The following is a 56,367-nucleotide window of genomic DNA, read 5'->3' on the forward strand; positions in this document are numbered from 1 at the left end:
GCTCCAGGCGGGCACGCGGATGACCCGCCAGATCAACCGGCTGGCCGCGCGGATCAAGGCGCTCGGGCATCCCGGGAAGATCGACACGATCCGCGGGGACGTCTTCACCACCCGCTGGGACCCCGCCCTCTCCGGAGCCACCGACGACGAGATCGTCGCGGCCGTCCTCGCCATGGCCGACGAGGACGACCCGGCCGATCACGAGACCCACGACCCCGCCGACGCGCTGCCGGAACGGCCGGGTGACGACGCGGCACGGATGCCGGCCGGGCCGGAGAGCAGCGGACGCGACAACGAGGGCGATGCGGCCGGCGGTCCGGCGGGTGCGGAGCCGACCGTTGGCGATCCTGCGACCGGTGCTTCGCCGAGCGACGCCCCGGCCGGCGGGGACGCCCCGGCCGACCTGACCGACCACGCGGACGACCAGCTCGACCTGCTGCCTGTACCTGGTGATGGCGACGAGCCGCCGCCCGACGAGCCCGGCGAGCCTGACGAGGCGCCGGTCGTGCGGCGACGCGGGCCTCGGCAGTCGCGGTTCGAGGTCCGGGTGCGGCTGTCGACCCTGCTCGGGCGCGACGAGAAGCCGGCGCGGCTGCCGGGATGGGGCACCATCCACGCCGGTCAGGCCCGCGAGTTGGTCGCCGCCCACGCCGACGCCGAGTGGCGGGTGGCCGTCACCGACGACACCGGAGCCCTGGTCGCCGTACTGATCACCCGCCGTCGGCCCTCGACCTGCACCACCACGCCGCAGGAGGTCCGCTCCTCCGGCCTACCGCGCGCCGTCGTCGAGATGCACGTCAGTGAGGCGGAGCTCGACCGTTTCCAGCCCGGTGACGATCCGGGGTGGGCCGCGGTGATCACCGATCTACGGCACCAGCACGCCCTTTGGCGTGCGGCGCGTGCTCCCGTCCCGGATCCGCGGGAGAACCCCGACGCGGCGGAGGCGGCCGCCCGGCGGCGACGCGAGGCGATGGCGCGGTTCCCGCATGCCGCGCTCCGCCGCTGGATCGAGACGCGGGACGAGACGTGCGTCTTCCCGTCGTGCCGGTGCTCGGCCGTCAACGCCGAGATCGACCACACCCGGCGCCACTCCGCCCACGGGCTCACGATCGAGATCAACCTGGGGCCGGTCTGCCTCCACGATCACCTGCTCAAGGAGCAGCCGGGCTGGCTCCTCGAGCAGCCCCGACCCGGGCACTTCGAGTGGACCAGTCCCACCGGCCACACGTACCACCGGGGTCCGCAGCCGCTGGGCGACGGGCTCCCCGATCCCGATCCACCCGACCCTCCCTCCTGCGACGAGCCACGGTGGTACGCGACGAACGACCCGATCTGGGACGGCGATCCGGACCCGCGGAGGCCGCCGCCGCGCGCCCGACCGGATCCGGCAGCGAGGCCACCCGCCGCCGACCGCGACGTCACCGACGACGACCCGCCGCCGTTCTGAGACGCGACCGGGTGCACTCACCCGCGCGCTCGGCTCTTCCCGAGCAGACACCGGGCGCAAGCGTCGAGCGCGTCAGCACAGCCGCGCCAAGCCACGTGCCCGGCGCCGGGGCCGGGGCCCGAGGCCGGGCCGGGCATCAGCCCGCCGGACGAGGGGCCACTCGCCAGATGCATCACGCCAGATCTCGTGGTTCTGACATGCCACACTCAGCCCCGTGACCGGCAGCGTGCCTGCTGAACTGCAGCAGGAGATCACGGCCGGCTTGAGGGCGGCCGGAGCCCGGTTCGCACTCCTCCACGGCAGCCGCGCCGCAGGGACTAACCGTCCCGGCTCCGACGTCGACGTCGCTGCCTACTGGGGTGGATCGGCGCCGGCGTCGTTCGAGGTGCTCCTGCCACCCGACGTCGATCTCCTCGTCCTCGACACCGCGCCCCTGGAGATCGCCGGCCGGATCGCCGTCCACGGCGTGCTGCTGTTCGACGACGACCCCCCGGCCCGGGTGCGGTGGACCGCCACCACTCGCAAGATCTACTTTGACGAACTCCCGCGCCTCGAGCGCAGCCGCCGCGAGTTCCTGGAGTCGGTGCGTCGTGGTCGATGAGGTCCGCGTTGAGCGGTTGCTCCGAGCTGTCGCGGACGACATCGCTTTTCTGCGGATTGAGTCCGGCGCCGACCAAGACCGTCGCGACGACCCAGCCTGGTTGCGGGCGATCAAGTACGCCTTCGTGACCGCGATCGAGGCGTGCGTCGATGTCGCCCAGCACTTCTGTGCCTCCGAGGGGTGGGGTCCGCCGGCGACCAACGCGGACGCGATGGTCGTGCTCGGCCGCCACGGCGTTCTCGATGCCGACCTCGCCCGACAGCTCGGGCGAGCGGTGGGTTTCCGCAACGTGCTGGTGCACGAGTACGTGACCGTCGATGACGCCCTCGTCGTGCGGCGTCTCGCGGATCTCAGCGATCTGGACGGATTCACGTCTGCCGTCGCGCGCTGGATGACCGAGGCGTGACGGGTGGTGAAGCGCCTGGTCGTCTGCTGTGACGGCACGTGGAACACGCCCGACGAGGTGGACGAGAAGGGCGCCCCCTGCCCCTCGAACATCGCCCGCATCGCGCAGGCGGTCGCGGAGAAGGACGCAGACGGGACGTCGCAGCGCCTCTTCTACGACAAGGGTGTCGGGACCAACGGGCGTCTCGACCGCGTGATCGGCGGCGTGTTCGGCCGCGGCGTCGCCAAGAACGTCCGGGACGCCTACCACTTCCTGGTCGACGTCTACGAGCCCGGCGACGAGATCTTCATCTTCGGCTTCAGCCGCGGCGCGTTCACGGCACGCAGCACCGCGGGATTCGTCCGCAACTGCGGCATCCTGCGCCGCGAGCATGCGTACCGGCTCGACGACGCGTTCGCGCTCTACCGGGCGCGCGACCCGGCGCACCACCCCACCGAGCTCGAGGCCGCGCTGTTCCGGCGGTCGTTCTCCCACGAGACGCGCATCCGCTTCATCGGGGTGTTCGACACCGTCGGCTCCCTCGGCGTCCCCCTCACCGGCCTGCCGCTCACCGATCTCGCCAACCGCCGCTACCGCTTCCACGACACGGCGCTGAGCGCCCAGGTCGACGGTGCGTTCCAGGCGCTCGCGATGCACGAGCGGCGGGGCTCGTTCGTGCCGGCGCTGTGGACCGGCGGCGCGGAGGGTCAGGAGGTCGAGCAGGTCTGGTTCACCGGCGTGCACTCCGACGTCGGCGGCGGCTACAGCGACCACCGGCTCGCCGACATCACGCTGGCGTGGATGGCGGCGCGGGCCCGGCGCTACGGCCTGGCCCTCGACCTCCCGGGCGACCTCGACCCCGATGCCCTCGGCCGCCGCCACGTCGCGATGGACGGCGTCTACCGGTGGTTACCCCGCCGGCCGCGGTCCCCGGCCGACGGCACGACCGTCGCGTCGAGCGTCGTCGACCGGCAGCGGCGCTTCCGCGATGCACCACGACCGTTCCGGACTGCCGTCGAGGACCCGACGAGGACCACGGCCGTGGAGGACGTCGTCGGCGATGGGCCTTGACGGTCGGCGCCACCCGCCGGGATGGGGCCGGCGCGTTCAGCGTTCCCCGAGCATGTTCCGAAGCACGGCGACGAGCGCGTCGACACCGGATGGGTCCGCGGGCAGGTCGTACGCCTCCCGCTCGCACAGCGGGCGGAGCACCGGCGGGAGCTGACGTTCGCGCGGCATCGACGCGCCGTCCACGAGGACGGGGACGACGTCGAGCTCGGCGTCGAGAGCCGACACCAGCTCGCGGCGCACCCAGTCGTCCTCGTCCTCCAGCCGTCGGCGGCCGTCGGCGGTCTCGACCTCGAGCCACGACGGGCCGATCACCGCGAGGACGACGACGGACTCCGCGAGCTCGCGCTCGAGGCGACGGGACCACAGGTCACCGGGGCGCAGGCTCGTGTGATCGTGGAAGACGCGGTCCGGGAAAGCGACATGGAGGGCCGGGGCCAGGCGGTCGACCGCGGGCCCCGTGTCGTCCCGCCGGTAGCTGACGAACACCGAACCCTGACGCGGGGGGCGTGGCGACGGCGCCTGGGCGGGCGGCGGCACGTCGGCCGTCACGACCAGCGTGCCGGACGTGCGCGTCACCCTGCCACCCGCCGCGACGTAGACGAGGCGGTGGACGGCCAGCGTGTGCGGTCCCGGCGTGTCGGCGCACACCGTCACGGAGTGGTCGTGCGTCCGGCCGGGGTCGAGCCGCCGCACCTCGATCGTGCGCGAACCGCGCACGATCGACACCCCGCGCGGTGGACGGAGATCCAGGCGAATGTCCGAGCAGGGAGCCGGGCCGGCGTTGACGAGCCGCACGGTGAGCGACGACGGGAGGCCGGCGACGACGCGATCCGGCACCGCCGAGAACTCGATCACCGAGCGAACCGGCTCAGCCCGGGCAGCGCGAAGCGGTGGTGCTCGCGGCGACACGACGAGCAGTGCACTGCCCAGCGGCCGCGCGTGGCGCGGCCGAGCACGTCGGTGTCCCACAGAACGTACTGATCGTCCCGGCACATCACCGCCCCGCAGTGGTGGCAGACCGCATCCACGATCACTTTCCCGTCGGGACGTTCCTCACGGCCGCAGAAGGTGCACTCCCAGCTCATGATCCCTTCCTCCGGAAGGCCATGTCGACGTGCTGGACCAGCTCGTGTTCCGACGCCGTCGAGATCTTGCCCTGGCGCGTCGCCCGCTCCAGCAGCGCGCGGAGCTCGGACACGATCGTTCCCGCGTTCTCGGGATCACCATCGCCGGGCGACGGGGACGCGGGCTTCTCGAGCACCCCGCGAACGCGGCCCCAGAGGTTGCGGTGCTCGTCGAGCACCCGGTCACGCATCTCAGGGGTGGCATAGGCCCCACGGACGTGCAGCTTCACGCGCGTCACGCCGCCGCCCGCGCCGGGTACCGCCGGCTCCTCGCCCGTGAGCTGGATGTCGAAGTCGACCGGATAGACCCCGAAGTAGTACCGGCCGCCGATGTCCCAGGACCGGGTCAGGCTGGAGGCCGTGCCTCCCACCTGCGGCCGGTTCTCGACCGTGCGCTTGACGTAGTAGCCGCCATCGCTCAGGGAGTCCACGAGGAGCGCCACGGTGTCGTGGTCGGGGATCGTGCCGGAGAACTCGGTCGTGTCCTGGTCGCTCTCGCCCTCCGCGCGATCCGGGACGCTACGCATCGTCTGGTAGCGCGCCCCCTCCAGGTTCAGCTCGAGGTCGAGCAGGACGCGGGTCATCGGCGCGGCGTTCCGGTGCCCGTGTGCGTTCCAGGGCCCGACCGCGTCGCGGGAACCCTGGGCCAGCGGCGGCTCGGCTGGGCCGATCGTCGCCGGCTTGCGCCCCTCGGGGCGCTGCCCGCCGCCGGCGTAGTGCACCACGGCTCCGGTGAGACCGGACACCGCGCCGGTGAACCGGGCCTCCACCCGTGCGGTGAGCTCGGCGTCGGGTGGGATCGGGCCGGCCATGCGCAGGGCGAGCGGGATCGTCCCGTACGACCTGCCCGCGGTGAACTCGTCGACCAGCTTCTTGTCCTGCTCCGGCCCGCGGCGGCGGAACCGGACGTCGACTCCGCGAAGGGTCTCCGGCTCGACCCGGACGTTCTTCCACTCGACCACGCGCGTGCCCGCGTCGTCGCGCCCGATCGTCGCGATCTCGGGATGGGACGGCTGCTCGATCCGCCCCCAGCTCTCGGGGATCTCGACACGGACCAGGTCGAGCTTCTTCAGAGCGAGACCTGTCTCGTAGCGCTCCTCGCCCCGCGTGCACCAGCTGACGTCCAGCTCGAGCGTGCGGCGGACCGAGTCCGGGCCGATCGTCGGCGTCACCCAGACCTCTACCGCTCGCTTCGCCCGGTCCGGGTCGGGGAGGTACGCCACGGTCACGGGCCAGGGCCCGGTCGGCAGAGCCGCGGAGGGCAGACCTTGGCCCGGGTCCGTGCGACGGGGCACCAGGCTCACCAGTCGATCTCCCGTGAGGATCTGCCCCGGCGTGAGGTCGAGGCTCAAGGCACCGGGTCCCTGGAGGAGGACGTGACCTGCTGCGACGACATCGGCGTTAGCAGCGGCCGCCTTCGTGAGAGCGGCGCCCCCGCTCGACCGCGTCCACGACGCGTCGAGCCACACCTCGCCGCGCACGCTCGTTCCCGACGTCTCGTACCGCTGGTCGGGGTGCAGTCGGGCGCGCGTCTCGACCGTCTCTGTCATCCGCACCTTCCGTATGTGCGGGTCGGCAGGGAAGAACGCCGGGAGGCGGCGCCGGCGGCGGCCGGTCGTCCGCGCTCGGGCCAGCCGTGCCCCGATGCGGCCCACGGCGACGACGCCGAGCACCGCCGCGGGGACGAGGAACGACGAGGCGAACGCGCCGGCCGCCAGCACCCCGGTCGTCCCGGCTGCGAGCAGCTCCGCGTCCCACGAGCGATCGAGGGGAAGGCACGTCGGGCAGAGATGCCGGTCCTCAGCGCGGGCCTGACGGTCGGCAGCCTCCCAACCCGGCGCGATGGTCGGCGGCGGCGTTGCGCGGGGCGCGGCGAACGAGAACGGGTTCGCCCCCGGCACGCGCCCGCGAGCTCGAGGCTTCGCGCGATCCCCGCGAGCAGCACCCGGTCGGTCCTCACTGTCCGGTGCGCCCGACGAATCGGGCGCCGCCGAAGGTTCGTCTTCCTGCTCGTCGTCCTCGTCATCCTCGTCGTCATCGGCCGCCGACCGTGTGGCCGACGGTCTCCCGCCGGGCCAGGCCGGGCGGACCGACTCCGGGCCGGCCGACGCCGCCCAGGCCGTCCGCCGGATCCGGGCGGCACGCCCGAACGGGAGCCCACCGACCGGGTCGAGGATCGCGTCGTGGGCCCGGCAGAGGCGCGCGCGGCACGCGCTGCAGACGGCCAGGACCGGCCCGGCGAGACAGACGTCGCACCGCGCCTCCCCAGCACGGAGACGGAGCTCGGGTTCCGGTGCGACCGTCATCGCCGCGACCTCAACGGGCGGAAGCGATCCCGGAGCGCGCGGTGGAGCTCGTTCATGCGCCGCATGAGCTGAGCGATGTCGCCCGTGGCCCAGCCCCAGACGAACAGCGTCAGATCACCGCTGTCGAGCCGGCTCGAGTACTGGTGCTCGGCGCCCTGTTGCGAACGTCGGCGAGTCGCCGCACGGACACCCCGGACAAGGATCACGACGCCGCTGCTCGTCGGCCCCTCGCCACGGAAGCCGCGCAGCGCGGCGAGGAGCTCACCCGAACCCGCCTGGTCGTAGGTCACTTCGCGCTCGACCTCGAACCCGAGCATCTCGAGCACGGACTTGACGTCTCCGACCCGCCGCTTCTCCGGAACCAGCTCATCGAAGAAAATGCTCTGGAACGGCGAGAACCGGCGATGCGCGAAGGCGTCGTCGAGGATCACCCGGCATGTCGTGTGGACGATGGTCCGGCACGTCGGCCTCCGCACCGCGGGCACGGCGACACCGGCCGCGTCCACGAGCCTCACCTGCGTTCCGGACAAGAGGTGACCGGGGAGCTCGACCTCAGCGCGCACGACGAGCTCCCGACGATCGAAGAGCTCGCCCGGCTGCCCGAGCGCGAGACGCATGGACGTCGAGCAGAAGCGGTCGCGACGGTTCTCGTTGCCGCGCTCGTCTGCGTGCTCGTCCTCGAGCGTCATCGGGACGTCACGCCACTCGACGGAGCGGCCACGGGCGTGTTGCTGGAGGTGCCCCGGCGTTCGCTGGCGATCGAATCTCAGGAGCAGCGAGTCCGGATGGGTCGAGGTGAGGTGGGGGAGGTCGACGGAGACACGACGGACGATCGGGGGCTCGAGCGCGCGACGGCGCGGCACGTCGACGGTGACGTCGACCCTGACCGTGAGCTCGAGCTCGCCTCGGAAGGTCGCGTGCTCCATCAGCTTGTGCGCCGCGTCCATGTCGGCCTGCCGGAGCTCGTCGAGGTCGAGCACTGTTCGGGCCTCGTCGGCCGTGTCCGGGTCGTCGATCCCGATCTCGCACGAGACGGGGTACACGTCCAGGTCCGGCTCGTCAGCCGCTCCCCACGGGCGGTAGTCGATCCGTGCCCGCGCCTCGTGTCGTCCGGTCGCCAGGTCCTCGCCGCGAGGGAACTCCGCCGGGCACGTCGGCAGCGTGAGCGCGACGGTGTCGTGCTCCTTGCCGAGCGGCGCGGCGGTGGCGAGATCGGTGTCCTCGTGGTCGGTGACGGCCAGCCGCCCGACGACGACCGGCGCCTCCCGGCTCAGCAGTCGGCGGACGGCCGCGGGCGACCGCGAGATCCGACGCAGCATCGGCCCGTCGTAGGGGACCTGCCACTCGATGCTCCCCCGCGGCTCCCTCTCGCCCCACGTGGTCGAACGGTGCTCGGAGATCTCCTGGTCGAGGTGGTACTCCTCCTCGACGACCACACGACGGGGCTCGGCGTCGACGAAGATCTCGCGTGCGACCGCGGGCTCGGGGCCCGTACGACCCTTCGCGGCCGGCCGTTTCCGCAGCATGCTGCGCCCCCCGACCTGTGGACCGGACCCCGAATCCGGAACTCTCTGTCATCGTCGGGAGCTTTCCCGGAGCCGTCAACGCCGCCATCGGGATGAACGGTCGCCTGGGAACGACAAGCGGTACTACGGAATGACGTTCCGTGGCGCCCCGGCCCTCATCAGTTCTTCCTCGTCCTCCTGCGCGTCGACCTGGTCGTTCTCGGCCCAGCAGAACGACGCCAGCGACACGAGCACCAGCCACGCCAGGGCCACGAGCCCGATCGGCACGGGCGCGCGGGCGACCATCCCCGTGCCCGCGCCGACCAGTACCGACGAGATCAGGACGATCTCCCACCGCGCCCAGCCCCCGGCGACCGTCGCGGTGCCACCGGCCGCGAGCAGCCCGACCGCCAGACCGACGCCGAGACCCGGCGGGAGCAACGGCGTGGTGTCGACCAGCGCGACCAGCGCGAGGGCCACCGCCAGCGCGATCCCGAGGTAGCGGCATCGGCGATCACGTTCGCTCCACCCGACGGTGCGCTCGGCCGGACCCGTCGTCGCCGCGCGGTAGGCCGTGACGCACCAGACCAGGGCGAGCAGGGCGACGACCCCGCCCGCGGCCGGGCGGGTCGCGCCGGGGAAGGCGGGCACGGCGACCAGCGGGACGAGCACGGTCGCGACGCCGCCGAGCGTCATCCAGGTCGCCCGGGACAGCGCCCGTTCGCGGAACGACCCGTAGGCGTCCTGCCATGCCTCGGCCTCACCGGCGTCGGTGCCGCCGAGATCGAACAGGCCCCACCGCGCGTCCTGCCGCACCCGCACACGACGCACGAGACCGGCGACGACGGCCAGCGCCGCGACCGCGATCGCCGCGCTCGTCCAGAGGAACGGCCGGTCCTCCCCCGGCCCGCCGAGCCCACCCAGCAGGCCGGCGGTCGCGAACACGGCCGCGGCGAGGACCATCGCGCGGACCGCGTTGACGGCCAGTGGCGCGAGGACGACGAGCGGGCGCCCGACCGTGAGCGCCGTCCGGGCCGCGCCGCGGCCCCAGCGGCTCGGCACGGCACGCACGCCGTTCATCAGCGCCTGCCAGGTCAGGTCGGCGGCGCGGGTGGCGAGACCGGTCAGGTAGACGGGCCGCAGGTTGCGGAACCGCTCGGCGCCCTCGGTGACGGGCTGCCCGCCGCCGGGCCCGGCCGCCAGTTCGCGCTCGACGGAGTCGGCGACGGCCCGCCGCAGGCGGTCCAGCGCGCGGTCGGGGTCGCCGTGATCGAGCCGGTCGGGCTCCGGGGCCGAGACCAGCTCAGCGGTCACGGCGTCCAGCTGCGCCGACGTCGGCGGCGTGGCGGCCGCGGCGACTAGCACGTCCACCAGCGTGATCGCGGCGTCGCGGCGTCCCCACCACCAGTCGTTGCGGCGCCACCGGGCCGCGAGGAAGCCGCTGAAGTTGGCCGCGCTGTTGCCGGCGAGCTTCGTCGACGCGGTGAGCAGCTCGGCCGCCGACGGTGCGACACGGTCGTCGGCGCGCGGCTCGTCACCGCGCAGCGTCTCCTCGATCCAGTCGCGGCGCGCGGCGGCCACGAGGAGGGGGAAACGGGACGGGTCGGGGACCGCGGCGTTGCCGCCGACGACGTGGACGTCGACGAGCGCGCTGGTGGCGGGGACGGCGTCGGCGGCGGTGAACGCGGAGACGATCGTCGGGAGGTCGGTGCCCTCCCCGTCCACCGCGAGGACCGCGTAGCCGTGCAGGCGCCCGGCGACGAGGTCCGGGTCGTCGCGCAGGTCCGGGGTGAGGTCGGCGAGCTCCTGGCGGCGTCGCTCCAACGACTCCCAGAGCAGGGCCGTCGCGCGCGGGTCGACGGCGTCGCCCGACGCGACGTAGCGCCCGACCTCGACGAGCACGTCCTCCTCGTTCATCACCCCGTTCTGGACGATCGTGGCGGCCGCGGTCGCCCGGTCGCTCGGAGCGCCGCCGAGCGTCGCGACCGCGGCGCGCAGGCGCGTCGCGGCGAGGTCGGCGGCCGGGGTGCCGTCGGGGAACGACCAGTAGCACGCGAGGAACCCGCGCTCCTGGCGCTGCCGGAACACGCGGCACAGCAGCCGCACGCGGTAGAGGTGGCGCTTGATCGCGGCGAGGCGGTCGCCGTCCTTCGGGCGCGCGCGGTCCTGCAGCCGTCGGGTCCAGTCGATCAGCAGGGCGGTCGCGTCGGCGAGGGCGACGACGTCGTGGCTGCGGCTCGCCCGCGCCGTCCCGTCCGCGAACGCCGCGGCCACCCGCGTCTCGTCGACCTCGATGCCGAGCGCCGGCACGGCCAGCGCGTCGTAGGGCGACCGCAGCTGCGCCTGGGCGGGGGCCCGCAGGAGCTCGAGCGCCCAGCGCGCGTCGGCGCGGTCCCGGATGCGGGCGTACTCCTCGGGACCCGGCACCTCGAGCTGCGCACCCGAGGCCAGCACCGCGAAGCGGCCGTCGATCGCGCCCTCGCGCTCGTTGTGGGTGCGTATCGCGTCGAGCTCGTCGGACAGCTTCTCCCCGCGTCCCCGGATCGTCGTCACGCGGCGCACGACGGCGACCGCGCCGCCGAAGGCGTTCGGCGGGGTCGTCGGCGAGGCCGGGTCGGGGTCGAGGAAGAGCAGCGTGCGGTGGGTGGGCCCGCCCGCGGGCATCGCCTGGATCGCCCGCAACGCCCGGTCGACGGGGATGTTGTCGAGCACGCCGCCGTCCACGACGTGGTACGGCGGCACCTCACTCTCCCCCGCCCCGGCCGGGCGGTGCGCTCCGAACCACCGCGACATCTCCACCGGCGCGGAGTCGCCGCGGGAGCCGGTCGCAGCGAACGGCGGGCTCGTGCTCCGGACCTGCGCGGGCTCGAAGGCGTAGGGGAACGAGGAGGTCGTGCGGCCCGCGTAGGCGAAGGTCTCGAGCGTCCGGTCGGCGGGCTGCGGGTCGCGCAGCGCGGCGAGGTCGGGCAGGTCGGTCATGGGGTTCTCGGTCGCCGGCCCGAGCGCGGGGGCCGGGCGCCGGTCGAGGTGGATGTGCCCGCGGCCATCGCGGGCGTTCGCCTCCTCGGCGGCTCCGGCGTCGAGCACCGTCGCCGAGAGGTCGACACTGACGTTCGTCGCGACGAGCTCCGGGGCGTGCTCGCGGTGCGCGAGCGAGCGCAGGGCGCGGTGCAGCTCGGGCGCGAAGTACCCGTCGCCGGCCAGCAGGGACGACACCTCGCGGTCGAGGAACCGGTGCCCACGCAGGATCCGCCACAGCCCGCCGATGCCGACCCAGACGCGGTCGAGGTGGTCGATCGTCGTCCCGCGGGTGAGCGCCGTGGCGTAGAGGACGGAGTTGAGCCCGCCCGCGCTGGCACCGGCGAGGACGTCGACCTCGACGGCGCCGTAGCCGCAGAGCTCCAGCAGCTGCTGGTACGCGTGGCCGCGCTGGCGGGAGATCACGTCCTGGTCCTCGGGCCGGGCGCCCTCGGCGGGGCGCGGCGGCTCCGCACCCCGGCGGCGCAGCACGTCGATCTCCGCGACGGCGCCCCCGATCCACACCGCGAGGCTGACGCCGCCCCGCATCGCCAGGGCGAGACGCAGCGTCCGCCGCTGCTTCTCGGCGCCCGTACCCTCCATGAGAGGAAGGTAGGGCACGCAGCGCTGAAGTGAATCACTTCACATCGGTATTAGTTCCCGCATTCGGGTGACATACGAGACCGTCGAGGTGGCATGGGCGACGTCGCTGTGTAGCCACCGGGTCACGGGCCGGGCTTCCGCACCGACACGGCGGCGGCCCGCCCCCCACCGTCCCCGTTCATCGCCCGCCGAGCCACGCACGGTATCGCGCTCACTGAACAGTTCTGTCGTGCATCGAACGATTCTTGGCACCTTTCGGTCCATCAGGCACGAACACCATTCGGAGCACCCGATGACCTGCAGAGACCAGGTCTGGACAATTCCTTCGCGCCGTGGGTGACCAGTCCTCGAAAACTGCGCCGTTCGGCCTCGTCACACGTTGCTGCCCCTCACTAATATGGACGCAGACGAATCGCACACGAGGTAGCCGCTTCCTTCGCCGCGGCCGCCGCGGGGGCAGGGGGGGTTCGGGATGGCCTTCACCAGCGCAGGGCCGACCGAAGACGTCGGGCACGGGGTCGTCACACCGCACGGTCGGGGGTGACCCCGTGCCCGACATCGTTCTCGGGGAGGACCACACCGCCGTCGCCGACGCCCTCACGACCGTCCTCGCCGACGACGAGCGCCGGGTGGTCGCCGTGCGGAGCACCGTCGCGGGCGTCCGCCGCGTCGTCGTCGACGAGCAGCCTGGCCTGCTGCTGCTCGACCGGTGGTTCACCGACGGCGACGGGTTCGCGCTCCTGCCAGTGCTCGCCACCGCGGCGCCGGGCACGCGGATCCTCGTCATGACCGCGGATCCGGACCCCGACACCGCCATCCAGGCCCTCGCGCTCGGCGCCCACGGGTTCGTCCACCTGACCCGCGGCGCGTCCGCCCTGCTCGGCGCGGTCGACCGGGTCCTCGCCGGGGAGACGGTCGTCGAGCTGCCGCCGCGCTGGACCAGCGTGCCGCAGCCGCGCGGACGCCCCGCTCCCGCGATCCACCTGACCGCCCGGGAGCAGCAGTGCCTCGGGCTGCTCGCCCGCGGTGTCGGGACGGCGGCGATGGCCGAGGCGCTCGCGGTGAGCGTCACGACGGTCCGTACCCACGTGCAGGCGGTGATGACGAAGCTCGGGGTGCACACGCGGCGGGAGGCCGTGGCCTACGCGGTGCGCCACCACCTGGTGCCGGACACCGACGACCGCCTGGAGCGTGGGGCGGCGGGGCTGACGGAGCCGGCGTGAGCGCCCCGGGGCGGCCTTCGGTGGTCGCCTCACTGCCGCCCGACGCGCTCGCCGGCGCGACGCGCGTGGTCGCCGAGCACACCGACGTCATCGACTCCGTGACACCGTGCCTCTACCGGATCGGGCCACACGACGACGCCGTCGAGCTCCTGAGCGGGGCGCCGGCCGCGGCGGCGGCCCTCGCGACACTGCGTGCCGCGTCCCGGCCGGTGCTGCCGGGGGTCACCGACCGCTTCGGTGACGACCGCTCCGACGTGGTGCCGCGGATGCTGCACGACCGGGCGCGGACCGTCCGCCACGTCGGTGCGCTGGCCGACCTCGTGCGGCGCCAGGGCTACGACGGCCTCGAGATCGAGTTTGTGACGCTGCGGCGGGACGACCGCGCGGCCTTCACGGCGTACGCCGCGGAGCTCGCCGGCGCCCTGCACGACGCCGGGGCCCGGCTGGCGGTGACGATCGGGGCCCTCACCCACGACCGCGACGGCGACGAGCACGACGCCGCCCACGACCACGCCGCGCTCGGCGCGATCGTCGACGAGCTGCGGCTGCGCACCGTCGACTACCACTGGGCCACCTCGGCGCCCGGCCCGGTCGCGCCGGTGGACTGGGTCCGCGCCGTCCTCGCCTACGAGACGGCGCGCGTGCCGGCCCACAAGCTCGTCATGGGTGTCGCCACCACGGGGTACCGGTGGAGCGGAGCCGGCGGCGCCGCGATCGGCCACCGGGACGCCCTCGCGCTCGCCGACCGTCTCGCGGGCGGCGAGGTGCGCTGGGACCCGCTGAGCGCCGCGCCGTGGTTCGGCCGCCGCGAAGCCGGCGGCACGGCGCACGAGGTGTGGTTCGAGGACGCCCACAGCCTGGCCGCCAAGCGGCGCGTGGCGGCCGAGGCCGGGGTGCAGGGGTTGCTGCTGTGGCTCACCGCGCCACCCGATCCGCGGGTCTGGGGTGAGCTGGCCGGGCCCTGACCCGGGCTCAGACGGGCCCAGACGGACTCGGCGCGTCGACCTGGTTCACCGCCGCACGAGACGGCGGGCTTTCAGTGCCGCGCGCTGCGCCAGCGACGGCCGTCCGACCGCGACCCGGTGCTCGCCGCGCGCGTGCGCGTCGAGGGCGGCCCGCGCGACCTCGTCGGGCGTGCGCCACCAGCTGTCCGGGATGCCGGAGACGTCCTCGCCCAGGTGGTCGTGGAAGGCGGTGCGGGTGTAGCCCGGCGCCACGGTGGTGACCACGACCCCGGTGCCGTCGACCTCGGCCGCCAGCGAGCGGCCGAGCGCGTCGAGGAACGCCTTGCTCGCGGCGTAGGGCGCCAGGCCGGCCGTGCCGGCGGCCACCGGGCTGGAGATCGTGATGATGCCGCCGCCCCCGGCCATGCGCGGCAACGCGGCGCGGGACAGGCGCAGCGGGGCGAGGGCGTTGACGTGGACGGTCGCGTCCAGCGTCGCGGGGTCCTGCTCGACGAGCGGGGCGAAGACGCCGGTCGCGGCGTTGTTGACCAGGAGACGGACCGGGTCGGGCGTGGAGACGAGGAGGTCCTCGACGCTGGCCAGACCGTCGGGCGTCGCGAGGTCGGCGACGACGACCTCGGCGGGCGTCGGGAGCGAGGCCGCGAGTGCCTCCAGGGCGTCGCGGCGCCGGGCCACCAGGACGAGGGGGTGGCCCCGGGCGGCGAGCTCGCGCGCCAGCGCAGCCCCGATCCCCGACGACGCCCCGGTGACGAGGGCGCGGGGCGGGGAAGCGTCAGCGGCCACGGGCGAAGAGGACCTCGCTGATCGTGCGGAGCAGGACCTTGAAGTCGAGCCAGAGCGACCAGTTCTCGATGTAGTAGTTGTCGAACCGGGCGCGGTCGGAGATCGGGGTGTCGGCGCCGCGCAGGCCGCTGACCTGGGCGAGGCCGGTGAGCCCCGACGGGACGCGGTGGCGGTGGTCGTAGCGGGGGAGCTCCGACGAGAACTTCTCCACGAAGTGCGGGCGCTCCGGGCGGGGGCCGACGAGCGTCATGTCGCCGCGCAGGATGTTCCACAGCTGCGGGAGCTCGTCGAGGGACGTCCGGCGCAGCACGCGGCCGACCGGTCCCACGCGCTGGTCGCCGACTACTGACCACCGCGTGGCGGACTCCGATTCGTCGGCGGGGCGCATCGAGCGGAACTTGAGGCACTCGAACTCCCGGCCGTCCCGGCCGACGCGCGCCTGCCGGAAGATCACGCCAGGCCCGCCCTCGATCCGTACCGCCAGGGCGCACAGCGCCAGGACCGGCGCAAGGATCAGCAGGACGATCGCGCTCACCGTCACGTCGAAGACGCGCTTGAGGGCCCAGCTGACGCCGTCGAGCGGAGGCGTGCGGATCCGCATGATCGGCACCGAGCCGATGTGGTCGCCGGACCCGGTCTGGGTCACGAACGCGGGCAGCCGCGGCACGATCAGCAGGTCGCAGCCGGCGCACTCGGGGCTGCGCACGCGGTCGAGCAGCTCCACCTCGTCGAACTCGCCGCCCGCGACCAGCACCACGTCGATGCCGTTCTCGGCGACGAGCCGCTCGAGGTCGGCCAGCGCCCCGACGTGGGGGGCGAACGCCGACGCCGGGCAGTCCTGCCCGTCGTCCAGGAACCCGGCCACGGCGAGGCCGTAGCGGGGGTGGCGCTGGAGCAGCTCGATGAGATCCGCGCCGAGCGAGCCGCCACCGACCACGAGCGTGCGGTGGGCGACGACGCGGCGCTTCCGCGCCTCGAGGATGAACCTCGTGGTCGCAGCACGCCCCAGGACCACCAGCCCGAGGCCGGGCAGCACCACGAGGAGGAACTCCTCGACGCCCTCGCCGTCGTGGCGCAGCGCGAACACCGTGGCCACCAACGCGGCAGCGACGAGCAGCCGGCCGATGACCATGGGCAGCTCGTCGAGCACCGAGAGGTGAAGGCGCGCCCGGTAGCGCGCTCCGTTGGAGAGCAGGACCAGCGCGATCACGGTCATCGCCACCATCGCCCTCGTGTACTGCGGCACCCACAGCACTGGCGCGATCATGAGGACGGCGTCCACGGGAAGGACCAGCATCCATGCCTGCCAGCTGACCGCCGAGCGGAAGCCGAGCAGTGGTCGAGCCGGGGCGGGAAGAGCTGGTGTCGTGTAGCGCGCCGGAGCAGGGCGAAGGCGGGCGGCCGGCCGACGATCGATGCCCCGCACCGCACCCGCGGCCGGGTCGACGGCCTCCGAACGCGAGCCGGGAACATCCGCCACCGAACGCAACGCGTTGCCCCTCTCACTGAGATGTCGGGGCCGTACGGCGCAGGGGGGACGGACGCCGGACTTCACCCGATCGAGCGAACGGCAAGCTACATGCTGATCGAGTCGAGGGTGAAGCCCGTAGTCAGATCGGTGACACCACCGGGCGTCGGGCACTGTGATCACTCGATCGCAGTACGTGAGATCGCCTGCTCGTCACCCTGTGACGTGGCGCGAGGTGTGGCGATCGTCTCGGCGCGCGCGACGGGGATCGAGCAGGAACGTCGACACCCGATGGACACGCGAGTCGGGATTCGACGACGCCGACATGATCATGCGGTGCCGTAGCCAGGTCAGCGGCCAGCGGGCGAGGCCCTGCGCGACGTCCTTGCTCGCGATCACGTCAGCGTGCTGGCGGCGCAGGCGCCGGATGAACTCCCGCTGGAGGTACAGGTTGTGGCGCCGGGCGGAGCTGGTCACCGACCCGATGGCCAGGCGGAAGCTGGCGAGCGTCTCGGGTAGGCCGTAGAAGTCGCCGACGGTGGTGAGCCGGACCGCGAGGCCGACGTCGAGGGTGAACCCGTCCTCGGTCGGGAAGCCGCCGACCGCGTCGAATGCCCAACGCCGCATCAACATGTTGCCGGTACAACCGAGCGGGTTGCCGCCGTGCCGGACAACGCGACGCACGACGTCGCCCCGGTCGTGTCGTCCGACGAGGTCAGGCGTGCGCAGGACGCGGTCGCGCGCCACCACGCTGTCGTGATCGTCGATGAGGTGGTGCCGGCTCGAGACCACGACGACCTCGGGCTCGGCGTCCAGCACGGCGACCTGGCGGGCGAGGGCGTCGGGAGCGATGAGGTCGTCCGCCATGAGCACCTTCACGAGCGGCGCGCGGGTCGCGGCGACCGCGGCGTGAAAGTTGTCGATCATCGGGACTGTCTCGGCGTGGTGGACGACGCGCAGCCGCGGATCGTCGTAGGCGTCGACCACGGCACCCGAGCCGTCGGTGCTGGCGTTGTCGATCACCACGAGCTCGAAGTCGGTGAAGTTCTGCGCCAGGACGCTGTCGATGGTGCGACCGACGTACTCCGCCTTCTGGAAGAGCGGGACGCAGACGGACACGCGAGGACAGGCGTGGTCGCGCGGAACTTCTGTCGGGCGTTGGTCATCACTCTTGACACCGGCCGCTTGATCCACGCATCTATCGTGCCGAGAGTAGCGATTGGGGGTCAACGACTGCGCCGTAAGAGGTAACACCGTTCGCTCAGGGGGGTGATCGGAGAAACACGCCGTGCTGATCGACCGACCGGTCAGGACCGCTCTGGACGCTGGCGTCCTCGATGTGCTCGTTCTGGGCATGCACTACCCGCCGGAACACACCGGCAATGCTCCGTACACGGCAGGGATGGTCGCCGCGCTCGCTGATGCCGGACACCGGGTCCGCGTCGTCACCGGCTATCCGCATTACCCGCAATGGGCGGTCCACGACGGCTACACCGGCCTCCGCCGCCGGGAGATCGACTCCGGTGTGCCGGTCACCCGCGTCCGCCATCCTGTTCCACACGTCCCGAGCGCACTGCGTCGCATCGTCATGGACGCGGCGTTCACGGCGCACGCGACGGCAATCGGCCGCCAAGGTGCGCGACGACCCGATGTGGTGATCGCGGTCAGCCCCGTGCTCCTGACCGTCCTGGCCGGTCTGCGGTGGAAGCGTCCGGGGCGCACAGCGCTCGGCGTGGTCACCCAGGACCTCTACAGCCGCGCGATCACGGAGACCGGTATCGCTCCTGCGGGGGCCGGGCAGGCAGCTGCCAAGCTCGAGGGCTGGCTGCTCGCGCAAGCCGACGGGGTCGCCGTCGTGCACGAGAAGTTCGTCGATCGCGTCGCAGCGCTGGGCGTCGATCGCACCAGTGTCTCGGTGATCCCGAACTGGTCGCACGTCGGAGTGGGAGCGGGCGATCGCGCGACCACGCGACGGTCACTGGGATGGCGGGACGACGAGACCGTCGTGCTCCACGCCGGCAACATGGGCCTCAAGCAGGGACTCGACAACGTCGTCGACACCGCGCGGTTGGCCGATCACGAGGGGTCCGCCGCCCGCTTCGTCCTGTTGGGCGACGGCAATCAGAGGGCTGCCCTCCGCGAGCGCGCCGCCGGCGTCGAGCGCGTCCAGTTCCTCGATCCGTTGCCGGAGGACCGCTTTCCCGACGCCCTGGCCGCAGCCGACATCCTCCTCGTCAACGAGGCCACGACCGTCGCCGAGATGTCGGCGCCCAGTAAGCTCACCTCGTACTTCACGGCAGGACGTCCGGTCGTGGCGGCGACGTGGGAGCGGAGCGCCGCGGCTGCCGAGATCTGCCGTTCGGGTGGGGGACTGCGCGTGGACCCGGGTCGACCGCAGGATCTGCTCGACGCCGTGCGCGGGGTCGCCGGCGATCCCGCGCGCGCAGAGGCCTTGGCCGCCGCCGGTCGCGCCTACGCGCAGGAGCACCTCGGCGCCGCGGCCGCACATCGCGAGTACCAGCGCTGGGTGGAGGACCTCGCCGCCTCGCGCGCATCTCTTGGGGGGAGAAGCCATGTCTGACCCGCTCGCCGGCTGGGAGCCGGGCCGGGCCCTGCCGCGCGACGCCCGCGTGTTCGTCGCGGGCTCGTCGGGGCTCGTCGGCTCGGCGGTGGTGCGCCACCTGCGGGGCGTCGGGTTCACCGACGTCGTCGGGGCCCGCTCGGCGCAGGTCGACCTGCGCGACCTCGCTGCCACCGTCGGGTTCCTGGAGGACACGCGCCCGGCCGTGGTCGTCGACGCCGCGGCACGGGTCGGCGGGATCGCGGCCAACGCGGCCGAGCCCGTCGAGTTCCTGCACGACAACCTGCGCATCCAGGCCAACCTGCTCGACGCGTCCCACCGCGTCGGGGTGCCGCGGCTGCTGCTGCTCGGCTCGTCGTGCATCTACCCGAAGTTCGCCGAGCAGCCGATCCGCGAGGACTCCCTGCTCACCGGCGCGCTCGAGCCCACCAACGACGCGTACGCGATCGCGAAGATCGCCGGGATCATGGGCGTGCAGTCCTACCGCCGCGAGTACGGGCGGTCGTGGATCTCGGCGATGCCGACCAACCTCTACGGGCCGGGCGACAACTTCGACCTCGAGAAGTCGCACGTGCTGCCGGCGCTGATGCGCAAGTTCCACGAGGCCCGCGTCTCCGGTGCCGCGGCCGTGACGGTGTGGGGCACCGGGACTCCGCGCCGCGAGTTCCTGCACGTCGACGACCTCGCCTCGGCGTGCCTGCACCTGCTCGAGACCTACGACGACCCCGCGCCGATCAACGTCGGCGTCGGCGAGGACGTCCCGATCGCCGACCTCGCCGTTCTCGTCGCCCACACGGTTGGCTTCCAGGGCGACATCGTCTACGACACCTCCCGCCCCGACGGCACGCCGCGCAAGCTGCTCGACGTCTCGCGCCTGCAGGCGCTGGGCTGGAAGCCGACGATCGGGCTCGCCGAGGGGCTGGCCTCGACCTACCGGTGGTTCCTCGAGCAGCAGGGAGCGCATGAGTGAAGCGGGCGTTGATCACGGGGATCACGGGGCAGGACGGGTCGTATCTGACCGAGCTGCTGCTGTCCAAGGGCTATGAGGTGCACGGGATCATCCGGCGCAGCTCGACGTTCAACACTCACCGGATCGATCACCTCTACCAGGACCCGCACGAGCGTGATCAGCGTCTGGTGCTGCACTACGGCGACCTGACCGACTCCAGCCGGCTGGTGACGTTGATCGAGAAGGTGCGCCCGGACGAGGTGTACCACCTGGCCGCCCAGTCGCACGTGCGCGTGAGCTTCGACGAGCCGGAGTACACCGGCAACACCACCGGCGTCGGCACCGCGCGGCTGCTCGAGGCGATCCGGATGGTCGGGGTCAACACGAGGTATTACCAGGCGTCGAGCTCGGAGATGTTCGGGGCGACCCCGCCCCCGCAGAACGAGGACACCCCGTTCTATCCCCGCTCCCCCTACGGGGCGGCGAAGGTCTACGGGTACTGGATGGCCCGCAACTACCGCGAGGCCCACCAGTTGTTCGCGGTCAACGGGATCCTGTTCAACCACGAGTCCCCCCGCCGCGGCGAGACGTTCGTGACCCGCAAGATCGCCCGCGCCGCCGCCCGCATCTCCGCGGGCCTCGAGCAGCACGTGTATCTCGGCAACCTGGACGCGGTGCGGGACTGGGGGTACGCCCAGGAGTACGTCGAGGGCATGTGGCGGATGCTGCAGGCCCCCGAGCCGGCCGACTACGTCCTCGCGACCGGGACCGCGACCACCGTCCGGGAGTTCACCCAGTACTGCTTCGACCGCGTGGGCCTCGACTGGGAGAAGCATGTCCGGTTCGACGAGACCTACCTGCGACCCACCGAGGTCGACGCCCTGATCGGCGACCCCTCGAAGGCCCAACGGGACCTGGGGTGGAAGGCCGAGACCATGCCCGAACAACTCGCCCACCTCATGGTCGACGCCGACCTGGCCGCTCTCCAGCCGTGACGCTCGTGCTCGCCGTCGGGTCCCGCCTCGCGCGGGTACCGGTCGTGGCGAGCCTCGCCCTGCTCGTCGTCCTGCGGCTCGTCGCCGGGCTCGTGCTCGACCACGGGGACGTCGACCTCTACGAGTTCGGCGTCATCGCCCGGAACTGGGTGGACGGCGACGGGTACAGCTACCTCTCGGCGACCCCGACCGGGGTGGTCGAGGGGTACGTCCCGGGCGCGAGCTACCTGCCCGGCGCGTTCATGCCGCCCGGCTACGTCGTGGTCGTGGCCGGGGCGACGCTGCTCGCCCGGGCCCTCGCCCTCGGGCCCGAGGGCGTCGTGTGGATCGTCCGGCTCGCCAACATCGCCCTGGCCGCCGTGGGCCTGGCCGGCCTGGTCGTCCTGGTCCGAACCCTCGCGACCGCCGCCGCCGCGCGCGTCGCCGCCCTGGCGTTCGCCGTTCTGCCGACGCTCGTCTACGTGACCACCCAGGTCTCGGCGGCCAACCTCTACCTCCCGCTCGAGATCTGGCTGCTCGCCGGGCTGGCCGTGCTCGCGGGCGCGGCGACCCGGCGGCGTCTGCTCGCGGTGGCCGTCGGGCTCGGCCTGCTGTGCCTGATGCGCTCCGAAGCGGTGGTGCTCATCCCCCTCGTCGCGGTCTGGGCCGCGGTGTTCGCGCGGCCGCTGGTCGCCGACCGGCGCTCGCGCCTCGCCGTGGCGGCCGTCGTCGTCATCGTCGCGGCGGTCCTGCCGGTCGCCTGGGCGGTGCGGAACTCGGCCGTCCTGGGCACGCCGGTCGTCACCAGCGCGACCACCGGCGGGTTCAACCTCTGGATCGGCAACCACGACGGCGCCTCCGGATCGCAGAAGGACGCCGACCCGCCGCCGGAGCTCGAGGAGCGCCTGGCCGCCGTGCCGGTGACGCGCGACTACGAGGTCGAGCGCGACGCCGTCTTCCGCGAGGCGGCGCTCCAGCACATCACCGCCGACCCGGTCGGCACGGTGCTGCTCGACGCCCGCAAGCTCCTCGCCCAGGTCACCGTCGACCTCGCCGACCCGCGCAGCACCAACCCGGTCTACCTCGGGAGCTACCTGGTCGTCCTCGTGCTCGGGGTGTGGGGCTGGGTGCGGTGGTGGCGCTCGCCGGGGCCGGACCGCCGGGCGCACACCTGGCTGATCGCGGGCTACGTCGTCACGAGCCTCGCCGTGCCGACCGTGTTCTTCGCGCTCGCCCGCTACCGCCTGCCGCTGGAGATCGTCCTCGTCGTCGGCACGGCGCTGCTCCTCGCGGGCCGCGCCGCCACCGACACCGACACCGAGACGCCCCGCCCCGTCGAGAGCGCGGCCCCGTGACCGGCGGCCTCTCACGACGCACCCTCCTCGCCGGCGCCGGGGCGCTGGCCACCACCGGCGCCCTCGCCGCGGTCGGCGCGACCGCGGCCTGCGCGACCGCGGCCCCGCGCCCCCCGGTCGTCGCGCCGCCGATGCCGAGCGGCAGCGCGCTGCGCCGCGGGCCCGTCGTGGACGTCCGCGACCACGGCGCCCGGGGCGACGGCACCACCGACGACACCGTCGCCGTGCGCGACGCGCTCAACGACGCGAACGGCCAGCGGGGCACGCTGTACTTCCCCGCCGGCGTCTACCGCTACCGCGTCGCGGAGGCGCTGGCCCCGGCCGCCGGGGTCGTGGTCGCCGGGGAACCCGGACGGTCGACGCTGCGGCTGGAGGCCCCGAGCGCCGACGCGTTCGTCGTGTTCTGCGCGCCGGTCGCGGCCGGCGTCACCCTCGACGGGCTCGTGCTCGAGCGCGCCGCCGACTTCCCGTGCGTGTTCGTCGCCCTCGGGCTCACCGACGACCTGACCCTGTCGCGGATGGCGTTCATCGGGCACCAGGACCGGTGGCCCGCCCACGCCTGCCACGGTGTGCAGCTCGGCGCGCGGGACGGGGCGACGTCACGGGGACTGCGGTGGACCGACTCCGTGGTCATGTCGATGAACTACGGCCTCCTCCAGACCAACGCCTCCACCGGGCGGACCGACGACGTCGCCGTCACCCGGTGCCGGTTCGTCGGCAACGCCGAGACCGACCTGGAGTTCAACAGCCCGAAGGGCGCCACGTCGGGTGTGCTGGTGGAGGGCTGCGAGTTCCGCGACCCGCTCGCGCGGGGCTTCGCGCTCGGCGTCGCGACGGGCCGCGACGTGACGATCCGGGGCAACACGATGTCCGGCTACGCCCTCGAGGCCGTGCACGTCGAGGACTACAGCGACGGCGTGACCATCGTCGGGAACCGCGTCGCGTCCGCGGGCCTCGAGGGCAACTCGCACATCCAGCTGATCGGCGGCGCCCGCCGGATCACCGTCGAGCGCAACACGTTCCTCGCCGGGTCCAACACCAGCGAGATCGTCGTCGTCAACGCCCTGGCCGGCGGCACCGCGCCCACGCCCGGCGGCCGGCCGACGGGACCGCCGGCCGACGTCGTCGTCGCCGACAACGACTTCGAGCTCGCCGAGACCGTCCGCGCCGCCTCGTTCGAGGGTGTGACCGGCGGCGCGTTCCGCGGCAACCGCCTGCGCGGTCCGGCGCTCGACGACGACCCCGGCGCCGCGGTCGGCGTCACCGGCAGCACCGGGATCGACGTCAGCGCCAACACCGCCAACGGCCGGCCGTTCTAGAGGGGAAGGGTCATGCGCATCGCGAGCGTGCTGCTCACGCCCCAGGTCGGGGGCGCGGAGACGCTCGAGGCCGCCCTCGTCGCCCGGTGGCGCGCCGAGGGCCACGACGTCACCACGCTCTACCTGGACCCGCCCGGGGCGTCGACCGGACAGCCGCAGCGGGTCGCGCGACTGCGCCGGGGTGTCACGGAGCTCGCCCCGGACGTCGTCCACGCCCACACCGCACTCCCCGCGCTCTACGCCCGCCTGGCCTCGCGCGGGACCTGGCCCGTCGTCACCGTCCTGCACAGCGCGGGCGAGAACTTCGCGATCCGCTCGCTGCGGTGGGCCGAGCGCGCGGTGCAGCGCTGGACCGACCACGTCGTCGCCATCAATCCCGGGCAGGTCGAGGAGTACCGGCGCCTGTTCGGCAGCCGGACCCCGGTGACGCTCGTGCCCAACGGCGTGCGCGACGACCTCGTGCCCCGCACGAGCCCGGCCGAGAAGGTCCGCGTCGCCGGCGCGCTCAACCGCCTCGTGCCCCAGAAGCGCGTCGACGTCCTGCTCGCCGGGTGGACGCGGGCGGCGCTGCCCGACGCCGAGCTGCGGGTCGCCGGGGTGGCCCCGGACGACGCGACGCGGGCGCAGGTGCAGCGGTGGGCCGACGACGCCCCGGCCGCGCGGCTGGTGGGCGGCGTGTCCGACGTGCCCGGGTTCCTGGCCGATACCGACCTGCTCGTGCACGCCGCGGACTTCGAAGGCCACCCGCTGGCCCCGCTCGAGGCCGCGGTGGCCGGCATCCCGGTGGTCGTCAGCGACCGCGTCGCGGCCACCGTCCCGGAGCTCGCGGTGACGGCCTTCCGGGCGGGGGACGCCGACGACCTCGCCGCGACCCTGCGCGCCGTCGCCGAGGACTACCCGCGCCTCGCCCGCCGCGCGGTCGAGGCCGCGCCGGCCCTGCAGCGCCGGCTGTCGCTGGCGGCGTGCGCGGACGGGCACATGAGGGTGTTGCAGAGCGCTCGGGACCGGACCCGCCGGCCCGCGGGCCGCTAGGGTGTGATCACCGTGCCCGAGCCGCGGACCAGGGACGACGGCGTGCCGTCAGGGGGGAGCGCGCCGCGATGACGCTCCCCGTCGCGGGCTCCCGCACGACCGGGGTCCACATCCCGGCGGGCCTCCCGCCCGGCCTCGTCCTGCTCGCCGTCCCGTTCCTGCGGCCCAACCTCCTCGGCGAGCAGTGGGCCGTCGTCGGCGCCGGGCTCGTCGGGCTCGCGGCCGTGCTCGCGCTCGTTCGCCGCGGCGAGCCCGAGGCCCAGGCGGACCTGACGTCCACCCGCCGGGCGTGGACGCTCGTCACCTTCCTGGGTCTCGCCTACGTGTGGCTGCTCCTGCGCGCGGCCGGTGAGGGGTCCGGCCCGAACCTGCAGTCGGTGATGCAGGACGTGATCCTCACCGTCGGGTCGGTCGCGGGCGTCGCGACGGTGTGCCGCGAACGCCGCGCCGCCCGCTGGGTGGCGATCGGGTTCGTCGTGATCGTCGGGGTGATGTGCGCGTCGTGGGTCGTCACCGCGCTCCTGTGGGCCGTGCTCGGGGTCGGCGGCGGGCAGATCGGCCAGGTCCCGGTCGGCGACCTCGCCCAGCCGCTGTACTTCCCGTTCACCGTCACCTACTCCGAGCAGACCGTCTTCGGGGTGGCCTTCCCCCGCTTCACCGGGGTCGGCCGCGAGTCCGGCTGGATGGCGATGTACTGCGCCGTCGCGTACTTCGTCGCGCGCCAGGTCGGCCTGCGCCGCGCCGGCGTCGGGCTGGTCCTGCTCCTCGGGCTCATCGGGTGCATCTCGACGTCCGGGTTCGGCGTCTTCGTCGTCGTGTGGGCCTACGACCAGTTCATCCGCCCGCGCGCGGCCGGGATCGGGCTGACGGGCTACCTCCGCCAGCTGTTCGGGGTGGTCGCCCTGGGGCTGGCGGCCTGGGTGGCCGTGACCGCCCCGGTGCTCGGCCTCGCGGCGAAGAGGACCCAGAACGTGATGTCGCTCGACGAGCGCAACCGCGCCACGCAGGCGGGGTGGGACGCGCTGTTCACCGACCCGTGGGGCGGCGCGTCCTCGGTCGCGCAGGGCGGGGTCAACCTCGTCTCCGACATCGCGGTGAACGGGCTGCCGTTCGTCGTCCTGATCCTCGCCGCGCTCGTCGTACCCGTGGCGCTCGGCGGCGGGCGCGGGCGCAGCACCGCCGCGGCCCTCGTGGTCGTCCTGACGCTCCTGCTCGCCCAGCCGGCGGGCGCCTCGGCCTGGGCGTTCGCCCTGATCGTCGTCGCGCTGACCCTCGACGACGCCGCGCCCGACCCCGACGCGCCCGAGGACGACCGCGTGGCGCCACCGACCCGGGCGGTGAGCGCATGACCATCCGCGACCACGTCGCGCTCCTGCGCGCCGTCGCGTGGCTCGTGCTGGCCGGCGCCGCGGTGGGCGTCGCGATCGCCGTCGTCGTCACGGTGCTGACGCCCCCGGTCTACGACTCGTCCGCGTCGTTCTACGTGTCGGCCCGCCCGGGCGCCGAGGCGTCCGACTCCTGGAGCGGGACCCGGCTGGCCGAGGAGAAGGTCGCCTCCTACAGCCAGCTGCTCACCGGGCCGCGCGTGGCCGCCGACGCCTCCCGGGAGCTCGGGGGCACGCCGTCGCCCGACGCGATCCAGGACGTGATCACGGTCGAGCCGGTCAAGGACACGGTGGTGCTGTCGATGCGGGTGACCGCCGGGTCGGCGGACGACGCGGTCCGTCTCGCGACCGCCGTCGCCGGCTCCTTCCTGCGCCTCGTCGGCACCCTCGACACTCCGCCGGGGCTCAGTTCCCCGGTGGTGACGGAGATGGTCCTGCCGCCGACGGTCCCCACCGAGCCGGTGAGCCCGAAGCTGAAGCTCAACGTCCCGGTCGGAGCCCTGCTCGGCGCGGTGCTCGGCTACGGCGTGGGCATCCTGCGGCGCTCGCGCGACACCTCGGTCGCCGCGCCCGCCGAGCTGGAGCCCCTCGTCGACGGTCCGGTGCTGGGCGTCGTCCCGACCGACGCGACGACGGCGACGCGCCCGGTCGTCCTGCCTTCCCACGGCACCGCCACCACCCGAGTCGAGGCGTACCGGCACCTCCGGAGCGCCGTGGACGACCGCCGCCGGGTGCTGGTGCTGACCGGCGCGAGCGCGGGCGCCGGGACGACGACGCTGACGCTGAACCTCGCGATCTCCCTCGCGGCCGCGGGCCGGCGGGTGCTCTACGTCGACGGCGACCTCCGGTCCGCGGGCGGGTCCGCGCTGCTCATCGGCACGCTCGGCCTCGAGCCCGGCCCCGGCCTGGCCACCGTCGTCGCCGGCGACGCCGAGCTCCGCGACGCGATCCGGCACTGGGAGCCCGGCGGGATCGACGTCCTCACGGCGGGGCACCTGCCGGCTCGCCCCAGCGAGCTCCTCGCCTCGCGGGCCGCCCCGCCGGTGCTCGGACGACTGCGCCGCCGCTACGACCACGTCCTCGTCGACACCCCGCCGATCCCGGCCGCCGTCGACGCCGCGAGCCTGGCCGCGCACGCCGACGGCGTGGTGCTCCTCGCCCGCGCCGGTGTGACGACCCGTCCCGAGCTCGCGCAGGTCCGCACGATCCTGCGGGCGGGCGGGATCCCGCTCGTGGGCGCCGTGCTCACCCGGACCGCGTCAGCGCGGCGCGGCACCGCCGTCGGGCGACGGGAGCCCGCGGTCCTCTGACGCCCCGGCGGTCGCCGCGGCGGCGCGGACCCGTCGCGCCGCGATCGCGAGGTGTACCAGGATCGAGATCTGGCTGAGCACGAAGCCCACCGCGGCCCACACGGCGCCGCCGAGGATCGCGAGGACCCAGGTCGACACCAGCCCGAGGCCGAGCCCGATCGTGATCGCGACGGCCGTGGTGCTCTGCCGGCCGCGGTTCTGCAGCATGATCGCGAGCGGCTGGTTGAGCGTCGAGAACACCGAGCCGATCGCCAGCACCGCCAGCACCGCGCCCGAGGCCGCGTACTCCGGCCCGAGGACGAGCGGGATCAGGGGCGGTCCGAGGACGGCAGCGGCGAGCGGGGCGAGTGTGAACAGCAGGGCGATCCGGAAGACCCGGCGCTCCTCGCCGCGCAGGGCCGTCTCGTCGTCGCGGGCGCGGGCGAGCCACGGCGCACCGACGAGCCCGAGGGACGTCGCGAAGAACCCCAGCGGGCCGAGCAACCGGCCGGCCGCGGCGTAGAGACCGGCGCCGGCGGGCCCGGCGCCGAGCGCGACGAGCGGGGTGTCGAGCTGCTGGGCCGACGCCGCGAGCGAGGCCAGGCCGTAGGAGAAGCCCTCCCGGTAGAGCCCCCAGACCTCGCGCTGACCCGGCGTGGGCGCCCGCGAGGTACCCAGGAAGTACTTGTCGAGCCCGGCCTCGATCGCGAAGGCCAGGACGAGGCCGATCGGGAGGGCCAGGTCGGGGACGCCGGTGAGGACGAGGAGCACGACCGCGACCAGACCGAGCGCGCGGCCGGTGACCTGCGCCGTCGCCGCCACCGTGAAGCGTTCCTGGGCGCGGAGCAGGCCGTTGCGGCTCTGCGCCTCCCACATAGCGAGGCCGAGGAACCCGAGCACGATCCCGGAGGCCGTCGTCGGTGCGATGACGACGGACGCGGCCATCGTGGGGACGACGAGCACCCAGGCCAGGCGTCGCTTGGCCCGGACGACCCCGCGGGCCCGGTCGGTGTCGACGGCCCCGGCCGCGACCTCGCGGGTGAGCAGCGCGATGAGGCCCGCGTCGAACACCGTCGCGGCGATCGTGCCGATGGCCACGCACGTCGCGATCAGGCCCAGCGTCGCCGGGGAGATCGCGCGGGCACCGACGACGTACATCAGGCCGACGATCACCTGGCCGGCGGCGAGTGCCCCCGCGACGCCGGCGAGGCGGCCGATCAGCAGCCCGATCGCGCGGCGCGCTCCCCCGGGCGCGGGCTCCTCCCCCGCCCCGGGCTCGGTCCCGGACTCCATCGGTCGGTCGCTAGATCCCGTGGCCGTTGGTGGAGCTCGCCGACGTGCCGTTCGGCAGGCCCTGGCCGTCGTCGCCGGTGCCGTTCCCGTTCCCGCTGGTGGCACCGTTGCCGGTGGTCGCGCCGTTGGTGGTGGCGCCGTTGGTGGTCGTCCGGCGCGGGCGGACCCGGGCGGTCGGCGTCTCGGCCGGGGCGGCCGACTCCCCCGTGCCCGTGCCGCGCGAGGACGTGCCGGTGCGGGAGCCGGTGGTCCGCTTGGCCTTCCGCGGGGCCGGTTCCCCAGTGGTCGGCTCGGTGGCGGGCTCGGTGCCGGTCCCGGCGGGGCTCTCGGCCAGGGCCTCGGTCGGGTTCTCGGTGGTCGCCGGCGTCTTCCGGGGCGTCTTGCGCGTCGTGGACTTCCGGGTGGTCGGGGCCTCGGCCGACGTCGCCGGAGACTCGGGCTCGGACTCGGACTCGGCGGTCTTCGGCGTCCTCGTCCGCGGTGTCCTCGTCCGCGTCGTCGCCATCCGCGGGGCCGACTCCTGTCCGATCGGAGCGTCGGTGGCCTGCGCGGTGTCAGTCGGGGCGGCGTCCGCCGCCGGAGCGGTCGCCGGCGGTTCCGGGGCCACCGGTGATGACGCCGCCGGGAGCTCGGCCGGGCGTGCGGACGGTCCCGGCGGCAGGGCGAGCACGGGGCGGGCGGTGGTCGCCGCCTCGCGGACGCCCGCCGCCCACGTGATCACCGCGCCGAGGACGGTCGCCCCACCGAGGGCGAGCGCGGAGGCGGCGACGTCGATGTCGGTGGCGCGGGCGCGGCCGCGGCGGCAGACGAGGACGACCCCGTCCGTGTGGCGCGCGACGTCGGCCGCGTCGGCGGCATCGGTCACGGGTGGCGTGTCGACGAGGACGTGGTCGTAGCGCGCCCTCAGGGCGGCGAGAAGGGTGCCGAGACGGGCGCCGACGAGCGGCTCCCCCGGCCCCTCGCCCGCCTCACCGGCCGTGATCACGTCGATGCGGCCGCGGGCGAAGCGCTGCACCGCCGCGTCGAGGTCCCGGCCCCGCTCGAGGACGTCGCGCAGACCGATCCCGCCGCGGAGCCCGAGCGTCGCGGCGAGGCGCGGCCGGCGCAGGTCGGCCTCGAGGAGGACGACGGAGTCGCCGGTCGCGGCGAGCGCGATCGCGAGGTCGACGGCCGCGGTCGACGTGCCCTGCCCGGGCCCGGCGCCCGTGAGCACCACGGCGCGACGTCCGCCGCCGCTCGAGAGCAGCGCGGTCCGGATCCGGCGGTACGCCTCCGCCCGGGACCGCAGCAGGCGAGCCTGGCGGCCGTCGGCACCGAGCGCGGGCTCGGCGAGCAGCGCCGGGTGCTCGGGCGGCCGTCGCAGCGCCGGCACCGCCCCCAGCAACGGGGCGTCCAACCGCTGGGCCAGGGCCTCGGGCGTGTCGACGGTGTCCCGCAGCGACCGGCGGATCAGGGCCGTGCCGACCCCGAGGACGAGGCCGAGCACGAGGGCGCCGCCGAAGATGATCGTCGTCGGCGGGCCGCTCGGCTCGGTGGGCTCGGTGGGCGGGAGGATCACCTCGGCGGTGGCGATGGGCTGGTTCACGACCCCGCCCGTGGACTCGATGGAGCCGACGAGGCGGGTGAACGCTGTCGAGACCGCGCCCGCCACGAGCCGGGCCTGGTCCGGGGACCGCTCGGTGACGTCGAGGGTCAGGACCACCGTCTCCTCGACGTAGGAGGCGGTCACGGCCCCTTGGATCTCCTCGGCGGACGGCGCGCCGCCCAGGAGCAGCGACGCGTCCCGGGCGACACGGGGACCCTTGAGGACCTCGCTGTAGGACTTCACGCGCTCCGTCGCCAGCTGCTGGCCCGAGTAGGCGTCGGTCGGCGACGGCTCGGCCTGCGAGGAGGCCACGTAGAACACCGCCGAGGACGTGTACGTCCGGGGCAGGAACAGGTCGAGCAGCAGGGCACCGAGCAGGCAGACCAGGAGGATCCCGGCGATGATCCAGCGGTCTTCCCGGAGGACCGTCCAGTACTGGCGCGGGCTCACGGCGAGGTTCCTCCGGGTGGGTGCGGGACGGTTGGGGTAGAGACGGGTCCGGCGATCGTGGATGACGCCGGTCGGACGAGTGCGGTGCTCACAGCGCGCGCGATCATTCCGCGTGGACGGGTCGGCCGACCAGACCGTCGACGAAATCGGTCACGCCGAGCGACGCCGCGGCCGAGCACGCCGCCCTGACGTAGCGCTCCCGGTCGGCCAGCACGCGACCCACGGCGACGGCGACCGCGTCCGGGTCGTCGACGCGAGCGGCCACGCCGCAGCCCGTCGCCTCCAGCACCGTCGCGATCCACCCGCGATCCGGCCCGACGACGGGCACGCCCCGCGCACACGCCTCGGCCACGATGCCGCTGGGCGCGTCATTGTCGTGGAGCACCGCGACGGCGTCCATCGACCGCAGCGTGGCGTCGAACTCGGTGTCGTCGAGCAGGCGGTCGTCGACCGCGAGGCGTCCTCCGGCGCGCAACGACGCGGCGTCGGGGTCGGTGGCGAGGAAGTCCCGCACGTCGGGCTCGCACCGCCCGGCCAGCACCACCGTGACATCGGGACGGCGCACCGCCGCCCGCACGAGCACGGGCACGTTCTTGCGGGCGCTGATCACGCCGACGACGCCGATCCGCGAGCTCGATCCGGTGCGCGTGTCGACGGACCGGACGTCGGGCCGCGTGACCGGGTCGCGCACCGGCCGCACCCCGGGGAAGCCCCGGCGCGCGGTGACGACGCCGAACGCGTCGGTGAGGAACCTGACCCGCACGGCGGGCAGCCGGCGCAGGACGGCGACCAGCACCGGCTTGAGCGCCATGCCGAGCGTCGCCCTCTCCGGCCCGCCGGGCAGCGCGGTGCGCATCAACAGGAGCGTCACCCGGGGACGGCGCGGGCGGGACCGGCCCAGGGCGCCGCGCAGCAGGACCCGGAGCACCGGGAGCACGGCCTTGTCCGCCTCGGGGATCACGAGATGGCCGGCGCCACGGGCGGTCGCGACGTCGAACGCCTCGGGCACGGCGGTGGTGTGGTCGCCGGCCGCGAGGACGACGAGGTCGAGATCGAGGTCGCCGAGGTGCTCGCTGAACTCCGCCGAATCGGCCACCGCGGGCGGAACGAGGAGCAATCGCTCGGTCGGCGGCAGGTGCTCGAGCAGCAGGCGCACGTAGTTGAGTCGGTGACCGAACGGATTGATCTCGACCACCGCCGTCGCACGGGAGTGATGCACGCTGCTCCATCCTGTCGACCCGACTCACCCAGAGCTACGTTACGCAGGCAGCTTGAGGATGAGGCGAGGTGGCGATGGAGATCGCGTGGTTGACGGACGCGCAAGCTCCGTACCGCGAGCCGCTCTTCTGCGAGCTGGCGCGGCGCAGCGATCTGACCGTCCAGTTCCTCTACGCCGAGGAACCCGAGCGCCACTTCCGCTACCGGCCGCACCCGGGCTATGCCTCCGAGCTCGTGCCGTGCTGGCAGCTCCCCCGCACGGGTCCGCTGGCGAGCCTCGACTCGTACCAGGCGATCCTGCGGCCCGGCGCCACGCGACAGATCCTCGACGCCGACGTGCTCGTGATCCCCACCTGGGCGCAGCTCGCGAGCGCGTGGACGATGCTGCGCGCGGTCCGTCGCGGCATCCCGTACCTGATCTTCTCGGAGAGCACGCTCACCAGCCGCCGCTTCTCCCGCGGCCCCGTCGACCGGCTGCGCCGGTGGCTCTTCACCCACGCCGGAGCGGTGGTCGTCCCCGGGCCCGCCGCGCGCGACGCGGCGATCGCCTCGGGCGTCGCCCCCGAGCGGATCGTCGAGTCGGTCAACAGCATCGACCTCGGGCTCTTCGGCGACCGCACCCGCGAGCTGCGCGCCGACGCCCTCGGCGCCGGCACCGGCCCGGACGCCGAGGGCCACCGTTACGTCTACGTCGGCCAGCTGATCGCGCGGAAGAACGTCGGCGCGCTGATCGACGCGTTCGCCCGCCTCGACGGACGCCCGGAGCTGGACGTCGTCGGCGACGGCGTGGAGCTCCCGGCGCTGCGGCAGCGTGCGCGCGACCTCGGCGTCGCCGACCGCGTGCAGTTCCGCGGGTTCCTCGACGAGGACGGCGTGGTCGAGGTGCTCGCCACCACGCAGACCCTCGTCCTGCCCTCGCTCGAGGAGGTCTACGGCTTCACGCCGCTCGAGGCACGCGTCGCCGGGCTGCACGTGGTGGTGTCCGACAAGGCCGGCATCGCCGAGAACCTCCGCGACGTCGACGGCGCGTGGGTCGTGGCACCTGACGTCGACGGGCTGGAGCGCGGCCTCGAGGGCTCACGCCGGGCCTGGACGGGGTGGGCGGACGACGTGCCCACCGACTCGGCCTCCCCCGAGCGCTCCGCGGACGACGTCCTCGCCGCGGCGAAGATCGCCCTGGGCGGCGCGACGCGGGCCTGAGCGACGGTCGTCAGCCCCCGGCGCCGACGGCGCCGTTCTCGAGCAGCTCGAAGTCGACCCGCTGGCGGCCCATCCGGAACTTCTGGGTCCGGCGCAGGTACGGGAAGAAGTTCGCCTTCTCGCAGCCGCGGAGGGACGCGGGGTTGTCGGTGCCGACGAAGGTGATCACGTACCGAGCGCCGAGGGGGCCGGCCTTCTCCGCGATCCGCGACATCGCGGCGCTCATCACGCCCTTGCCGCGCCACGCCACCGGGGTGAACGCGCCCTCGAGCAGGGCGGTGTCGTCGTCGAGGCGCGGGAAGATGCCCTCGAAGTGCCGGGCGATGTCGTCGTTGTCGGCCGATGTGAAGAGCCACTGCGTGTAGCAGGCCTCGTCGTCCTCGGTCACGGCCACGTGGGGACGCCCGATCCGGGCCTCGAGCAGGCGCCGTCGCGTGGCGCGATCCCACTTCTCGTCGGGCGACAGCTGGGCGGTGGCCTCGAGCACGGCGGCGACGTCGCGGTCCTCCATCGGGCGCACGCTGACCGTGATCTTCGCGGCGGGTGGCGTGTGCGGGACGCTCAGGTCTCGCCGGAGACCGTAGGCCTCGACGTCGCTGTGCAGCCGTCGGCGGGCGGCCCCGTAGACGGGGCGGATCGTGTCGGGCTCGCGGATGACGGCCGACAGCGCGGCCAGGGGTGCTGAGGACATCGGCATGGCTCCTTCACTGCGGTGTGACGGCGCGACGACTGAGCGGCGGAGGCGAGCCGGTCGCGCGTCGGCACACCGGCACCCGTCGACTCACACGTTCGAGCGCGGAGATCGCCGTGTCATCACCATTAGTGATGAATGCCCGGCAGGAGGAGGAGCCGCCGCATCACCGGCTCGGCCGTACGCCGACTCCACGGAACCCCCCGTCCGGCCGGTAACGCGGGGGCCGTCCCGGTGCGACAGTGCGCGTAGAGGTACTCAGACGTTCAACGAGCCCGGGGGTTGCCTGCGATGAGCATTCTCTTGACGGCGGTGGCCGGCGCGACGGCGGGCGCCGCGGCGTGGCTGGCGGCCCCCTTCGTGAGCATGGCTGCGCACGGCACCGTCGACCAGCGCCAGTGGGCCGCCCGGCACTGACCGCGTGCGGCAACCGGTTGTCACCCGATCGAGGGAACGTGCTGGCGGGTTGCCGTGATCGGAGTAACGATCCGTGCTCGGTCCACGAGAACAGATCATCCGCCGGCGATCACGCCGGCTCGCAGCTCCGGGGGGTTCACATGGCCAAGCACGCGGCTCCGCAGACCGCCGGCTCGATCGGCGTCACGGCCGGCACCGGGATCATCCGCCCGGTCGCGCTGAGCGCCGAGGCCTACCTCGGGCGGCTCCGCGCCGCGGCCACGACAATCGTCCCGGCCGCCGCCGGCCGGCACTCCCGCGCCTGAGGACCTACGCCGGCAGGATCGTCCCCGCGGGCTCGATCCCCTGGTGCAGCGGCCCCTCGTCGTTGACGGCGAGGAGCACCGGCACCGAGCCGCTCGTGTCGATCCGGCACACCGCGGCGTCGACGAGGAACATCCGCCAGGCGATGTCGATCCCGACGCCCAGCGCCCAGCTGATCGCCGCCTTGATCGGCGAGACGTGGCTGACGACGACCACCTCGCCGGTCGCCGCCTCGGCCACCAGGTCCGTGCAGGCCGCCGCGACGCGCGCCCGGACCGCGGCCAGCGATTCCCCGCCCGCGGGCACGTGCTCGGGGTCCGACCGCCACGCGCGCCAGGCATCGCCGTCGAGCGCGGTCATCGGCTGGCCGTCGAGCTCCCCGTAGTCCATCTCCGTCCACCGCGTGTCGACCTCGACGTCGACGTCAGCAGCGAAGAGCGACGCGGTCTCGCGCGCCCGGGCGAGCGGGCTGGAGACGAGCCGGGTGGGCCGCGGCAGACCGGCGGCGAGCGCGCCGGCCTGCCGGCGCCCCGTCTCGGTGAGCGGCGGGTCGGACCGACCGCACATCACCCCGCGGGCGTTGGCCTCACTCTGACCGTGGCGGACGAGGGTGAGCACGTACGCCACGGTAACGGCGCCAGCGAGGCCCACCCGCGCGCATTCGGGCGACCCACGGCGTCCACGAGCAGGACCGCGGCGCCCGGCAGGCACGAGATCAGCGCCAGGACGCCGTAGACGACGGAGGTGGCGAGCCCCTGCCCCGGGTCGAGCCCGACGGCGGCGAACGCCACCGCGGCGGCGGCCTCGCGCGGGCCCCAGCCGCCGACGGTCAGCGGCACCGACATCGCGAGCAGCGACACGGTGACCAGCGGCAACAGGTGTCCCAGCGGCGCCTGCACGCCGGCGACGCGTGCGGCGAGCACGAACAGCGCGAGCAGCCCGCCGAGCGCGATGAGCGAGAACAGCAGGACGGCGGGCGCGGTGCGCAGCCGCCCGAGACCCTCGCGCACGTCGCCGAGCGCGGCGACCACGGCGGTCCGCACGCGCGCCGCCCGGCGGGCTGTGGCGATCCACACGCCGGCGGCCACGAGCGCCAGCGCGACGCCGCCCGCGACGACCCCGAGGCCCGGGCCGACCAGCGAGTGCAGCAGCGCCGGGCGGGCGAACAGGACCGCGAGCCCGACCGCGACCACGACGACCTGCCCGGCGACCCGCTCGATCACCACGGCGCGGGCGCCGCGGGCGTCGCCGGGGCGGTGGTGGCGCACGGCGCGGTGGACGTCGCCGAGCACGCCGGCGGGCAGCAGCGAGTTCAGCAGCGTCGCGCGGTAGGCGTCGGCCGTCGCGGCGCGCAGCGGGAGCGGGAGCCCGACACCGGAGGCCACGACGCACCAGCGCGCGGCGCCGGCGATGGTCGTGACGGCGCCGAGGGCGAGCGCCGCGGCGACGGTCAGCGGGGTGATGCCGCTCAGGGCGTCGAGGACCCCGCCCGCGCCGAGGCGGGCGACGAGCAGGGCCGGCAGGCCCAGACCGACGACGAGGCGGACCACACCGCCGAGGGTGACGCGTCGACGGGCGTCGTGGGAGGGCTTTGCGGAAGAGATCGGGTCGTTCTCGGGGCTGGTCCGGGGCCCGGGGATGGCGGGTGCGGTGGTCGGGGGCACGGGGAGCTCGGTCGCGGGGAGCGGCAAGGGAGATCCAGACGGGGAGCGGGGAGCGTGCGGGGGAGCGTGCTCGGGGATGTCTGCGGGGTCAGGTCAGGGCATGGCGAGCAGGTCGAGGTGGCCGACGGTGACGCGCAGCCGGCCCTCCTCGGCGGCCTCCAGACGGCGGGCGAGGTAGGCGTCGGCGTGCCGCGCGAGGTCGGGGTCCTGAGCGGCGGCCGCCGACACCCAGCCGTGGAGCCAGGCGACGACGAGGTCGACGTCGTCGAGCCCGAGGTGCCACGGGCTCGAGCGGGAGCGGACGTGGGCGCCGTGGCGGGCGAAGGCGTCCTCCGCGGCCGTCGCGGCGTCCGGGCCCAGCAGGCGGCGCCCGCCGACCACGCGCTGCTGGTGGGCGTCGAACGCGGCCGCGACGGGGAGATCGCGGGGCTCGGCGGGCTCGATCCGGATCTGCCCGACCACCGTCAGCGTCAGCAGCGCGGCGCAGCCGGCCCCGACGCACGCGGCGGCGAGCCCGTCGACCTCCTCGGCGGTGAGGACGTCGAGCAGCGCGGAGGCGGTGACGAGGTCGTGGCCGACGAGGTCGGCGGCCCGCAGCGTGGTGATGTCGACCCGGCGGACCTCCCCGGTGACCGGGGAGCCGTCGCGGGCCGTCGTCGGGAGCCGGTCGTAGGCCTCGGCGAGCAAGGCGGGGTCGCGGTCGGTGAGCACCCAGTGCTGGGGGCCCGGCATCCGCGGCGCCAGCCAGCGCGCCATGGAGCCCGTGCCGGCACCCAGGTCGAGGATGCGACCCGGGGCGGGGTGCCCGGCCCGGAGGTCCTCGACGAGGTCGATCGCCCGGGCCTCGGCGTCGGCCTTCTCGCGCAGGGCGAGCCAGTCGCTCGCCGCAGGGGCCCCGGGGAGGGCGTGCTCCGGCGTGCGGGGGCGGGGGGCGGTGGGCTCGCTGCTCAGCCCGGGGTCGGCGGGGTGCGCAGGTCCGCCAGCGCCTGCTGCACCCGTCGCGACGTCTGCGTCCACGGGGCAAGCGTGCATCGTGTGGATCTCGCTGAGAGACGCTGCCCAAAACGGTGCAGGGGTTCGTCGAACCAGCGGCGCAGTGTTGCGACGAGCGCGGGAACGTTCTCAGCGGGGATTAAGGTCCCGCCCTCACCGAGGGTCTCCGGGAGACCACCGACCGCACTCGCCACGACGGGGATGCCCCGCGCGCGGGCCTCGGCCACCACCATGCCGTACGTCTCCACCCGCGAGGGCGCGACGAGCAGGTCGGCGTGTCGCCAGGTCTCGTCGAGGTCAACGCCCGCGCGGGGCCCGGGGATACGGAGGCGATCGCCGAGATCGTGGCGGGCGATCGTCGCGCGCAGCTCGGCGACGAAGTCCGGGGCGCGGCCGACGGGCCCGACGAGGTCGCAGGTCCAGGGGTGGTCGCGCAGCTCGGCGAGGGCGGCGACGAGGACGTCCTGGCCCTTGGTCGGCGTCATGGCGCCGAGGCAGAGCAGCCGGTGCGCGCCGTCGGTGCCGGGGGCGAGCGGGGCGGGGTCGACGCCGGGGGTGGCGACGACGACGTCGGCGAGGCCGTGGCGCTCCCGCAGGCGGCGGGCGGCCCAGGGGCTGGTGGCGATCACGGCGCCCGCGGCGCGCAGGACGTCGCGCTCGCCGGCGTCGAGGTCGGGCGCCTCCTCGCCCAGCGGCAGGTGCACGAGCACGGCGAGCGGGCGCCGCTCCGCGTGGGGGACGACGACGTCCGGCACCCCGCACGCCACGAGCCCGTCGAGGAGCACGGGGCCGTCGCCGTCGTGCAGGACGTCGTCCAGGGCCCGTCGTGCCGCGTCGTCGGGGCGTGGCCAGGCGCCCTCGACCTGGGCGTCGTGGACCTCTCGGCCGCCCTCCCGGAGCCCGGCGATCACGCGCGCGTCGTAGACGTCGCCCCCGCTGACCAGCGCCGGGTCGGCGACCGGCCTCACGAACGTCAGCGCGCGCACCATCCCAGGATGCCTACGGTGCGGGCGTGAGCCTGCCGCCCCTCACCACCGAGGACCACGTCTGCGAACCCTGCGGGATGCGCTTCGCGGACCTGTCGATCTCCGGCGCCGCCGAGCTGGTCGCGGCGACGCCGGCGCGGACCCGGGAGGCCGTCGAGGCGCTCGATCCGGCGCGGTGGCGCGGGCGGCCGGCGGAGGGCGTGTGGTCGGTCGCGGAGTACGTCTGCCACCTGCGCGACGTCGCGATGACGTTCACGATCCGGCTGCACCGCGTCCGCACCGAGGACCGCCCGGCGCTCGAGCCGATGTTCAACGACCTGCGGGCGCGCCGTTTCCGCTACGACGACCACGACGTCGCCGCCGTCCTCGACGAGCTGGACACCGTGACGCCGGGGCTGCTGCGCGAGGTCGCGCGCTACGGCGACGCCGACTGGGACCGCGTCGGCACCCGGCTCCCGCACGAGGAGCGCACCGCCCGCTGGCTCCTGCGCCAGGCTGCGCACGAGGGCGTCCACCACGTCGCCGACATCGCCCCTACGTGAGCGAACTCTGGTGCTATAGCCCCAAAGTTCGCTCACGTAGCGAGGCGGGCCCGGTCGACCTCGAAATGCACTGTCGACCAGGGATCGGGGCGGGCGTCGTGCACCTCGACGACCTCGTCGACGCTGCGCCAGAAGGCGAGCGCGCCGGGCACCGAGGCGTTGGTGTGCAGGCAGATCGGGTCGTAGCCCTCCACGACCGCCTGGCGGATCGCCGCGAGGGCCAGCGCCCGCCCGACCCCGCCGCGGCGGTGTCCGGGGTCGACCCACACGCGGCAGACCTGGCCCGTGGCGCCCGCGTCGTAGCGCTGCGCGAGCCAGTCTGGGAGGTTCTCGGGAGCCGCGCCGCCCGCACGGACCGAGGCCGTCCCGGCGAGCTCGCCCGCGTCGTCGACGGCGACCAGCAGGGCCCAGCCGGGGCGGTCGAAGTAGGTCGCGGCGAGGTCGTCGACGTCCGCGTGCAGCGTCGGGTCGTAGCCGCCGAGCTCCCGCTCGAGCATGCCGCGCATGTGCCGCTCGATCGCCGGGAGCTGATCGGGACGGGCGAGCGTGACGGCGCACGACGAGACGGCAACGGCCATGGGCGCAGTGTTGCACAACACTGGCGGTAGACGCCCTTGAAGATCATGGTCGCCCGGTCGGCGGGCGAGCGGTGCGCCCGTCCGTGGGTAGCGTCGCGGGACGTGACCGCGTCGGGGCCGCCACGTCTGCTCGTCGCGTCCCGCGTCGTGCCGGGCCCGCACGAGCCCGCGCTGGTCCCCGGCGCCGTCGTGATCGACGGCGAGGTGATCACGGCGGTGGGCCCGCCGGACGTCCTCGGTCGCCGGCACCCGGGTGCCGCGCGGGTCGACCTCGGCGGCGCCACTCTCGTGTCGGGTCTGGTGAACGCGCACGTCCACCTGTGCTTCGAGCCCGAGCGCGACCCGGTGACCCCGCCGGTCGACCGGCCCTCCGCCGACCTCGCCGCCGCCGTCGCCCGCAACGCGCGGCGCCTGCTCGACGAGGGCGTCACGACGGCGCGCGACCTCGGCGACCGGGACGGGGTCGTGGCGGCGTGGCGGACCTCCGGGTCGCCCGGCCCGCGGGTGCTGACGTCCGGCGCGCCGATCACCACCCCAGGCGGGCACTGCTGGTTCCTGGGCGGGGAGGTGTCCGGCGCCGACGGCCTGCGCCGCGCGGTGGCCGCGCGCGCGGCGGCGGGCGTGGACTGGATCAAGGTCATGGCCGGCGGCGGGATGCTCACCCCGACCTCGCCGCGGCCGTGGGAGAGCCAGTTCGACGACGAGGCCCTCGCCGTGGTGGTCGACGCCGCCCGGGAGGCGGGGCTGCCCGTCGCGGCCCACGCCCACGGCACCGCGACGATGGCCGCGTGCGCCCGCGCCGGCGTCGACACCATCGAGCACGGCGGCTGGCTCGCCGGGCCCGGGGTCTCGTCCGGTGCGGCTCCCGCCACCGATCCGCGGCCGGAGGTGGCGGACGCGATCGCCGCCGCCGGCGCGGTGCTGGTGCCGACGCGGGCGCGGGGCTGGCGCGACTGGCCTCCCCAGCGCGACCTCGACGGGCTGCTCACCCGGCTCGCGTGGAACGCCTCACGCGGCATCCGGATGATCGTCGGCACCGACGCCGGCGCCGGGCCCGGCGTGTTCGACGACGTCGTCGACACCCTGACGCTCTACCGCGCGGCGGGGTGGTCGGACGCCGCGGTGCTGGCGATGGCGACCACCGACGCGGCGGCGGTGCTGGGGCTCGGCGACCGCGTCGGGCGCCTGGCGCCGGGCTACGCGGCCGACGTGCTCGCCGTCGACGGCGACCCCACCCGCGACGTCGAGGCCCTGCGCCGCCGGCGCCTCGTCGTCGCCGCGGGCCGCGACCACGTCCCTATGTGAGCGAACTTTGGGGCTATAGCCCCAAAGTTCGCTCACATAGGACTCAGCCGGGCGGACCCGGCGGCGGGGGGAGGCGGCCGGAGGAGGTCGTCACGGTGACCGTCTGCCCCTCGACTCCCCCGCCCAGCGGGTTCTCGCCCACCACCGTGCCGGCGGGGGCGCGGCTGTCGACGGACGTCGTGGCCACCACGAAGCCCGCCTGCTGCAGGGCCTGGGTCGCCTGGGCGGACGGGTCGCCGATCACCGCCGGGATGTCGGTCAGCCGCCCGCCGGTGACGAATCGCTGGTCGGGCGCGGGCAGCGGCTGGACGGGGCTCGCGCCGAGGATCGGCGTCAACGCCCGGTACCAGGTCTGCGCCGGGGTCGTGCCGCCGAATAGGTTGCCCGTCCCGCAGGTCGTCGGCGGGCTGCCCGTGCAGATCGGGCGTGGCGACGACGAGTCGTCGAACGTGATCGCCGCCGCCGAGATCGACGGCGTCGCGGCGACGAACGCGCCGGACTCGGAGGTCTGCGTGGTGCCGGTCTTGGCGGCGGTCGGCCGGTTCCAGCCGGCGGCGGTCGCGGCGGCGGCCGAGGTGCCGCCGGGCTGGTCGTCCTTGGACAGGCCGGTCATCTCGGTGTCGGCGAGCGGGCCCGGCACCGCCTGCTCGCAGGCCGCCTCGTTCATCGGTACCGGCGCGCCGGCCGCGTCGGTCACCGAGGTGACGGGGCTGGGCGGGCACCACACGCCGTGGCTCGCGAGCGTCGCCCCGACGTTGGCGAGCTCCAGCGAGCTCGTCGGCGCGACGCCGAGGGTGAACGACGCCTGGTTCTGCGCCTTCACGGTGTCGGCGATCGACGGCTGCCCCGGCCCCGGCGACTCGGCGAGCGAGCGCATCCCCAGCCGCACCGCCATGTCGACGACGGGCGCGATGCCGGTGGTCTCCTCGAGCTTGACGAAGGCCGTGTTCGGCGACTGCGCGAGCGCGTCCTGCAGCGAGAGCTCCGGCGGGTAGTCGCCGTCGTTCGACACCACGAAGCCCGGCGTCAGCGGCGAGGCGTAGCCGTTGGCGGGCACCGGGATGATGTTCGAGATCCCGCCGCCCTGCGCGAGGTACGCGGACGACGTGAAGATCTTGTAGACGGAACCCGCGCCGAGGTTCTCGGGCGTGCCGGGCAGGTCGTACGTGGTCTGCAACTGCGAGGCGTCGAGCCCGTAGCCCCGGTTGGCCGCCATCGCCGTGACGTGGTGCGCGTCCGCGCCCGGCGAGACGATCGACAGCACGTCCGCGACGTGCGGCTGGGTGGGCGGCACCTCGCCGTCGACGGCGGCCTTCGCCTGGTCCATCGCGGCGCGGTTCATCGTGGTGTGCACCGTGTAGCCGCCGCGGCGCAGCTCGTCGGTGGAGATCCCGCTGCGGGCGAGGTAGTCGAGCACGTAGGAGCAGAAGAACCCGGCGTCGCCCGCACCGATGCAGCCCTCGGTGAGCCCGTGCAGGGCGGGGTCGACGCCGAGCGGCGCGGCCGTGGCCTGCGCGGCCTGCTCCGGGGTGATGTCGCCCTGCTCGGCCATCTGCGTGATGACGACGTTGCGCCGGCCCGTCGCGGCGGCCGGGTGGCGCACCGGGTCGTACTGCGCCGGGCTCTGCACCATCCCGGCCAGCAGCGCCGCCTGCGGCACGGTCAGCTTGTCGGCGGTGGTGTCGAAGTACGTGCGGGCGGCGGCCTGGACGCCGAACGCCTGGTTCCCGAACGAGACGACGTTGAGGTACCAGGTGAGGATCTGGTCCTTCGAGACGCTGTGGTCGAGCTGCTCGGCGACCTCGGCCTCGCGGAACTTCCGCCCGAGGTTCGGGGCGGTGGCCCGCAGCTGCTCCGCCGGCGTCTGCGCGGCGACGTACTCGTCGTAGTTCTTGACGTACTGCTCGGTGAGGGTCGAGGCGCCCTGGGTCGAGCCGCCGCTGGAGTTGTTGACCAGCGCCCGCAGCACGCCCCGCGCGTCGAGCCCGGACTCGACGAAGAACCGCCGGTCCTCGATCGCGACGATCGCCGCCTTCATGGCGAGCGAGATCTGGTTCGACGCCACGGACTGGCGGTTCTGGTCGTAGAGGTAGGCGAGCGGCGCGCCGGCGTCGTCGGTGATCGTGGTGACCGACGGCATGTCGCCGGTGAGCACCCCGGGCTGGGTCGTCTCGACCCCGCCCACGGCCGACGCGGCGAGCTGCCCGGCGCCGCCGACGAGGGGATAGACGAGTCCGGCGACCAGCAGGCCGCCGATGACCGCGATCGCGAGCACACGCGCCCCGAGCGTCACCGATCTCCGCACGGACGCCGATGATGCGCCTGTCCGGATCGGTCCGCCGTGAGCGGGTGACCTGCGAAAACGCGCAGATCGGACGTCACGGTCGCAGTCCGTCGCAATCCCCTCCGAGATCCTCGTGACAGCAACCTCGGCGTCTCCCGCATCCCCGCCGCACGGGCCCCGCCCCCCGTCCCGGCGACGCCGGGGTTTCGTGCGACCGTGCCGGGGAACGCCTTTGCACGCCGCGTCGACCCCGACACCGACGAGGAGGCTCGCCATGGTGGGACGTCACCGTCGCTCCCCTGACACCCGGACGTTCCGTCGCACCACGCTCGCCCCGCTCGGCCTGGCCTCCGTGGCCGCGCTGAGCGCCGCGCCGTTCGCGAACGCCGCCCCTGCCCCCCGGCCGGCTCAGCCGGCTCAGCCGGCCCAGCCGTCAGCGCAGCAGGCCCAGCCCGGCGGCGTGCTCGGCCCCGACGACCCGCCGTGCTCGGACCGCGCCGACATCTGCGTCGACCTCAGCGAGCACCGCGCCTGGCTGATGGACGGCGGCCGGGCCTCGGGCGACCCGATGCCGATCACGTCCGGCACCCCGGACGACCCCACACCGACCGGCACGTTCACGGTGAACCGCAAGGAGCGGCACCACGTCAGCAAGGAGAGCGGCCGGGACACCCCGATGCCGTACTCGCTCTTCTTCGACCAGGAGGGCCGGGCGTTCCACACCGGGGACACCGCCCGGAACTCCAACGGCTGCATCCACCTCGACCAGGACGACGCCCGCACGGTGTTCAACACCCTCCAGGAGGGCAGCCGGGTCGAGATCCGGCGTTAGGCGAGCGTCAGCTCGAACGACGCCGACGCCACGTGCGACTCGTGCAGCGTCACCGTGATGCCGGCGAGCCCGCCCGCGTGCGGGCCGAGCCCTCCGTCGCGGACCCGCTCGGCCAGGCGGCGCGCGATCACCTGGGCGAGGAACTCCGTCGTGGTGTTCACGCCGGCGAACTCCGGGTGCTCGTCGAGGTTCGTGTAGGTCAGGTCGGCCAGGGCGTCGTGGAGCCGCTCGGTGGCGAGCCCGATGTCGACGACGATGTTGTCGGCGTCGAGCTCGGCACGCCGGAACGTCGCGTCGACGACGAACGTGGCGCCGTGCAGCGCCCGCGCCGGTCCGAAGACCTCGCCGCGGAAGCTGTGGGCGATCATGATGTGGTCGCGGACGGTGACGGCGAACATGCCCCCATCCTGGCGTACGTCAGGGGCGCAGGCTCGCCACCACGAGGTCGAGCAGGCGCCCGAGGCGGACGCGGTCGGTCGAGCCCTGGGTCGCGACGAAGACGCCGACGAGCATCGTGACCACGTCGTCGGCGTCGACGTCGCCGCGCAGGTCGCCCGTGCGTGCCCCTGCCGCCAGGAGCCGGCCGACCGCGCCGTCGATCGCCTCGCGCGTCTGTGGGGCCGCGACGGTCCCGTCGGCGAGCATCGCCCGGAAGGTGTCGGCCATCCCGCGCTTGGTGGTCACGAACTCGGCGTAGCGGTCCGTCCAGGCGCGCAACGCCTCCGCCGGCGCGAGCGCCGCGAGCAGGTCGTCGACGCTCTCGCCGACCGCCGTCAGCTCGGCGCGGTAGACGGCCTCGACCAGCGCCTCCCGGGTCGGGAAGTGGCGGTAGAGCGTGCCGATCCCGACGCCGGCGTCGCGCGCGATCTTCTCCAGCGTCGGGTCGTCGCCCGCGGCGAAACCCGCGGCGGCGGCGCGCAGCAGGTTGTCGCGGTTGCGGCGGGCGTCGGCGCGCAGCCGCGGCTCCTCGGTCATCGAAACGGAGGCACCTCCGTTTCTGTGCTAGCGTCGGTCCTGTGAGCGGAGGGTCCTCCGCTTTCGTCGACGAGTGTGCCACCACCGAACGGGAGCCGTCATGACCAGCACCGACACACGCCCGCACCCGGGTGGGCTCGCGACACTCGCCGGCCGGTCCGTCGCCCGCGTCGGCTTCGGCGCCATGCAGCTGCGCTGGTCCGACGCCGACGACGAGCCGCTCGCCGTGCTGCGCCGCGCCCTCGAGCTCGGCGTCGACCACCTCGACACCGCCGAGTTCTACGGCGACGGCACCGTCAACCGCCGGATCCGCGCCGCGCTCGCGCCCTACCCCGAGCACCTGGTGCTGGTCAGCAAGGTGGGGGCGACGGCGAACCCGGGCGGCGAGATCGAGCTGCGCCTCGCCCAGAAGCCCGGGGAGCTGCGCGCCGAGGTCGAGGCGAACCTGAGGACGCTCGGGGTCGAGCGCCTCGACGTCGTCAACCTCCGCCGCGCCGACATGCCGCCCGGACTCATCGCCGAGGGCGACCAGGTCGTGGACCTCGACGACCAGCTCGCCGTGCTCACCGCGATGCGCGACGAGGGCACGATCGGCGCGATCGGGCTGTCGAACGTCTCGGCCGACCAGCTGCGCCGGGCGCTGCCGGCCGGGATCGTCTGCGTGCAGAACGCCTACTCGCTCGTCGACCGCACCACCGAGCCGGTGCTCGAGCTCTGCCGCGCCCACGGGATCGCCTGGGTGCCCTACTTCCCGCTGGGCTCGAGCTGGCCGGGGACGCCGAAGGTCACCGACCTGCCCGCGGTCGTCGCCGTGGCCGAGCGGCTCGGGGCGACGCCCTCGCAGGTCGGGCTCGCCTGGCTGCTGGCGCACGCCCCGGAGACCCTGCTCATCCCCGGCACGCGCGGCGTCGCCCACCTCGAGCAGAACGTCGCCGCGGGCGACCTCGTGCTCGACGCGCAGGCGATGGCGGAGCTGTCCTAGCCTCCGCCGCAGCACCCGCCGCCGCAGCAGCCCCCGCCGCCGGCCGGCGCCATGGCGGGGCGTGCGGGCGGCGTCGCCGTGCGCGCCATCCCGCCGAGACCCACCGTGGTGAGCAGCTTGACGGTGTCGTCGTGGCCCGCCGGGCAGTCGGCGGGGTCGCTCGCCGCGCTCATCGGCCGGTCGACCTCGAACGTCGACGCGCAGGTCCGGCAGCGGAACTCGTAGCGCGGCATGGTCCGCAGCCTAGGCCGGTGCGCTGCGCGCGTGTGAGCACTTCGGAGTGCCGGAGCACTCCGAAGTGCTCACGTGCGCGGAGCGCACCTCAGTAGTCCACGCGCACCCCGAGGCCCGGGCGCTCGCCGGACGCGAGGGCGGGCAGCACGGACGGGAGATCGGCGAAGGCGCAGCTGTCGGTGATCAGGGCGTCGAAACGCGGGTCGGCGAGCAGGCGCAGGGCCAGGCGCAGGCGGTCGCCGAGGCTCCAGCGGGGCCGGCGCGCGGGGGCGACGCGGCCGACCTGGCTCGCGCGGATCGTCAGTCGCCGGGAGTGGAAGGCCTCGCCGAGGGGCACGCGGGGCGCCCGGTCGCCAAACCACGACATCTCGACGACCTCGCCCTCGTCGCCGAGCAGCTCCAGGGCCCGGGCCAGGCCGGCCTCGGTGGTGCTCGCGTGCAGCACGAGGTCGCACTCGCCGGTCGCCGCGTCGGGGGTCGCGAACCCGACGCCGAGCGCCTCGGCCACCGCGGCGCGGGACGGGTCGACGTCGACCAGCTCCACGCGCACACCCGGCATCGTCGCCAGCACCGCGGCCACCGAGGCGCCGACCATCCCCGCGCCGACGACCGCGATCCGGTCGCCGACGCGCGGCGCGGCGTCCCAGAGCGCGTTCACCGCGGTCTCGACCGTCCCGGCCAGCACCGCGCGCGCGGGCGGCACGTCGGCCGGGACGTCGACGGCCATGGACGACGGGACCACGAACCGGTCCTGGTGCGGGTGCAGGCTGAACACCGTCCGCCCGGCACCGGGCCCGGACTCGACCACCCCGACGGCGAGGTACCCGTAGATCACGGGACCGGGGAAGTCGCCGACCTGGAACGGCGCGCGCATGAGGTCGTACTGGCTCGGCGGGACCTCGCCCCGGAACACCAACGTCTCGGTGCCCCGGCTCACCAGGGAGTGCGACGTGCGCACGACGACGTCGTCGGGACCCGGCTCCGGGAGCGGGACGTCGACGATTCCTCCCCGACCGGGTGATTCGACCCGGAACGCCTGGGCCGTCTCGGTCACGGACCCACCCTCCTCACTCGGCGACGATCAGCGGGCGGCCATGCTGGCAGGTGTGCGACGCCCCGCCCCGATCCTGACCGCCGAGCTCGCCGGCGGCGCGGTGGCGAGCGCGGGGCTGCTCGGCGTGCTCGTCGAGGGCGCCGGGCTCGGGCCGTTCGGCCTGGTCGTGGGGGCCGCGGCCGCGGCGGCGCTGGTCGCGGTGCTCCTCGGGGCGGGGGTCGACGCGCTGGGCCCCGCGGGGCGCGTGACGCTGCTGCGCGCCGTGCTCGTCGTGGGGGTCACCGCGCTGGTCGCCGACCCGGTCTCCACCCCGGCGCTCGTCGTGCTGACGGCGGTCGCGCTCGCGCTCGACGGGGTCGACGGTGCGGTCGCCCGGCGCCGCGACGTCGCCTCGGCGTTCGGGGCGCGCTTCGACATGGAGCTCGACGCGTTCCTGCTGCTCGTGCTGTCGTGGCACGTCGCGGGGCAGCTCGGGAACTGGGTGCTGCTCATCGGGCTCGCGCGCTACCTCTTCGTCACCGCCATGGCGGTGCTGCCCTGGCTCGGCGGCGAGCTGACGCCGCTGCGCTCGGGCAAGGTCGTCGCCGCGGCGCAGGGTGTCGTCCTCGTGGTCGCGGCCTCGCAGCTGCTGCCGGTCGTGGTCGCGACGGTCCTCGTGGCGGCCGCCCTCGCCGCGCTGGCCTGGTCGTTCGGCCGTGACGTCGTCCGCTTGTGGCGCACGGCCGCGACGCACCCGGTGCGCCTCCGGCGCGGGCTGGCCGGCGTGCTCACCCTGCTGGCGGGCGTGCTGGTGCTCCTGGCGCTGCTCATGCCCGGCGACATCGCGCGCCTCGTCCCGCCGTCGGCGCTGCGCGTGCCGTTCGAGGTGCTGGTCGCGCTGGTGGTCGCGGCGCTGGTGCCCGTGTGGCCGCGGCGGGTGCTCGCGTGGGCGGCCGGTCTCGTGCTCGGCACCCTGCTGGTGCTGACGTTGTTCGACCTCGGCTTCTCGGTCGCGATCGCGCGCCCGTTCGACCCGGCCCGCGACGCGGCGCTGCTCGGCAACGCCTACGACTTCGTCGCCGAGACCTCCGGTCCGGCGGTCGGGACGGTCGTGGCGGTGGTCGTCGCCCTGCTCGGGGTCGGGCTCGTCGTGGGGACGGGCGCCGCGGTGGCCCGCCTCGCGCGCATCGCCGCCGCCCACCGGTCCGGGGCGCTGCGCCTCGCGGCGGTGCTGGCCGTCGCCTGGTTCGTGGCGTGGATGCTGTCGGTGCAGTTGGTGCCGGGCGTCCCTGTCGCCTCGCGCGACACCTCGATCCGTGCCGTCGACCGCGCCGTCGAGATCGACGCCGGGGTCCGCGACCAGCAGGCCTTCGAGCGGGAGGCGTCGGTCGACGCCTACCGCGGCGTGCCGCCGGACCGGCTGCTCACCGCGCTGCGCGGGCGCGACGTGGTCATCGCCGTCGTCGAGAGCTACGGCGTGGCCGCGCTCGACGACCCCGGCCTGTCCGGGCCCGTCCGCTCCGCCCTGGCCCAGGGCCAGCAACGGCTCGACGCCGCGGGCTACGGCGCGCGCACCGGCCTGCTCACCTCGCCCGTCGCCGGCGGCGGCAGCTGGCTCGCGCACGCCACCCTGCTCTCCGGGCTGTGGATCGACGGCGAGCAGCGGCACACCGACCTCGTCTCCTCCGACCGCCTCACGCTGACCCGCGCGTTCCAGGAGGGCGGCTGGCGCACGGTCACCGTCCAGCCCGGGACGACGGGGCCCTGGCCCGAGGCGGCGTTCTTCGGCCTCGACCGCTCCTACACCCACGACGACCTGGGCTACCGCGGCCCGCGGTTCAGCTGGTCGCCGATGCCCGACCAGTACGCGCTGTCCGCGTTCGACCGCCTCGAGCCCCGCGGCCCCGGCACCCCGCCGACCATGGCCGAGCTCGTCCTGACCTCGAGCCACGGACCGTGGGCCCCGCTGCCCCGGACCGTGCCGTGGGACCAGGTCGGCGACGGCAGCGTGTTCGGCCCGGAGGAGCCGCAGCACTCGTTCCAGTCGATCTTCACGACGCCGACGCCGCAGGTCCGGGACGACTACCGCCGCAGCATCTCCTACACGCTCTCGACGCTCTACGACTGGGTCGGGCGCCGGGCGGCCGAGGACCCGGCCCGCGCGCCCGTGCTCGTCGTCTTCGGTGACCACCAGGCCTCGCCCGCGGTCACCGGGCCGACGACCGATCGCGACATCCCGATCTCGGTCGTGAGCCGCGACCCCGCCGTCCTCGACCGGATCGCCTCCTGGGGCTGGTCGCCGGGTCTCGTCCCCGCGCCGAACGCGCCCGTCTGGCCGATGAGCGCCTTCCGCGACCGGTTCCTCGACGCGTACGGGCCCCAGCCGTAGCCGGGCTCAGTCGTCGATCTCCTCGGTCGCGAACCGGCCCGACGCGTAGCTGATGATCGTGCCCTTCTCGGACGTCGAGAGGAGCCGGGCGAGGGCGTCGCGGCGCTGTGACGCGTCGTCCTCGTGGTCGACGCGGCCGGTGACGTCGATGTTGTCGTGACGGTGGGTCTCGACCGTGACCATGAACCCGCCGTCGGGGTTGTGCGGCAGGGTCTTGACCGCGACCACCTCCGAGGCGCGGTACCAGTCACCGTCGGCGGCGCGGATCCAGCTGGGCTTGGCCATGCGCCGGATTCTGTCCGCCGGGACGGCCCGGCGTCACGCGCCGGTGACGGGACGCCGCCAGGCCGAGGAGAGCAGGCCGCTCGGGTCCCGCGGCGACGGGCGCGGCGTGCGGGGCGGCCGACCGGCCAGCATCGCCCCCGCCGCGGCGAGCTCGGCCGGCTCGACCCCGAGGGCGGCGAGCATCTCCGCCGCCTGCCCCCACGGCCGCGCGAGCAGGGCGGTGAGCAGGCCCGACGCGGTCACGGTGCCGTCGACCGCGGCGCCCGCGAGGACCTCCGCGACCGCCGGGCCGGCGACCGGCCCGCCCCCGTCGCGCGCCACGGGCTCGGACACCGACGACGACGCCACGAGCGACATCGCCGCGCCCGCGGTCGCGCCGGTGACGCCCACGACGGCGAGCAGCCCCGCCTCCGGTCCCTCGGCGCGCACCAGCCCGAGCAGCAGGTGCCCGGTGCCGAAGGACCCGTGCCCGCGCTCCTCGGCCTCCCGCCACGCGAGCGCCACGATCCGCTCGGCGTCGTCGGTCACCGTCCGGGGCTGAGGGCGCGGGCGCGGGGCGGGCGTGACGCCGGGGAGCCCGGCGAGCGTGTCGTGGATGGGTGTGGTCGTCCCCATGGACGCTGGTCTGTAGTGGGTCGCGGTGCGCGAGGCGAGCAGGCGCGCGGGCGACCGGGCGCGTCCGGGCCTGCGCCGACACCGCGGGTCATCGCCGGCGGCCACGGTCGAGGTCGGGCCGGGCGGCGCGCGACGGGCGTGGGGGACGTCCCGGACACGCCGTGACGCGGCCGGTCCCGAGCGGCGGGGCGACCGCCTGTCCGGCGGATTCGACCCCGACACGCCGGCTGACGCACTGGGTCCTTCGCTCTGCGGACAGCGGGCGGAGGGTGCGCCGTGGGGAGCGAGGGCGCCCCTCGCTGCGTGGGGCGCAGCGAAGGCGCCCCTCGCGGCACGGTGGAGAGAGAGCGAGGGCGCCCCTCGCTGCACGGTGGGGAGCGAGGGCGTCCCTCGCGGCGTGCGGCGCAGCGAAGGCGCCCCTCGCTCCTCCGGACGTCCCGGCGGTCCCCGGGAACGCTTCGGTTGTCGAAGCGTTCCCCGGCGTCCCCGACCCCGCCCGCGGCGCGTACGCCGAGGGCCCGGCCCGGGCTGCGCCTCCCGAAGCGTTCTCAGACGTCCCCGGCCCCGCCGACCCTGTGGTCGTAGTAGGCGAGGAGGCCCCGCGCCCCGTGCGCGGCGAAGCCGGCGCCCGGGTCGGCGGGTTCGGCGGGAGCGGCGGCGAGCACGGCGCGCAGGTGCCGGTCGACGAGCGCGTCGAACGCCTCCCAGCGCGCGACGGCGGCGTCGAGGTCCCGGGGGTCGACGCTCGCGTCCGGGGCGAAGTCGCGCTCGGCCGCGACGACAGCGTCGGCGAGGGCCGCGCGAGCCTGCGGGTCCACGCCCTCGAGGTCGGCGTCGAGGACCAGCCGCACCGCCCAGAAGACGTCGTCGACGTGGTGGCCGAGCCAGTGCCGGCGCCGATGGATCGCACCCAGGTGCGGCCAGCGCTTGCGCGCCGCCTGCCGTGACCGCCCGGTGACCCCACCCAGGTCGGCGAGGCTCGCCCCGAGCCAGACGGCCGCCTCGGCTCGGCGGGCCGCCGCCGCGGCGCTCGCGGCGCGGACGTCGGCCTCGACCGCCAGCGCCGACCCGAGGCCGGCGAGGGCGCGGTGGCGCGCCGCGCGCTCGCCGCCCCGGTCGTCCGGCCTCGGGCCCACGTCGGCGACACCGACCCCTTCCACACCCTCGTCCACGGCGCGGTCGATTGACAACCTCAGGTTCACATCGGGCAGCGTCTCACACCGTGTCAACCACAGGTTCACGGAAGACGCAACGTCACCGTTCCGGGCCGACCGTGGAGGCGATAGGCTGAGCGAGTGAGGTCAGGCGCGACCGATCTCACGCAGCGCGATCAGCCTGGGGGGTTGAGCATGACGAGCACGATCACCGGTGTCACGGCACTGGCGGCACTGACCAGCCTGCCCTCGTGGCGCGGGATGACCCCGGCCGAGGCCCGGGCGGCCCAGGTGCTCGGGATGGCGTGGGAGCCGGCCGAGATCGTCGAGCTGGCGATCGAGTGGGTCGGTGCCGGCCTCGACGCCGCCTCCCTCGTCGACCTCGCCGGGCGCGGCTGGGACGACCCGGCCGTGCCGCTGCTCTGGGACCTCGCGCTCGACGATCTCGGGGCGGCCCACCCGACGCCGCGCACCGCGGACCGCCTCCTGTCGGCCTATCTCGCCCGCCGGACCGAGCGCGCCGCCCGCATCCCCGCCCCGCGCTGCACCCACTGCGGCACGGTCGGCACGGCCGGCACGGTCGGCACGCCCGCCTGACCTCAGGTCCCCACGAAGCCGGTGCGCGGGCCCTCGTCGTGCACGCGCGCGAGAACGACGGCGTCGGTGCGCACGGTGGTGCCATCGCCGAGATCGAGCGTCGGGTGCGACTCGCGGGCCTCCAGATGGGCCACGATCCGCGCGCGGAGGGACGCGGCCGCGTCGTCGTCGAGGTTGGTGACGGTGTGCTCGTGACCGCTGCGCAGGGCCACGTACAGGCTGGAGCTCATGGGTCCAGCGTGATCCCTCCGGTGAGGAGACGGGGCCGTGTTCGCCGAGGGCAGGACGCCGTTCCCGAACCCGGGACCGGTCGTCCCGAGTAGTGCGCCGAACGGACCAATGACCCACTAGGGTGATCGTTCGTGGCGAGCGGGGGCTGGACGGGTGCGCCCGCGCCGCACCACGCCCGCTGGTGGGTGACGGGCACCCTCGGCGCTGTTGTGCTGGTCGGGGTGCTCGTCCTGGTCCTGCGCTCGCCGACGTTCCGGGCCACCGCGACGGCCGTGGCGACGCCCGCGGACGTCGCCGGCACGGTCGTCGGCCTCGCCACGACCGTGCCCGTCCGGTCCGCGGCGGCGCGCGACGCCGGCACGGACACCGACCGGGCCGGCGACGTCGACGTCACCGCCTCCGCCGCCGGGATCGTCACCGTCGCCGCGTCCGGCGACTCCCCCGAGCAGGCGCGCGACCTCGCCCGCGCGACCGTCGCCGCGCTCGCCGACGCGCAGGGCCGCCTCGACACCGCGAGGCTCCGGGCGGACCTCGCGCCCCTCGACGGGCAGATGCAGGAGCTGACGACGGCGCTGCGCGCGACGCCCCTCGGCGATCCCGCCCGGGGCCCGCTCGAACAGCGCTACGCCGCGCTCGCGGCCGCCCTCGCCGAGCGCACCGCCGCCCCCGCTCCCCGGCTGCTGCCCGACGGCGACCCGGTGGTCACGACCGAACGACCGCCCTGGGTCGAGGTGCTGCTGGCCGTCCTGGCGGTGGCGGTGCTCGTCGGGGTCGGCGTCGGCGTCGCGCGGGCCCTCGGCGGCGAGCGGGCCGCCCGGGCCCGCCGCGACCGGACCCTCGCGCTGGCGCGCGTCGACGGTCCGCACGCCGTCGTGCACCCCGGCGACGACGTCCCGGCGGTGCTCACCCGCCTCTACGCCGACGTGGTGCGCGGCCGCGGACCGGTCCTGGTGTTCCAGCTCGCCGACCCGCGGGCGCGCGACGTCGGCCGCGACCTCGTCGAGGCCGCCCGCATCACCGGCGACGTGCTCCCGCGGCGCGACCTGACGGCCGACGGGCGGCACCCCGTCCCCGACGACCGGGACGAGCCCGCGGTCTACACGCTGCGTCGGCCCCGCCCCGACGACGACGCGCTGGGCCGGGTGCGGGCGGTGGGCGTGCGCTCCGCGCTCGTCGCCGTCGACACCCGGCGGGCGCTGCCCGCGCGCCTCGCCGACACCGTCTCGGCGCTCGAAGGCGCCGCGGTCGGCGTCCGGGGCGTCGTGGTCTGGCGTGGCCGCTTCCCGCGGGCGCAGACTCCCCCGACCACCCGCGGCGCGGCGACCGTCGCCGGTGGCGCTCCCCCACCCGGCTCCTCGGGGTCCGGCGGCGGCACCGCCGCCGGACCCTGACACGGCGCTCCCCCGCACCACCCCCGCAGCCTCCCGTGGCCCTCGGGCCGCCCCCCGACGAGGAGCTCCCGTGTCCGACCAGGACCCGTCCCACGACCCACGCCAGGACCCGCCCCACGACCCGGCACCCGCGACCCCCCCGGCCGAGGACGGCGCGGCCCGGCGGTCCTGGCACCGCCGCCCCGTGGTGTGGGTGGCCGTGGCGCTGGTCGTGCTCGCGGTCGTGGGGGTGACCGTGACGGTCGGCGTCCGGCAGGCCACGGCCGACACCTCGACGGGGATGCTCCGCATCGCGCACCTCTCGCCGGTGACCCCGTCGGTGGACATGTACGTCACCGGCCCGGACCTCCCGGAGACCCTCGTCGCGCCGGGCGTCGCGTACCGCGGCACGTCGCCGTACCTCACCGAGCCGGCCGGCACGTACACGCTGACCGCGCGCCCGGCGGGCGCGCCGGCGGGCAGCCCGCCCGCGGTCCGGGTGTCGGTGGAGGTGCCGGCCGGCACCGCGCAGACCGCGGCGTTCGTCGACTCGACCGTCTCGGGCGCACCGGAGCTGCAGGTGCTCGACGACCAGACAGCACCCGCGCCGGCGGGCTCCGCGCAGGTGCGCGTCGTGCAGGGCGCCAACGGGGTCGGGGCGCTCGACGTCGACCTCGACGGCGGACCGCCCCTGGCCCGCGACCTCTTCTACGGCTCGACGACCCCGTACGCCACCGTCCCCGCGCGGGCGTGGGAGGTGCGGCTCCGCTCGCGTCTCGGGTCGACCGACCAGACCACGGTGCCGCTCTCGGACACCGGGGTGACGACGCTGTTCGTCGGCCGCGAGCCCGACGGTCAGCTCATCGTGGCGGCCGTCCCCGACGCCGCGACCGTGGCCGGGGTGCCCGCGCCGGGGACCGAACCGACGACGCCCCCGGCGACCCCGACCCCGCGACCGACGCCGGACCCGGAGACCCCGCTGCCGACGCCGCCACGCGTGCCGCCGGTGCCGCGCGGAGGCACCGAGGCGGGCCTCGGCGGGCTGGCGCGGCCGACCCTGATGTCGGCGATCGGCAACTGGTTCTCGGGCTTCTTCTCCGACTCCGACGAGGTGCCGCCCGCGCCGCGGATGCCGCTGGCGGCGGCGCTGGCCGCGCCCGACGGCCTGCGCCCCACGGCCATGCAGATCCCGTCGATCGGGCTCGCCGCGCTCAAGCTCGCCGACCTGCGCATCGACTACCGGGGCGCCCTGCAGGTGCCGACCGACTTCGGTCAGGTCGGCTGGTACACGTCGAGCGCGGTGCCCGGCGACCCCGGACCCGCGGTGTTCGCCGGGCACGTCGACACCCGCCGCGGGCCGGCGGTGTTCGCCCAGCTCGACCGGCTGCGCCCCGGCGACCTCGTCGAGGTCCCGCGCTCGGACGGCGGCACGGCCCGCTTCTCGGTCGACAGCGTCGAGTACTTCCCGAAGGACACGATGCCGAGCGACCGCGTCTACGGTCCCTCGACGGTGCCCCAGCTGCGCCTCCTGACGTGCGGCGGCCCCTTCGACGAGGGCACGCTGTCGTACCGGGACAACGTCGTCGTCTTCGCGACGCAACGCTGAGCGGAGCGGCGGGATCGAGGAGGGTCACGCGTGGACGCCATCGACGTGCTGGTCGACGCCTTCGGACGGGCGCAGGGAGACCTGACCCGGGCGGTCGAGGGGCTGAGCCCCGACGAGCTGGCCTGGCGGCCGGACGCCGAGGCCAACCCGATCGCCTGGCTCGTGTGGCACCTGACCCGCGTGCAGGACGACCACGTCGCCGACCTCGCCGGCACCGAGCAGGTGTGGACCGCCGACGGCTGGGCCCGGCGCTTCGACCTCCCGCTCGACGACGCCTCGATCGGCTACGGGCACACCAGCGAGCAGGTCGCGGCGGTGCGCGTCGACGACCCGGCCCTGCTCACCGGCTACCACGACGCCGTCCACGAGCGCACGGTCGCCTACCTGCGGACCCTGAAGGGCGAGGACCTCGACGAGGTCATCGACGACCGCTGGGACCCGCCGGTGACCCGCGGGGTGCGGCTGGTCAGCGTGGTGGACGACGACATCCAGCACGCGGGCCAGGCCGCCTACCTCGCGGGCCTGATCGAGCGCCGGCGCTGAGCCTCACCCCGTCGGGCAGAGGCAGAACGGGTGGCCGACCGGGTCGATGAGCACCCGCCACCGCTCGCCCGGCTGGTGCTCGGGCACCGTCGCGCCCAGCTCGCGGGCCCGGGCGACCGCGGCGTCGAGGTCGTCGACGCCGAGGTCGAGGTGGTAGCGCTTGGTGCCCTCCGGGTCCGGCCAGGGCGGCGGCGTCCAGCCCGGCACGCGGCCAAAACCGATCGGCGCGCCCTCGCCGGAGATCATCGCGTACTCGTCCTCGGCGTGGACCGTCGTCCAGCCCAGCAGCGCCCCGTAGAAGGCGGCCTGGGCCCGGGGGTCCGGACCATCGAGATTGATCATCGCGAGCGTGGTGGTCATCGCGGCCTCCTGGCCTCGTGCGGGAGCGGACAGCGACGACGTTAGGGCCCGTTCCTGACAGGGCACGTCAGTTGCCCGCGGCGATCTCCCGCCGCGGCCGACCGGGTCGTCCCGGTCACCCGACGTGGTGAACCCGGCTGCCACGGGCTTCAGGACGGTAACGACAGCGACTCCCCCTGCGACATCGCTCACACAGCGTCCACATGGCCGCTGCCTGCTAGGCCATTCGGGGGTTGATCATGGGGCACCACCACCGGCGGGACGACGGT

At 74.9% G+C, this 56,367-nt stretch carries 53 protein-coding genes (1 of these 53 cut by a window edge); 26 read left to right on the plus strand and 27 right to left on the minus strand.

Going from position 1 to position 56,367, the window contains the following annotated elements; translation table 11 throughout:
* The 4 genes from ACR9E3_RS16850 to ACR9E3_RS16865 all read left to right on the plus strand — a co-directional run.
* Window positions 1–1,447, plus strand: partial view of an HNH endonuclease signature motif containing protein gene (locus tag ACR9E3_RS16850; protein WP_460381475.1) — the 3' portion only. It extends 629 nt beyond the left edge of the window; only the last 1,447 of its 2,076 coding nucleotides appear in the window; its start codon lies off the left edge, out of view; it ends in the stop codon at window positions 1,445–1,447.
* A 214-nt stretch (window positions 1,448–1,661) separates the two neighbouring features.
* A complete protein-coding gene (locus ACR9E3_RS16855; RefSeq protein ID WP_460381476.1) occupies window positions 1,662–2,048 on the plus strand; it encodes a nucleotidyltransferase domain-containing protein in 387 nt (128 codons plus the stop codon).
* Window positions 2,038–2,454, plus strand: coding sequence for a type VII toxin-antitoxin system HepT family RNase toxin (hepT, locus tag ACR9E3_RS16860; RefSeq protein ID WP_460381477.1), 417 nt, complete (start codon window positions 2,038–2,040; stop codon window positions 2,452–2,454). Before ACR9E3_RS16855 ends, hepT begins: the two co-directional genes overlap by 11 nt.
* A gap of 3 nt (window positions 2,455–2,457) precedes the next feature.
* Window positions 2,458–3,504 carry a DUF2235 domain-containing protein gene (locus tag ACR9E3_RS16865; RefSeq protein ID WP_460381478.1) on the plus strand — a complete coding sequence of 349 codons (1,047 nt, stop codon included), beginning with the start codon at window positions 2,458–2,460 and terminating at the stop codon, window positions 3,502–3,504.
* A gap of 36 nt (window positions 3,505–3,540) precedes the next feature.
* Here the strand turns inward: ACR9E3_RS16865 and ACR9E3_RS16870 are convergent, their stop codons facing one another.
* The 5 genes from ACR9E3_RS16870 to ACR9E3_RS16890 form a co-directional block, all read right to left on the minus strand.
* Window positions 3,541–4,221 carry a toll/interleukin-1 receptor domain-containing protein gene (locus ACR9E3_RS16870; protein ID WP_460381479.1) on the minus strand — a complete coding sequence of 227 codons (681 nt, stop codon included), beginning with the start codon at window positions 4,219–4,221 and terminating at the stop codon, window positions 3,541–3,543.
* A 134-nt stretch (window positions 4,222–4,355) separates the two neighbouring features.
* Window positions 4,356–4,589 carry a hypothetical protein gene (locus ACR9E3_RS16875; protein WP_460381480.1) on the minus strand — a complete coding sequence of 78 codons (234 nt, stop codon included), beginning with the start codon at window positions 4,587–4,589 and terminating at the stop codon, window positions 4,356–4,358.
* Window positions 4,586–5,800, minus strand: coding sequence for a hypothetical protein (locus tag ACR9E3_RS16880; RefSeq protein ID WP_460381481.1), 1,215 nt, complete (start codon window positions 5,798–5,800; stop codon window positions 4,586–4,588). Before ACR9E3_RS16880 ends, ACR9E3_RS16875 begins: the two co-directional genes overlap by 4 nt.
* 1,130 nt (window positions 5,801–6,930) lie before the next feature.
* A complete protein-coding gene (locus ACR9E3_RS16885; protein ID WP_460381482.1) occupies window positions 6,931–8,460 on the minus strand; it encodes a hypothetical protein in 1,530 nt (509 codons plus the stop codon).
* 123 nt (window positions 8,461–8,583) lie between these two features.
* The gene (locus ACR9E3_RS16890) at window positions 8,584–12,060 is read right to left on the minus strand and encodes a patatin-like protein (protein ID WP_460381484.1); all 3,477 of its coding nucleotides are present in this window, start codon (window positions 12,058–12,060) and stop codon (window positions 8,584–8,586) included.
* A 548-nt stretch (window positions 12,061–12,608) separates the two neighbouring features.
* On the opposite strand from ACR9E3_RS16890, the gene ACR9E3_RS16895 reads away from it, so the two are divergent.
* Entirely contained in the window at window positions 12,609–13,283 is a 675-nt protein-coding gene (locus ACR9E3_RS16895; protein ID WP_460381485.1) for a LuxR C-terminal-related transcriptional regulator, read from the plus strand.
* A complete protein-coding gene (locus ACR9E3_RS16900) occupies window positions 13,280–14,248 on the plus strand; it encodes a glycosyl hydrolase family 18 protein (RefSeq protein WP_460381487.1) in 969 nt (322 codons plus the stop codon). Before ACR9E3_RS16895 ends, ACR9E3_RS16900 begins: the two co-directional genes overlap by 4 nt.
* Before the next feature lie 45 nt (window positions 14,249–14,293).
* On the opposite strand, the gene ACR9E3_RS16905 is transcribed toward ACR9E3_RS16900, so the two are convergent.
* The 3 genes from ACR9E3_RS16905 to ACR9E3_RS16915 all read right to left on the minus strand — a co-directional run bounded on the left by ACR9E3_RS16905 (window position 14,294) and on the right by ACR9E3_RS16915 (window position 17,618).
* Window positions 14,294–15,031, minus strand: a complete 738-nt coding sequence (locus tag ACR9E3_RS16905) for an SDR family NAD(P)-dependent oxidoreductase (RefSeq protein ID WP_460381488.1) — start codon at window positions 15,029–15,031, stop codon at window positions 14,294–14,296.
* Window positions 15,021–16,328, minus strand: coding sequence for a sugar transferase (locus ACR9E3_RS16910; protein WP_460381490.1), 1,308 nt, complete (start codon window positions 16,326–16,328; stop codon window positions 15,021–15,023). Before ACR9E3_RS16910 ends, ACR9E3_RS16905 begins: the two co-directional genes overlap by 11 nt.
* Before the next feature lie 384 nt (window positions 16,329–16,712).
* Window positions 16,713–17,618 carry a glycosyltransferase family 2 protein gene (locus tag ACR9E3_RS16915; RefSeq protein ID WP_460381491.1) on the minus strand — a complete coding sequence of 302 codons (906 nt, stop codon included), beginning with the start codon at window positions 17,616–17,618 and terminating at the stop codon, window positions 16,713–16,715.
* 169 nt (window positions 17,619–17,787) lie between these two features.
* On the opposite strand from ACR9E3_RS16915, the gene ACR9E3_RS16920 reads away from it, so the two are divergent.
* The 8 genes from ACR9E3_RS16920 (at window position 17,788) to ACR9E3_RS16955 (ending at window position 27,404) form a co-directional block, all read left to right on the plus strand.
* The gene (locus tag ACR9E3_RS16920) at window positions 17,788–19,080 is read left to right on the plus strand and encodes a glycosyltransferase family 4 protein (RefSeq protein ID WP_460381493.1); all 1,293 of its coding nucleotides are present in this window, start codon (window positions 17,788–17,790) and stop codon (window positions 19,078–19,080) included.
* A complete protein-coding gene (locus tag ACR9E3_RS16925) occupies window positions 19,073–20,050 on the plus strand; it encodes a GDP-L-fucose synthase family protein (RefSeq protein ID WP_460381494.1) in 978 nt (325 codons plus the stop codon). The genes ACR9E3_RS16920 and ACR9E3_RS16925 overlap by 8 nt, the downstream gene beginning before the upstream one ends.
* Window positions 20,047–21,024, plus strand: coding sequence for a GDP-mannose 4,6-dehydratase (gmd, locus tag ACR9E3_RS16930; protein ID WP_460381496.1), 978 nt, complete (start codon window positions 20,047–20,049; stop codon window positions 21,022–21,024). Before ACR9E3_RS16925 ends, gmd begins: the two co-directional genes overlap by 4 nt.
* Complete coding sequence (locus ACR9E3_RS16935) at window positions 21,021–22,358, plus strand: hypothetical protein (RefSeq protein ID WP_460381498.1); 1,338 nt, start codon at window positions 21,021–21,023, stop codon at window positions 22,356–22,358. Before gmd ends, ACR9E3_RS16935 begins: the two co-directional genes overlap by 4 nt.
* Window positions 22,355–23,677, plus strand: coding sequence for a right-handed parallel beta-helix repeat-containing protein (locus ACR9E3_RS16940; protein WP_460381499.1), 1,323 nt, complete (start codon window positions 22,355–22,357; stop codon window positions 23,675–23,677). The genes ACR9E3_RS16935 and ACR9E3_RS16940 overlap by 4 nt, the downstream gene beginning before the upstream one ends.
* Window positions 23,678–23,689: 12 nt before the next feature.
* Complete coding sequence (locus ACR9E3_RS16945; RefSeq protein ID WP_460381500.1) at window positions 23,690–24,709, plus strand: glycosyltransferase family 4 protein; 1,020 nt, start codon at window positions 23,690–23,692, stop codon at window positions 24,707–24,709.
* Between the two features lie 68 nt (window positions 24,710–24,777).
* Window positions 24,778–26,058: a hypothetical protein gene (locus ACR9E3_RS16950; protein WP_460381501.1), complete on the plus strand. Its 1,281-nt coding sequence runs from the start codon at window positions 24,778–24,780 to the stop codon at window positions 26,056–26,058.
* On the plus strand, window positions 26,055–27,404 hold the full coding sequence (locus ACR9E3_RS16955; protein ID WP_460381502.1) for a tyrosine-protein kinase domain-containing protein: 1,350 nt from the start codon (window positions 26,055–26,057) through the stop codon (window positions 27,402–27,404). Before ACR9E3_RS16950 ends, ACR9E3_RS16955 begins: the two co-directional genes overlap by 4 nt.
* Here the strand turns inward: ACR9E3_RS16955 and ACR9E3_RS16960 are convergent.
* From ACR9E3_RS16960 to ACR9E3_RS16970, 3 genes are all read right to left on the minus strand, one after another.
* Window positions 27,354–28,676, minus strand: coding sequence for a lipopolysaccharide biosynthesis protein (locus ACR9E3_RS16960; protein WP_460381504.1), 1,323 nt, complete (start codon window positions 28,674–28,676; stop codon window positions 27,354–27,356). The genes ACR9E3_RS16955 and ACR9E3_RS16960 overlap by 51 nt on opposite strands.
* A 10-nt stretch (window positions 28,677–28,686) precedes the next feature.
* Window positions 28,687–30,711: a tyrosine-protein kinase domain-containing protein gene (locus ACR9E3_RS16965; RefSeq protein ID WP_460381505.1), complete on the minus strand. Its 2,025-nt coding sequence runs from the start codon at window positions 30,709–30,711 to the stop codon at window positions 28,687–28,689.
* 103 nt (window positions 30,712–30,814) lie between these two features.
* The gene (locus ACR9E3_RS16970; RefSeq protein WP_460381507.1) at window positions 30,815–31,930 is read right to left on the minus strand and encodes a glycosyltransferase; all 1,116 of its coding nucleotides are present in this window, start codon (window positions 31,928–31,930) and stop codon (window positions 30,815–30,817) included.
* A 74-nt stretch (window positions 31,931–32,004) separates the two neighbouring features.
* Here ACR9E3_RS16970 and ACR9E3_RS16975 point away from each other — a divergent pair, with 74 nt between their 5' ends.
* Complete coding sequence (locus ACR9E3_RS16975) at window positions 32,005–33,129, plus strand: glycosyltransferase (protein WP_460381626.1); 1,125 nt, start codon at window positions 32,005–32,007, stop codon at window positions 33,127–33,129.
* Between the two features lie 10 nt (window positions 33,130–33,139).
* Here ACR9E3_RS16975 and ACR9E3_RS16980 read toward each other — a convergent pair whose 3' ends face one another.
* Complete coding sequence (locus tag ACR9E3_RS16980) at window positions 33,140–33,820, minus strand: GNAT family N-acetyltransferase (protein WP_460381509.1); 681 nt, start codon at window positions 33,818–33,820, stop codon at window positions 33,140–33,142.
* A gap of 291 nt (window positions 33,821–34,111) precedes the next feature.
* Between ACR9E3_RS16980 and ACR9E3_RS16985 the strand changes: the two genes are divergently transcribed.
* Window positions 34,112–34,237: a hypothetical protein gene (locus ACR9E3_RS16985; protein ID WP_460381510.1), complete on the plus strand. Its 126-nt coding sequence runs from the start codon at window positions 34,112–34,114 to the stop codon at window positions 34,235–34,237.
* Window positions 34,238–34,377: 140 nt separating this feature from the next.
* Window positions 34,378–34,542 (plus strand): hypothetical protein, encoded by a 165-nt coding sequence (locus ACR9E3_RS16990; RefSeq protein ID WP_460381511.1) that lies wholly within the window; start codon window positions 34,378–34,380, stop codon window positions 34,540–34,542.
* 4 nt (window positions 34,543–34,546) lie between these two features.
* Here the strand turns inward: ACR9E3_RS16990 and ACR9E3_RS16995 are convergent, their stop codons facing one another.
* The 4 genes from ACR9E3_RS16995 to ACR9E3_RS17010 form a co-directional block, all read right to left on the minus strand.
* The gene (locus ACR9E3_RS16995) at window positions 34,547–35,158 is read right to left on the minus strand and encodes a histidine phosphatase family protein (RefSeq protein ID WP_460381513.1); all 612 of its coding nucleotides are present in this window, start codon (window positions 35,156–35,158) and stop codon (window positions 34,547–34,549) included.
* A complete protein-coding gene (locus tag ACR9E3_RS17000) occupies window positions 35,107–36,090 on the minus strand; it encodes a lysylphosphatidylglycerol synthase transmembrane domain-containing protein (protein WP_460381515.1) in 984 nt (327 codons plus the stop codon). The genes ACR9E3_RS16995 and ACR9E3_RS17000 overlap by 52 nt, the downstream gene beginning before the upstream one ends.
* Window positions 36,091–36,297: 207 nt before the next feature.
* Window positions 36,298–37,221: a class I SAM-dependent methyltransferase gene (locus ACR9E3_RS17005; protein WP_460381517.1), complete on the minus strand. Its 924-nt coding sequence runs from the start codon at window positions 37,219–37,221 to the stop codon at window positions 36,298–36,300.
* Window positions 37,152–38,186: a glycosyltransferase family 4 protein gene (locus ACR9E3_RS17010; RefSeq protein ID WP_460381518.1), complete on the minus strand. Its 1,035-nt coding sequence runs from the start codon at window positions 38,184–38,186 to the stop codon at window positions 37,152–37,154. Before ACR9E3_RS17010 ends, ACR9E3_RS17005 begins: the two co-directional genes overlap by 70 nt.
* 23 nt (window positions 38,187–38,209) lie before the next feature.
* Between ACR9E3_RS17010 and ACR9E3_RS17015 the strand changes: the two genes are divergently transcribed.
* Window positions 38,210–38,725 (plus strand): DinB family protein, encoded by a 516-nt coding sequence (locus ACR9E3_RS17015; protein WP_460381519.1) that lies wholly within the window; start codon window positions 38,210–38,212, stop codon window positions 38,723–38,725.
* 32 nt (window positions 38,726–38,757) lie between these two features.
* Here ACR9E3_RS17015 and ACR9E3_RS17020 read toward each other — a convergent pair whose 3' ends face one another.
* The gene (locus tag ACR9E3_RS17020; RefSeq protein WP_460381521.1) at window positions 38,758–39,303 is read right to left on the minus strand and encodes a GNAT family N-acetyltransferase; all 546 of its coding nucleotides are present in this window, start codon (window positions 39,301–39,303) and stop codon (window positions 38,758–38,760) included.
* Window positions 39,304–39,405: 102 nt separating this feature from the next.
* Here ACR9E3_RS17020 and ACR9E3_RS17025 point away from each other — a divergent pair, with 102 nt between their 5' ends.
* Window positions 39,406–40,608 carry an amidohydrolase family protein gene (locus tag ACR9E3_RS17025; RefSeq protein ID WP_460381522.1) on the plus strand — a complete coding sequence of 401 codons (1,203 nt, stop codon included), beginning with the start codon at window positions 39,406–39,408 and terminating at the stop codon, window positions 40,606–40,608.
* Between the two features lie 43 nt (window positions 40,609–40,651).
* Here ACR9E3_RS17025 and ACR9E3_RS17030 read toward each other — a convergent pair whose 3' ends face one another.
* Window positions 40,652–42,913, minus strand: coding sequence for a transglycosylase domain-containing protein (locus ACR9E3_RS17030; RefSeq protein WP_460381523.1), 2,262 nt, complete (start codon window positions 42,911–42,913; stop codon window positions 40,652–40,654).
* 253 nt (window positions 42,914–43,166) lie between these two features.
* On the opposite strand from ACR9E3_RS17030, the gene ACR9E3_RS17035 reads away from it, so the two are divergent.
* Window positions 43,167–43,724 (plus strand): L,D-transpeptidase, encoded by a 558-nt coding sequence (locus ACR9E3_RS17035; RefSeq protein WP_460381524.1) that lies wholly within the window; start codon window positions 43,167–43,169, stop codon window positions 43,722–43,724.
* Here ACR9E3_RS17035 and ACR9E3_RS17040 read toward each other — a convergent pair.
* Together ACR9E3_RS17040 and ACR9E3_RS17045 are read right to left on the minus strand one after the other, a co-directional pair.
* Complete coding sequence (locus ACR9E3_RS17040; protein WP_460381526.1) at window positions 43,721–44,122, minus strand: 6-pyruvoyl trahydropterin synthase family protein; 402 nt, start codon at window positions 44,120–44,122, stop codon at window positions 43,721–43,723. The genes ACR9E3_RS17035 and ACR9E3_RS17040 overlap by 4 nt on opposite strands.
* A gap of 19 nt (window positions 44,123–44,141) precedes the next feature.
* Window positions 44,142–44,699, minus strand: a complete 558-nt coding sequence (locus ACR9E3_RS17045; protein WP_460381527.1) for a TetR/AcrR family transcriptional regulator — start codon at window positions 44,697–44,699, stop codon at window positions 44,142–44,144.
* A 100-nt stretch (window positions 44,700–44,799) separates the two neighbouring features.
* Here ACR9E3_RS17045 and ACR9E3_RS17050 point away from each other — a divergent pair, with 100 nt between their 5' ends.
* Window positions 44,800–45,681 carry an aldo/keto reductase gene (locus tag ACR9E3_RS17050; protein WP_460381529.1) on the plus strand — a complete coding sequence of 294 codons (882 nt, stop codon included), beginning with the start codon at window positions 44,800–44,802 and terminating at the stop codon, window positions 45,679–45,681.
* Here the strand turns inward: ACR9E3_RS17050 and ACR9E3_RS17055 are convergent.
* Together ACR9E3_RS17055 and ACR9E3_RS17060 are read right to left on the minus strand one after the other, a co-directional pair.
* Window positions 45,678–45,914 carry an FmdB family zinc ribbon protein gene (locus ACR9E3_RS17055; protein WP_460381530.1) on the minus strand — a complete coding sequence of 79 codons (237 nt, stop codon included), beginning with the start codon at window positions 45,912–45,914 and terminating at the stop codon, window positions 45,678–45,680. The genes ACR9E3_RS17050 and ACR9E3_RS17055 overlap by 4 nt on opposite strands.
* Before the next feature lie 89 nt (window positions 45,915–46,003).
* Window positions 46,004–46,969, minus strand: coding sequence for a zinc-dependent alcohol dehydrogenase (locus ACR9E3_RS17060; protein WP_460381532.1), 966 nt, complete (start codon window positions 46,967–46,969; stop codon window positions 46,004–46,006).
* Window positions 46,970–47,021: 52 nt separating this feature from the next.
* On the opposite strand from ACR9E3_RS17060, the gene ACR9E3_RS17065 reads away from it, so the two are divergent.
* Window positions 47,022–49,337: a CDP-alcohol phosphatidyltransferase family protein gene (locus ACR9E3_RS17065; RefSeq protein ID WP_460381533.1), complete on the plus strand. Its 2,316-nt coding sequence runs from the start codon at window positions 47,022–47,024 to the stop codon at window positions 49,335–49,337.
* A 6-nt stretch (window positions 49,338–49,343) separates the two neighbouring features.
* Here the strand turns inward: ACR9E3_RS17065 and ACR9E3_RS17070 are convergent, their stop codons facing one another.
* From ACR9E3_RS17070 to ACR9E3_RS17080, 3 genes are all read right to left on the minus strand, one after another.
* Complete coding sequence (locus ACR9E3_RS17070; protein WP_460381534.1) at window positions 49,344–49,622, minus strand: hypothetical protein; 279 nt, start codon at window positions 49,620–49,622, stop codon at window positions 49,344–49,346.
* Window positions 49,623–49,655: 33 nt separating this feature from the next.
* Entirely contained in the window at window positions 49,656–50,237 is a 582-nt protein-coding gene (locus ACR9E3_RS17075) for a Clp protease N-terminal domain-containing protein (RefSeq protein ID WP_460381536.1), read from the minus strand.
* A 548-nt stretch (window positions 50,238–50,785) separates the two neighbouring features.
* The gene (locus ACR9E3_RS17080; RefSeq protein WP_460381538.1) at window positions 50,786–51,409 is read right to left on the minus strand and encodes a hypothetical protein; all 624 of its coding nucleotides are present in this window, start codon (window positions 51,407–51,409) and stop codon (window positions 50,786–50,788) included.
* A 177-nt stretch (window positions 51,410–51,586) separates the two neighbouring features.
* Between ACR9E3_RS17080 and ACR9E3_RS17085 the strand changes: the two genes are divergently transcribed.
* Window positions 51,587–51,988, plus strand: coding sequence for a hypothetical protein (locus ACR9E3_RS17085; RefSeq protein WP_460381539.1), 402 nt, complete (start codon window positions 51,587–51,589; stop codon window positions 51,986–51,988).
* Window positions 51,989–51,990: 2 nt separating this feature from the next.
* Here ACR9E3_RS17085 and ACR9E3_RS17090 read toward each other — a convergent pair whose 3' ends face one another.
* Window positions 51,991–52,218 carry a hypothetical protein gene (locus ACR9E3_RS17090; RefSeq protein WP_285657217.1) on the minus strand — a complete coding sequence of 76 codons (228 nt, stop codon included), beginning with the start codon at window positions 52,216–52,218 and terminating at the stop codon, window positions 51,991–51,993.
* A 132-nt stretch (window positions 52,219–52,350) separates the two neighbouring features.
* Between ACR9E3_RS17090 and ACR9E3_RS17095 the strand changes: the two genes are divergently transcribed.
* The 3 genes from ACR9E3_RS17095 (at window position 52,351) to ACR9E3_RS17105 (ending at window position 55,738) form a co-directional block, all read left to right on the plus strand.
* Entirely contained in the window at window positions 52,351–53,610 is a 1,260-nt protein-coding gene (locus tag ACR9E3_RS17095) for a hypothetical protein (protein WP_460381540.1), read from the plus strand.
* Window positions 53,611–53,680: 70 nt separating this feature from the next.
* A complete protein-coding gene (locus ACR9E3_RS17100) occupies window positions 53,681–55,195 on the plus strand; it encodes a class F sortase (RefSeq protein ID WP_460381541.1) in 1,515 nt (504 codons plus the stop codon).
* Between the two features lie 30 nt (window positions 55,196–55,225).
* Window positions 55,226–55,738 carry a mycothiol transferase gene (locus ACR9E3_RS17105; RefSeq protein ID WP_460381543.1) on the plus strand — a complete coding sequence of 171 codons (513 nt, stop codon included), beginning with the start codon at window positions 55,226–55,228 and terminating at the stop codon, window positions 55,736–55,738.
* Between the two features lie 3 nt (window positions 55,739–55,741).
* On the opposite strand, the gene ACR9E3_RS17110 is transcribed toward ACR9E3_RS17105, so the two are convergent.
* A complete protein-coding gene (locus tag ACR9E3_RS17110) occupies window positions 55,742–56,098 on the minus strand; it encodes a VOC family protein (RefSeq protein WP_460381544.1) in 357 nt (118 codons plus the stop codon).
* Window positions 56,099–56,367 lie beyond the last annotated feature (269 nt).

Source organism: Actinomycetospora sp. C-140 (assembly GCF_054796175.1).

What these genes read in the sequence shown, in the direction of transcription:
- ACR9E3_RS17020 (WP_460381521.1), bottom strand. Translation starts at nt 39,303, where the DNA reads ATGGCCGTTGCCGTCTCGTCGTGCGCCGTCACGCTCGCCCGTCCCGAT.
- ACR9E3_RS16950 (WP_460381501.1), top strand. Translation starts at nt 24,778, where the DNA reads ATGACGCTCCCCGTCGCGGGCTCCCGCACGACCGGGGTCCACATCCCG.
- ACR9E3_RS16955 (WP_460381502.1), top strand. Translation starts at nt 26,055, where the DNA reads ATGACCATCCGCGACCACGTCGCGCTCCTGCGCGCCGTCGCGTGGCTC.
- ACR9E3_RS17090 (WP_285657217.1), bottom strand. Translation starts at nt 52,218, where the DNA reads ATGAGCTCCAGCCTGTACGTGGCCCTGCGCAGCGGTCACGAGCACACC.
- ACR9E3_RS17110 (WP_460381544.1), bottom strand. Translation starts at nt 56,098, where the DNA reads ATGACCACCACGCTCGCGATGATCAATCTCGATGGTCCGGACCCCCGG.
- ACR9E3_RS16925 (WP_460381494.1), top strand. Translation starts at nt 19,073, where the DNA reads ATGTCTGACCCGCTCGCCGGCTGGGAGCCGGGCCGGGCCCTGCCGCGC.
- ACR9E3_RS17040 (WP_460381526.1), bottom strand. Translation starts at nt 44,122, where the DNA reads ATGTTCGCCGTCACCGTCCGCGACCACATCATGATCGCCCACAGCTTC.
- ACR9E3_RS17085 (WP_460381539.1), top strand. Translation starts at nt 51,587, where the DNA reads ATGACGAGCACGATCACCGGTGTCACGGCACTGGCGGCACTGACCAGC.
- ACR9E3_RS17050 (WP_460381529.1), top strand. Translation starts at nt 44,800, where the DNA reads ATGACCAGCACCGACACACGCCCGCACCCGGGTGGGCTCGCGACACTC.
- ACR9E3_RS16945 (WP_460381500.1), top strand. Translation starts at nt 23,690, where the DNA reads ATGCGCATCGCGAGCGTGCTGCTCACGCCCCAGGTCGGGGGCGCGGAG.
- ACR9E3_RS17070 (WP_460381534.1), bottom strand. Translation starts at nt 49,622, where the DNA reads ATGGCCAAGCCCAGCTGGATCCGCGCCGCCGACGGTGACTGGTACCGC.
- ACR9E3_RS17035 (WP_460381524.1), top strand. Translation starts at nt 43,167, where the DNA reads ATGGTGGGACGTCACCGTCGCTCCCCTGACACCCGGACGTTCCGTCGC.
- ACR9E3_RS16990 (WP_460381511.1), top strand. Translation starts at nt 34,378, where the DNA reads ATGGCCAAGCACGCGGCTCCGCAGACCGCCGGCTCGATCGGCGTCACG.
- ACR9E3_RS16910 (WP_460381490.1), bottom strand. Translation starts at nt 16,328, where the DNA reads ATGCTGGTCCTTCCCGTGGACGCCGTCCTCATGATCGCGCCAGTGCTG.
- ACR9E3_RS16985 (WP_460381510.1), top strand. Translation starts at nt 34,112, where the DNA reads ATGAGCATTCTCTTGACGGCGGTGGCCGGCGCGACGGCGGGCGCCGCG.
- ACR9E3_RS17010 (WP_460381518.1), bottom strand. Translation starts at nt 38,186, where the DNA reads ATGGTGCGCGCGCTGACGTTCGTGAGGCCGGTCGCCGACCCGGCGCTG.
- ACR9E3_RS16875 (WP_460381480.1), bottom strand. Translation starts at nt 4,589, where the DNA reads ATGAGCTGGGAGTGCACCTTCTGCGGCCGTGAGGAACGTCCCGACGGG.
- ACR9E3_RS16980 (WP_460381509.1), bottom strand. Translation starts at nt 33,820, where the DNA reads ATGTCCTCAGCACCCCTGGCCGCGCTGTCGGCCGTCATCCGCGAGCCC.
- ACR9E3_RS17075 (WP_460381536.1), bottom strand. Translation starts at nt 50,237, where the DNA reads ATGGGGACGACCACACCCATCCACGACACGCTCGCCGGGCTCCCCGGC.
- ACR9E3_RS17045 (WP_460381527.1), bottom strand. Translation starts at nt 44,699, where the DNA reads ATGACCGAGGAGCCGCGGCTGCGCGCCGACGCCCGCCGCAACCGCGAC.
- ACR9E3_RS16885 (WP_460381482.1), bottom strand. Translation starts at nt 8,460, where the DNA reads ATGCTGCGGAAACGGCCGGCCGCGAAGGGTCGTACGGGCCCCGAGCCC.
- ACR9E3_RS16975 (WP_460381626.1), top strand. Translation starts at nt 32,005, where the DNA reads ATGGAGATCGCGTGGTTGACGGACGCGCAAGCTCCGTACCGCGAGCCG.
- ACR9E3_RS16960 (WP_460381504.1), bottom strand. Translation starts at nt 28,676, where the DNA reads ATGGAGTCCGGGACCGAGCCCGGGGCGGGGGAGGAGCCCGCGCCCGGG.
- ACR9E3_RS16890 (WP_460381484.1), bottom strand. Translation starts at nt 12,060, where the DNA reads ATGGAGGGTACGGGCGCCGAGAAGCAGCGGCGGACGCTGCGTCTCGCC.
- ACR9E3_RS17055 (WP_460381530.1), bottom strand. Translation starts at nt 45,914, where the DNA reads ATGCCGCGCTACGAGTTCCGCTGCCGGACCTGCGCGTCGACGTTCGAG.